This window comes from Streptomyces sp. NPDC004284 (assembly GCF_042874035.1).
Taxonomy (GTDB): Bacteria; Actinomycetota; Actinomycetes; order Streptomycetales; family Streptomycetaceae; genus Streptomyces.
The window spans coordinates 240,693-296,928 of sequence record NZ_JBIAMJ010000004.1 but is presented as its reverse complement, the minus strand read 5'-3'; the positions used below and the strand labels follow the sequence as shown (position 1 = coordinate 296,928).

Sequence of the window (56,236 nt, the reverse complement as noted above, 5' to 3'; positions counted from 1 at the left end):
GAGAGATCCGGGCGCCGCCGCTGGTCCCCGCTCCTCCGCTCGCGTGTCATGAAGGCGCACAACGGCTCGATCCCCCCTGAGGAGCACACATGACCAGCCCTTCCCACGAAGCGCCGGGCGTCGTCCGGGCCCCGCGCGGCACCGAACTGAACTGCCTCGGATGGCAGCAGGAAGGCGCCCTGCGGATGCTCATGAACAACCTCGACCCCGAGGTCGCCGAGCACCCCGAGGACCTCGTCGTCTACGGCGGCACCGGGAAGGCCGCCCGCAACCACGAGGCGTACGACGCGATCGTCCGCACCCTCAAGACCCTCAAGGACGACGAGACCCTCCTCGTGCAGTCCGGCAAGCCGGTCGGCGTGATGCGCACGAACGAGTGGGCGCCGCGCGTGCTGCTCGCCAACTCCAACCTGGTGGGCGACTGGGCCAACTGGGAGGAGTTCCGCAGGCTGGAGGCCGAGGGCCTCACCATGTACGGCCAGATGACGGCCGGTTCGTGGATCTACATCGGTTCGCAGGGCATCCTCCAGGGCACGTACGAGACCTTCGGCGCCGTCGCCCGCAAGAAGTTCGGCGGCACGCTGGCCGGCACGATCACGCTGACCGCCGGCATGGGCGGCATGGGCGGCGCCCAGCCGCTGGCCGTGACGATGAACGACGGCGTCGCGATCTGCGTCGACGTCGACGAGACGCGCATCGACCGCCGCATCGGCACCCGCTACCTGGACGTGAAGGCCGACAGCCTCGACCACGCCCTCGAACTGGCCGTCCAGGCCCGCGACGAGCGCCGCGGCCTGTCCATCGGCGTCGTCGGCAACGCCGCCGAGATCTTCCCGGAGCTCCTGGAGCGCGGCGCCCCGATCGACATCGTCACCGACCAGACCTCCGCCCACGACCCGCTGGCCTACCTGCCCGTCGGCGTCTCGGTCGAGGACTGGCACAAGGAGCGCGAGGCCGACCCGGCCGGCTTCACCGAGCGCTCGCGCAAGTCGATGGCCCTGCACGTCGAGGCCATGGTCGGCTTCCTGGACAAGGGCGCCGAGGTCTTCGACTACGGCAACTCGATCCGCGACGAGGCCCGCAAGGCCGGTTACGACCGGGCCTTCGACTTCCCCGGCTTCGTCCCGGCGCACATCCGCCCGCTGTTCGAGGAGGGCCTCGGCCCGTTCCGCTGGGCCGCGCTGTCCGGCGACCCGGCCGACATCGCCAAGACGGACGCCGCGATCAAGGAGCTGTTCCCCGAGAACGAGCACCTGCACCGCTGGCTGGACATGGCCGGCGAGCGCGTCTCGTTCGAGGGCCTGCCCGCGCGCATCTGCTGGCTCGGCTACGGCGAACGCCACCTGGCCGGCCTGAAGTTCAACGAGATGGTGGCGAACGGCGAGCTGTCCGCGCCCGTCGCCATCGGCCGCGACCACCTCGACTCCGGCTCCGTGGCGTCCCCGTACCGCGAGACCGAGGCCATGCTCGACGGCTCCGACGCCATCGCCGACTGGCCGCTGCTCAACGCCCTGGTGAACACCTCCTCGGGTGCCTCCTGGGTCTCCATCCACCACGGCGGCGGCGTCGGCATGGGCCGCTCCATCCACGCCGGCCAGGTCTGCATCGCCGACGGCACCGAGCTCGCGGCCCGCAAGCTGGAGCGCGTCCTGACGAACGACCCGGGCATGGGTGTCATCCGGCACGTCGACGCCGGATACGAGTACGCCGCCTCGGTCGCCGAGGAGCGCGGCGTGCGCGTCCCGATGACCGAGTCGGGGGACGGCGCGGCGTGAGCACGTTCCAGGAGGCCGCTCCCCCGGTCACCGATGTCCCGTCCCGCCCCTGGTCGGGCCGGGACGACGGGCCCGGCGCGGAGCACCTGCGGTGGCACCACGCCGTCGTGCTCGACCCCGGGGCGACGGAGCCCGGCGACGTCGCGTTCGTCGGCTTCGCGAGCGACGAGGGCGTGCGCCGCAACAAGGGGAGGCAGGGCGCCGCGCAGGGCCCCGACGCCCTGCGGCGGGCCCTCGCCTCGATGGCGCTGCCGAAGCCGCTGCGGGCCCTCGACGCCGGTGACGTCCAGGTCACGGGCGACGCGGACGACGCCCTGGAGGCCGGTCAGGAGCGGCTGGGCCGCGCGGTCGCGCACCTCGTCGACGCGGGCCACCGCGTGGTGGTGCTCGGCGGCGGCCACGAGGTCGCGTTCGGGACGTACGGCGGTCTGGAGCGGACGCGGGCGCTGAACGCCGGCGGGCGGCTCGGGGTGCTGAACCTCGACGCGCACTTCGACCTCCGCGACGAGGTGCGGCCCAGCTCGGGCACGCCGTTCCTGCAGATGGCGCGCAGCGAGGCGCGGCACGGCCGTGACTTCCACTACCGGGTGCTCGGCATCAGCCAGGCCGCCAACACCGAGACCCTGTTCCGCACCGCGGAGTCGCTCGGGGTGCGGTACCTGGCGGACACCGAGTGCGGGCTGCTCGACGTGGCGCGGGTGGACGCGTTCGTCGACGAGTTCCTCGCGAGCTGCGACCTCGTGCACCTGACGATCGACCTGGACGTGCTGCCGGCGGCCGTGGCCCCCGGGGTCAGCGCGCCCGCCGCGTACGGCGTGCCGATGGAGGTCGTCGAGCGGGTCTGCACCCGGGTCGCGCGCAGCGGCAGGCTCGTGGTCGTCGACGTCGCCGAGCTCAACCCGGAGTTCGACGTCGACCAGCGCACGGCGCGGGCCGCCGCCCGTCTGGTGCACCGGACGGTCACCACCTGGGCGTGACGCCCTCCCCCTGAACAGGCCGCCAGGCCGCCCGGCACCCGAGAGCCGCGGCCTGGCGGCCGCGACTGTGGCGTGCCGGGCGGCCTGCCCGGATCCGCTCAGCGGACGTCCGTGAGGGCGACGACCGCGAGGACCCCGTCGACGGTGATGTCGGCGGGGTCCTCGTCGTCCTGGAGCAGGACCGCGTCGAGCCGGCCGAGGCGGACGGATTCCCGGTCCAGGGTCGCGGTGCCGTCGAGGACGACCGCGAGGACGCGGGTGGCGGGGGCGGGGCGCAGCACGGTGGAGCGGCGCTCGATGGACACCTCGGCCTTCGTTTCGGTGCGCCGCGCCATGACGTTGAAGTCGACGATGGGGCCGTCGAGCAGCCGGCAGTCGGTGGCGGCCTCGCCGGAGAAGGCGAGGGGCGCGTAGCGGGTGTCCACGAGGTGCTCCGTGCCGTCGACGGTGAGGGCCATGCCCGGCCCCTCGACGACGGTGATGATCCGGTCGACTCCCTCGAACGTGGAGAAGGGGCCGCTGCTCGCGACGTCGGCGACGCTGATCCGCCACGTGAAGTCGTCGGTGCCGGCGCCCTGGGGGTGTGCCATGACCTCGGTGGTGATGCCGCCGCCGTTCTTCCACGGTGCGGGGGTCCGGTCGCTCGCGCGCAGGATCTGGGGTGCCATGAGGGGTGCTCCTTCGGAAAACGCGATCTCCTCCCCCGCCGCCGAGGGGCAGCGAGGGAGGAGATGCCGTGGGTCGGGCCGGGCTAGCGCTCGGCGGTGTGGCGGGTTTCGAGGGCGGCCTCGGTGAAGACCCGGTATCCGGTCGCCGGGTCGTATCCGTGGATCTCGCGGGTGTCGAGGGCGGCCATGTAGGTCAGGACGTCCTTGCTGACGACCTGTCCGGGGACGAGCACGGGGAAGCCGGGCGGGTACGGGGTGACGAACGTGGCCGAGACCACCGTACGGCCCCGCGCCATGGCGTCGGTGAGGTCGTCGGTGGAGAGGTGCTCGCACTCGGTGTCGTCGTAGGCGAGGAAGAACGCGGAGCGCATGTCGCCCTCGGGGGTGCGCGGGCTCGGCCGGAACGCCGGGTGGAACGCGCTGAAGTCGGGCAGGGCGGCGGAGCCCGCGTCGAGTCCGGTGACGGCGCTGTCGTGTGCGGCCCGGTCGTGCGGGCTCATCTCGCCGATGCGCTCCTCCAGGTCCTCGGCGATGCGGACGAGCACCTCGATCAGATAGGCGACGGAGCTGCGGGTGGTGCCGATGTTCGTCATGAACAGCAGCGTGTTGCGGGTCGTCTTGTTGACCTGGATGCCGTGCCGGTCCATCAGGAGGTCGTGCTTGAACGTGTCCCCGTCGATCCCGGTGAGCCCGATGTGCAGGGTGGCGCGGGTGGGGTCGAGGACGAACTCGTCCTCCTCCCAGGCCTGTTCCATCCGGGCGAGGCCGGTGGTCAGGGGCTGTTCGATGCCGGAGGAGCGGAAGCGGTGCGGGACGAGCTCCGGCGTGGTGAGGATGCGCAGGTAGCGGCTGAGCAGCGGGTGCTGGGCGACCGCGTCGCGGAGCACACCGGCCTGTTCGAGCTGCTTCTGCACGAGGGCGAAGCCCTCGAAGACGGCCTGCCGGCGGCCGAGGTCCATCGAGGCGAGGATCTGGTAGTTGGGCGACGTCGAGGTGTGCGTCATGTACGCCTCGTGGAACACCTCGGCGACCTTGTGGCGGAAGTCCTGGTCGAAGACGTGGACCATGGAGCCCTGGCGCATCGAGGTGAGCGTCTTGTGCGTGGACTGCGTGGCGTAGACGCGGACGCGGACCTGCTCCGGGTCGGGCATCAGGCGGGTGCCGACGAGGGTCTCGTCGTCCGGGTCGTCGCCGAGGCCCGCGCGGTGGGCCGCGTAGGCGTCGGCGTACGCGGGGTCGCGGTAGCGGTCGGTGAGGGTGCGGGCCGCGGCCATGGCGGTGCGCCGGCGGTAGACGGGGTGGAAGCGGGCGAAGGCGAACCAGGCCTCGTCCCACAGGAACGCCAGGTCCGGCTTGAGGGCCAGGCACTCCTCCATCACGCGCGAGGGGTTGTAGACGATCCCGTCGAAGGTGCAGTTGGTGAGCATGAGGAGCTTGACGCGGTGCAGGACGCCCTCGTGCTTGAGCATCAGCAGCTTCCGCTTGATCTCCTCGACCGGCACGGCCCCGTACATGCCGTACTCGTCGAGGGGATAGGCGTCGAGGTAGACGACGTGGGCGCCGGCGAGGACGAGTCCGTAGTGGTGGGACTTGTGGCAGTTGCGGTCCACGAGCACGATGTCGCCGGGGCGTACGAGCGCCTGCACGACGATCTTGTTGGCGGTGGACGTGCCGTTGGTGACGAAGTACGTCCGGCGGGCGCCGAAGGCCTCGGCGGCCAGGTCCTGGGCCTCGCGCAGCGGGCCGGTGGGGGCGAGCAGGGAGTCCAGGCCGCCGGAGGTGGCGGAGGTCTCGGCGAGGAAGATGTTCAGGCCGTAGAAGTCCGCGATCTCCGGGATCCAGGGCGAGTTGAGCACCGAGGCGCCGCGGGAGACGGGCAGGGCGTGGAAGACGCCGGTGGGCTTGCGGCTGTGGGCGCGCAGGGCGGTGAAGAACGGGGCGCGGTGGCGTTCGGCGATGCCGTTCAGGATCGAGAGGTGCAGTTCGAGGAGGCCTTCGCGGGCGTGGAAGACGCGCCGGAAGCGGCGGCCGATGCGGCCCGCGGTGGACTCGACGGCCCGTTCGGACACGAGGTAGAGGTCGAGTTCGGGGCGCAGGGCGAGGAGCCGGTCGCCCAGGGCGTGGATCCGTTCGCCGCCGTCCCCGGGCGTGGCGACGGCGGGGTCGGCGGTCTCGTCGAAGAAGCGCCGGACGACGCTGAGGTCGTGGTGGGAGCGGTCGGTGAACCGGTCGCGGATGACGACGGCCTGGAGGCCGGAGTTGACGAGGGACGTGATGACGGCGTCCTCGAAGCTCGGGGCGACGACGATCTCGTACGCGAACTCGTCGTCGGGGCGGCGCAGTCGGCGCAGTTCGCCGCGCAGCTCCTGTTCCTCGGCGGCGTCCAGGTCGCCGACGACGAGGACCTCGAAGTACGGGGCGGAGGGCGCGGGGAGGGGGTGCGCGGTGTCCGTCGTCTCCTCGGGCCCGGCGCTCGGGCCGGCGGCGCGGTGCCGGTGTCCCGCGAGGGCACGGTACGACTCCTCGGCGCGCTGGGCGAGTTGCCGGTGCTCCCCCCGGTCGTGCAGCCCGCGGAGCTCCTTGAGGGCGGCCGTGCCGGGGAAGGCCCAGCAGTGCTCGATGGGCGTCAGGAGGTCGATGAGTTCCCGGATGCGCGCGGCGGTGTCCGGGCGGCCGGCCGCGCCCTGCGCGGCGAGGCGGTGGGTGAGGTCCGTCAGCGAGCTCCAGGCGTCGGCGCGCAGTTGGCCGACGCTGTTGTGCACCGTGGCGGTCGGCAGGTCATTCACCGGGAAACGGCTCCTTCTGAGGGCTGGGCATGCGCGGCGGGGGCCTGCCGCGCCTTCCGGGTCCCGCCCGGGACCCGGAAGGCGCGAGGGACTGCGTCCCGGTCAGACCAGGGCGCCGGTCACGGACTCGGCGGCGGCCAGGGCGCGGCCGGAGGCCACGTACTGGACGGCCTCCTCGATCTCGGGGGCGAGCCAGCGGTCGGTGCCGGGGCCCTCGACGGTCTCGCGCAGGCCGTCGCGCACCGCGGCCGTGGCCGGGGCGGGGGCCAGCGGGGCGCGCAGGTCGAGGGCGCGGGCGGCGGTGTAGAGCTCGACGGCGAGGACGCGGCCGAGGCCGTCGATGGCGCGGCGCAGCTTGCGGGCGGCGGCCCAGCCCATGGACACGTGGTCCTCCTGCATGGCGCTGGAGGGGATCGAGTCGACGGAGGCCGGGGTGGCGAGCCGCTTGAGCTCGGAGACGATCGCGGCCTGCGTGTACTGGGCGATCATGTGGCCGGAGTCGACGCCCGGGTCGTCGGCGAGGAAGGCGTTCAGGCCGCGGTTGCGGGCCGGGTCGAGGAACCGGTCGGTGCGGCGCTCGGAGATCGAGGCGACGTCGGCGACGGTGATGGCGAGGAAGTCGAGGACGGCGGCGACGGGGGCGCCGTGGAAGTTGCCGTTGGACTCGACGCGGCCGTCGAGGGTGACGACCGGGTTGTCGACGGCGCTGGCGAGCTCGCGGGAGGCGACGAGCTCGGCGTGGCCGAGGGTGTCGCGGGCGGTGCCGTGGACCTGCGGGGTGCAGCGCAGCGAGTAGGCGTCCTGGACGTAGGTGCAGTCCGGGCCCGCGTGGCTGGCGATGATCGCCGAGTCGGCGAGCAGGGAGCGCAGGTTGCCCGCGCTGTCGCCCTGGCCGGGGTGCGGGCGCATGGCCTGGAGGTCGGCGGCGAACACGGCGTCGGTGCCGAGCTGGCCCTCGACGCTCATGGCGGCGGCGATGTCGGCGGTGCGCAGCAGGCGGCGCAGGTCGTGGGCGGCGAGGACGAGCATGCCGAGCATGCCGTCGGTGCCGTTGATGAGGGCGAGGCCCTCCTTCTCCTCCAGGACGACCGGGGTGATGCCGGCCTCGGCGAGGGCCTCGGCGGCGGGCCTGCGCTCGCCGTCGGCGGTGCGGACGACGCCCTCGCCCATGACGGCGAGCGCGCAGTGCGCGAGGGGGGCCAGGTCGCCGGAGCAGCCGAGCGAGCCGTACTCGTGGACGACCGGGGTGATGCCCGCGTTGAGGAGCGCGGCGTACGCCTCGGCGGTCTCGGTGCGGACGCCGGTGCGCCCGGTGGCGAGGGTGGACAGGCGCAGCAGCATCAGGGCGCGGACGACCTCGCGCTCGACCTCGGGGCCGGAGCCCGCGGCGTGCGAGCGCACGAGGCTGCGCTGGAGCTGGGTGCGCAGCTCGGTGGGGATGTGGCGGGTGGCCAGGGCGCCGAAGCCGGTGGAGACGCCGTAGTGGGGCTTGGCGTCGTCGGCGAGGGCCTTGACGACCTCGCGACTGCGGGCGATCTCCTGGAGCGCCTCGGGGGCGATGGTCACCTGGGCGCCGAGACGGGCAACGGACACGACTTCGTCGGCGGAGAGGGCACCGACACCAACAACAACGTTCATGTCCCTATGAAGCCGCAGGCGGGGAGGGGTCCGCGAGGGATGCGGCACAGCTCTTGTCTGGGATACCAGACATCGGGTCTGGGATCCCAGACAGATGGTTTGAGACCTCTCTGGTCTACTCTCGCCCCATGAGCATCGTCCCTGCCGCCGCGCAGGTACTGGCCGTCCTGCGCTATCTGTCCCGTCAGGCCGCGCCCGTCCCCGCGGCCGCCATCAGCCGTGACGTGGGGCTGCCGCGCTCGACGACCTACCACCTGCTCGACACCCTGGCGGCGGACGGCTTCGTGGTGCATCTGCCGGAGGAGAGGCGGTACGGGCTCGGGCTCAGCGCCTTCGAGCTGGCCTCCGGGTACGAGCGCCAGGCGCCGTTCCAGCGGCTCGCGCGGGCCCCGCTCGCCTCCCTCGTGGACCGCACCGGGCACAACGCGAACCTCGCCGTCCTGCACGGCCGTGAGGTCATCTACGTCATCGAGGAACGCGCCCCGGGCCGCCCGCCCCTGGTCAGCGAGGTCGGCGTCCGGCTGCCGGCCCATCTGACGGCCAGCGGCCGTGCGGTGCTGGCCCTGCTGCCGCCCGCACAGGTGCGGGCGATCTTCCCCGACCGGTCGGCGTTCGTGCAGCGGCACGGCGCCGGTCCCGCGACGCTGACGGCACTGCGCGCCCTGCTGGCCCAGGCGCGACGCCGGGGGTACGCGACGGAGGAGGGCGAGGTGACACCGGGCCTCTCCTCGATCGCCGCGCCCGTCCTGGACCACCACGCGCACCCGATCGCCGGGATCGCCGTCACCTTCCCCGACGAGGCCGTCGACGAGGCGGAACGGCAGCGGATCGCCGGACACGTGGCGCAGACCGCCCGGGAACTGACCCGCCGGGTCGGCGGCGCGACCCCCGCTCCGGGCGCCCCTTCCTCGTAGCGGCCCGGGGGCGCAGACGCGCCGCCGCCGGGCGATTGTGACGTGCACCTTTCAGTCACATGTCAGCCGCCTGCGAATGCTTCCAACGGCGTCGATCATGACCACAGAATGACTCGTCGCCAGGTCCCGTACCCCTCCGATTCGGAGGCGGCACGCCTGGGGATCGCATCGCGCGCACAGCGTCGTCCCGATACGACCGCGCGTTTCCACCCCCCAGAAAGCACGTCGAGCATGCCCATAACCGGCACACCCCCGCCGGCCCTCCGTACGGCCCACACCGCCGCATCCCGTACCGCGACATCCCGTACCGCGACCGTCGCGACGGCACGCGGGAAGGCGGGGTCGTGCTCCGTCACGTGATGCGCAAGACGGCCGGATGGCTGGCCATGATCGTGGTCGCCACCAACGTCACGTACGTCCTCGCCGCCTGGTTCCTCGATCCGAGGTCCACCTACAAGGACACCCGCCCGGTCCGCACCGAGGCGGAGATCGACCAGGCCCTGGCGCCCTACAACCTGGATCCGAGGGTCCCCCTGGCGGACCGGTGGTGGCACTGGTTCAGCGACGTGGTGCTCCGCTTCGACTGGGGGAAGTCCCCGGTCGGGGCCTCGGTCAACGGCGAGATCGGTTTCCGGGTGCTGGTCAGCGGCCAGCTGGTCACCGCCGCCACGCTCCTGTCCGTACTCCTCGGTGTCGCCCTGAGCGTGTCCACGGCGTCCCGGCAGTACGGCTGGTGGGACCGGATCACCCAGCTGGTGTCGGTGCTCCTGTTCAACGTCCCCACCGCCGTCGCCGCGCTGGCCGTGGTCCTCCTCGGGATCCGGCTCAACCAGGGCCTCGGGCTGCGCTTCCTGTACGTCGCCGGGGAGAAGTCCCCGACCGTCGAGGGACTGCTGCCGACGGTGGCCGACCGGGTGCAGCACCTCGTCCTGCCGACGCTGAGCCTGACCCTGCTGGGGTACGTGGGCTACCACCTGACCCAGCGCACCCTGCTCCTCGACGCCATCGGCTCGGACTACGTGCGCACCGCGCGCGCCACCGGTCTGACCCGCGCCCGGGCGATCCGCCGCCACGCCCTGCGCGCCTCGCTGATCCCGACCGCGACCTCCGTGGCGTTCGGCATCCCCGCCATCTTCACGGGCGCGGTCATCACCGAGACCGTCTTCGGCTGGAACGGCATGGGCCAGTACTTCATCCAGACCATCGGCAAGAACGACGTGCACGGCACCGTCGCGGTGGCGGCGTTCGGCGCGGCCATGACCGCGATCGGCGCGATCCTCGCCGACATCGCCGTCGTCCTCCTCGACCCACGGGTGCGGGTGAGCTGACATGACGCTGTACCTGCGGCGCTTCGGCCGCAATCGCGGGGCCCTGCTCGGCGTGGCGCTCTTCGCGCTCCTGGTGCTGTTCAGCGTCCTCGGCGACCTGTTCACGCACGTCGCGTACACCGACGCGGACTTCACCGCGCTCACCCGACCGCCGGGCCCGTCCCACTGGTTCGGCACCAACCAGGGCGGGAACGACGTGTACGCCCAGGCCGTGCACGGCCTGCGGCGGTCGCTGGTGATCGCGGTCTGCGTGTCGGTCCTGACGGTCGTGCTGGCCGCGGTGATCGGCGCGGGAGCCGCGTACCTCGGCGGCAGGGTGGAGAAGCTGACCCTGGCGGTCATCCACTTCCTGCTCGTGGTCCCGTCGTTCCTGATCCTCGCCCTGGTCTCGCACCGGCTCGCCGGCGACTGGCGGGTGCTGGTCCTCGTGCTCACCGTCTTCGGCTGGATGACCACCGCCCGCGTCGTCTGGTCCCTGTCCACGTCGCTGCGCGAACGCGACTACGTGCTGGCCGCCGAGTTCATGGGCGTGCGGCCGTGGCGGATCGTGGCGCGGCACATCATCCCCAACCTGGGTTCCCTGCTCGTGGTCAACCTGACCCTGGGGGTCGTCGCCACCGTCCTCAGCGAGACGGCCCTGTCGTTCCTCGGTTTCGGGGTCCAGCCCCCCGACGTGTCGCTGGGCACCATGCTCGCCGACGGCTCCGGCACGATCACCAGCGCCCCGTGGCTGTTCGCGTTCCCCGCCGGCCTCCTCGTCCTGCTCACGGTGTCGATGACGCTCGTCGGCGACGGGCTGCGCGACGCCCTCGACCCCACCTCGGTATCGGCGGCCTCGGGAGGCGCACGATGACGTCCATCCTCGTACCCGCGCCCCAGTCGCCCCCACGCGACACCGCGCGCACCCCCGTCCTGTCCGTGCGGGACCTGCGGATCTCCTTCCCGTCCGAGTCGGGTCCCGTCGAGGCGGTGCGCGGCGTCAGCTTCGACGTGCTGCCCGGCCGGACCCTCGGCATCGTCGGCGAGTCCGGCTCGGGCAAGTCCGCGACCGCGATGGGCGTCATGGGGCTGTTGCCGCCGACCGCCCGGGTGTCGGGCGAGGTGCTGCTCGGCGGCCGCGACCTGGTCGGCCTGGACGACACCCGGCTGTCCGCGATACGCGGCAAGGACATCGGCATGGTCTTCCAGGACCCGCTGTCCGCGCTGACCCCGATCCACTCGGTCGGGCGGCTCCTCTCCGACGCGCTGCGGGTGCACCAGGACCTCACGAAGCAGGCCGCGTGGAACCGCGCGGTCGAGCTCCTCGACCTGGTCGGCATCCCCGAACCGCGGCGCCGCGCACGGTCGTTCCCGCACGAGTTCTCCGGCGGGATGCGCCAGCGCGTCGTCATCGCCCTGGCCATGGCGAACGCCCCGTCGGTCATCGTCGCCGACGAACCCACCACCGCCCTCGACGTCACCGTGCAGGCCCAGATCCTCGACGTGCTGCGGACCGCGCAGGCCGAGACCGGCGCGGGGCTCGTGCTGATCACGCACGACCTCGGTGTCGTCGCCGGGTACGCCGACGACGTCGCCGTGATGTACGCGGGGCGGATCGTGGAACGGGCGGGCGCCGAGGAGCTGTTCCGGCGGCCCACCATGCCTTACACGATCGGCCTGCTCGGCGCGGTGCCCCGCCCCGACGCCCCGAAGGACCGCCCGCTGGTGCCGATCGGCGGCGAACCCCCGTCGTTGGTGGCACTCCCGGCCGGCTGCCCCTTCGCGGACCGGTGCCCCGCCGCACTGGACCGCTGCCGTACGGAGGAACCCGCGGCGACGCACGTCGCCGGGCACGGGGACGTCGCCTGCCTGCGCGCCGACGAGGTCGCCGACGGCCGGCTGACGGCGGATGCGCTCTTCCCCGCGCCGGAGGCCCCGGAGGTCCCGGAGGACACCGCCCCCGGCGAGGTGGTGCTGCGGGTGTCGGGCCTGGCCAAGACCTTCCCCGTCACCAAGGGCGCGTTCCTCAAGCGCCGCGTCGGCACCCTCCACGCGGTCAGCGACGTCGGATTCGACCTGCGGGCCGGCGAGACCCTGGGCCTGGTGGGCGAGTCCGGCAGCGGCAAGACCACCACGCTCCTGGAGATCCTGCGGCTCAGGCCGCCGGAGAGCGGCCGGATCGAAGTCGCCGGCACCGACGTCGCCGACCCCGGCTCGACGGCGCGGCTGCGGGAGCTCCGCGGCGCGGTGCAGATCGTCATGCAGGACCCGATGGGAGCCCTCGACCCCCGGCTCCCCGTCTTCCAGCTGCTCGCCGAACCGCTGCGGGCGGCCGGGGCCGACCGGGCGGCGACACGGCCCCGGGTGGCCGAACTCCTCGGCATGGTCGGCCTCGACGCCTCGGTGGCGGACCGCTTCCCCGCGGCCCTCTCCGGCGGACAGCGCCAGCGCGTCGGCATCGCCCGCGCCCTGGCGACCCGGCCCCGGATCGTGGTCCTGGACGAGCCGGTCTCGGCCCTGGACGTGTCCGTGCAGGCGGGCGTCGTCAACCTGCTCTCCCGGCTCAAGCGCGAACTCGGCCTGGCGTACCTGGTCGTCGCGCACGACCTGGCCGTGATGCGGCACTTCGCCGACCGCATCGCGGTCATGTACCTCGGGCACGTCGTCGAGACCGGCGGCACCGAGGAGCTCTTCGCGAACCCCCGGCACCCGTACACCGAGGCCCTGCTCTCGGCGATCCCGGTGCCCGACCCGCGCCGCGAGCGCTCCCGCGAGCGGATCGTGCTCGAAGGCGAGCAGCCGAGCGCGGCGAACCTCCCGCGGGGCTGCGTCTTCGTCGACCGCTGCCCGCTGTACCGGTCGCTCGACGACGACGCGCTGCGCGAGCGGTGCCGCACGCAGCGGCCCTCCCTGGGCCCGGCGACTCCCGGCTCCGGCCACCGCCACGCCTGCCACGCCCGCTGACCAGGCCTTTCACGACCACTCCGGCACCCCACCCCTGGTGCCGCCCCCCTGAAGGAATGAGGATCCACTCCGCCATGCGATCGAGAATCGCCGTCCCCGCAGCCGCCCTCACCGCGGCCCTCGCCCTCGCCGTCTCGGCCTGCGGCACCCCCGAGTCCGGCACACCGGGCGCCGGCAAGGGCCCCGCGAAGGGCGCGACCCCCGCCGCGGCCTCGGCAAAGGTCGACTACAACCCCCAGTCCTACGACGACGTCAAGGACGGCGGCACCTACACCACCGCGGGCACCGTCGACGACCAGGGCAACCCGTTCAACGCCAACGCCACGCTCACCGCCAAGCGCGTCTGGTTCTGGTACAACCCGGACGTCATCACGTACTCCCCCACCGGTGAGACCCAGTACAACCCGGACTACCTCAGCGACGTGAAGGTGAGCGTCGCCGGCGGGAACCAGAAGGTGGTCCTCACCCTCAACCCCAAGGCCGTCTACAACGACGGCACCCCGATCGACTGGACCGCCGTCAAGGCGACCTGGCAGGCCAACAACGGCGCGGACAAGAAGTACAACGCGACCGACACCGAGGGCTACGGCCACATCACCTCGGTCACCCGCGGCGCCGACGACAAGCAGGCGGTCATCGCCTTCAAGGGCGTCGCCCCCTGGTGGTCGAGCCTGTTCACCACGTTCCTGCACCCCAAGGCCGCGACCGTCGCCGCCTACAACGACGCCTACGTCAAGAAGGTCCACCCCGAGTGGGGCGCGGGCCCGTACACCGTCGGCACGTTCGACGCCAAGGGCGGCGACCTCACCTTCGTACGCAACCCCAAGTGGTGGGGCAGGAAGGGCAGGCTCGACAAGCGCGTCTACGTCAACCTGGAGTCGGACGCCGCGGCCAACGCCTTCAAGAACGGCCAGATCGACTACACCTCCGCGGGCGACGCCGAGGGCCTCAAGCGGCTCTCCGGCGTCCAGGGCACCGAGATCCGCCAGGGCGGCAGCCCCTTCGCGTACTCCTTCTACGTCAACGCCAAGTCGCCCCACCTCCAGGACCTCCAGGTGCGCAAGGCGCTCCTGGAGAGCATCGACCGGACCCAGATCGCCAGGATCCAGTTCCAGGGCCTCGGCGACTACAGCGAGCCCCTGCCCGGCTCGCTGCTGCTCTTCAGCTTCCAGAAGGGCTACTCCGACAACGTCGGCGCCGTGATCAAGCACGACCCGGAGAGCGCCAGGAAGACCCTGGACGCCGCGGGTTGGAAGCCCGGCGCCGACGGCATCCGCGAGAAGGACGGCAAGAAGCTCACCGTCACCTACACCCTGCGCGGCGACGACCCGCTGGAGAAGGCCACCGCCGGCGCACTCGTGCAGATGCTCAAGCCGGTCGGCATCCGGGTCGACCTCAAGAACTCCACCGAGGCCGACTTCGCCAAGATCCTCACCGACCGCAGCTTCGACATCTTCCTCGTCGGCAACCGGGCCGGGGACCCCTTCGGCACCCGCTACCTGTGCGAGTTCTACTGCACCGACAGCGCCTCCAACATCGTCGGCATCGGAAGCCCCGCACTCGACAAGGAGATCCACGCCGTCTCCGCGATCGCCGACCCCGCCCGGCAGACCGCCGAGGCCAACGCCGTCGAGCGCAAGGCCCTGGCCCAGTACGGCTATCTGCCCCTGTTCAGCGGCCCCTCCATCTACGGCGTCAAGAACGGCCTGTCCAACGTCGGCGCCACCATCTTCGGCACGCCCCTGCCGGAGACCGTCGGCTGGCAGAAGTGATCCCCCGGGCCCCCGGGTCAGTCCACCGCCCGCAGACCGAAGGCGTCGGCCAGGCCGTCGGCACCGGTCTCGGTGACATGGACGCCCCGGGGGCTCGCTCCGTGGCGCAGCCAGCGCAGCTCGAAGAGCCGCGCGGTGAGCGCCGCGCCCACCGCGCCCGCGAGGTGGTGCCGCTGTTCGCTCCAGTCCACGCAGTAGCGGATCGGGCGCCGGCGGGCAGGCAGCCGGTCCAGGTCGACGCCGAACCGGGTCAGCGCGTCCCGGCCGGTGTCGGTGAGCCGGTAGTCGACGTCGTGCCCGTAGCCGGACGCGCCGTCGCGCACCGCCTCCCCGGGGCGGTGCCTGCCGTCGTGTCCGGCGAGCAGGCCGCCGTCGAGCAGGGCTCCGAGGAGGCCCACGCCGAGCCGGCCGGCGAGATGGTCGTAACAGGTGCGGGAGCGGCGCAGGGCGCCGGCGGTGCTGCTCTCCCGCAGCGAGGTGACCGGGAGCGGCGGCGCGATGACCGCCAGCGCCTCCAGGGCGAGGCTGACATCGGGGCCGGACAGGCGGTAGTACCGGCACCGGCCCGCGCTCTCCGTCAGGACCAGTCCCGCCCCGACGAGCTTGGCCAGATGGACGCTCGCCGTCGCGGCGCTCACCCCCGCCTCGGCGGCGAGCAGACCGGCCGCCAGCGCGCGGCCGTCGCCGAGCGCCTTCAGCATCCGCGCGCGGGAGGGGTCGGCGATCAGCTGCGCGGCCCGGGCGATGTCGGGCTGATGGTGCACCTGGTCCCGGCGTCGGCCGGTCGTCGTCCTTGCCATGCGGCCAGCCTAGGCCGGGGACACTTAGACGGGCGACGAAGTATCGCGCCGTGAGACTGGGTCACATGCCCTCCACGGATCCCTCGTTCTCCCCCGCGCGCACCGCCGCCGTCTCCGCCGACCCGCCTTCGGGCCGTCCGTCCCCCTCTCTTTCGCTGCCGCCGCTCGTCGCGTTGAGCCTCGGGTACTTCCTGGTGATGCTCGACGTCACGGTCGTCAACGTGGCCGTGCCCGCCGTCCAGGTCTCGCTCGACGCCGGCTCCTCGGGCCTGCGGTGGATCGTCGACGGTTACGGCGTCTGCTTCGCCGGGCTGCTGCTGCTCGGCGGCGGGCTCGGCGACCGCTTCGGGCACCGGAGGCTGTTCCTCGCCGGGCTCGGGGGCTTCGCGGCCGCTTCGGCGGGATGCGCCCTCGCGCCCTCGGCGGGGGCCCTGATCGGGGCCCGGCTGGCTCAGGGCGCCGGGGCCGCGCTGCTGGTTCCCGCCTCGCTCGCCCTGCTGCGGGCGGCCTACCCCGACCGGACCCTGCGCGCTCGGGCGGTCGGCCTCTGGGGGCTCGTGTCCGCGGTCGCCTTCGGCGCCGGACCGGCGGTCGGCGGGCTGCTGGTCGCCGGGTTCGGCTGGCGTGCGGTGTTCTGGGTGAACCTGCCCGTGGCCGCGGCGGCGGTGCTGCTGACCGTGCGTCACGTACCGGCGCCGGGGCGGAGGGCCCGGCCGGGGCGGGCGGATCCGGCCGGTCTCCTGCTCGGCGTGCTCGGGCTGTTCGGCGTGGCCGGCGCGCTCAACGAGGCGGGGTCCGCCGGCTGGTCCTCGCCTGAGGTGCTGGTGCCGTTCGCGGGAGGCGTCCTGTGCCTGGCCGCCTTCACCGCCGTCGAACTGCGCCTGGAGAAGGCCGCGGCGGTACGGCCGGAGGGCAGGCGGCCGCTGCTGCCGCCCTCGCTGCTGCGTGAGGCCGGGCTCGCGGCGACGAACCTCGTCGGTCTGCTGCTGAGCTTCGGCTACTACGGGCTGCTCTTCGTCGTCACGCTGTACTTCCAGCAGGAGCGTCAGTTCGGCGCACTGATCACCGGGGTGGCCCTGCTGCCGTCGGTCTGCATGGGTTTCCTCGCGGCGCCGCTGTCGAGCCGGCTGACCGCCCGCAAGGGTCCGTACGTGCCCATGGCCGGGGCGCTGCTGCTGGGGAGCGCCGGTTTCCTGGGCTGGCTGGCGGCCGGCCCCGACACGCCGTATCCCGTCCTGCTCTTCGCGCTGATGGCGACGGGTCTCGCGACGCCGGTCACCGTGGTGGCCGCCACCGTGGCCGTCATGGAGGCCGCCCCGGCGGCCCGGGCGGGCACGGCGTCAGCGGTGTTCAACGTGTCCCGCCAGGTGGGCGGCGCGATGGGCGTGGCCCTCTTCGGGGCGCTCGTCGGCGCGACGGGCGGTGTGGTCGACGGACTGCGCGTGTCGGCGGTCGTCGCCTCGGTGGCGTTCCTGCTGGCGGCGGCGCTGGCCGCGGTCGCCGGGCGCCGGACCGGTGCCGCCCGGGCCGGGTGAGCGATACGGCGAGGGGCGGTGCCCGGCAGCCCGGACACCGCCCCCTTGCGCACCCGCGTTCACCGCCGTACGGCTCAGGCCTTGACGTTCACCCCCGCCCAGGCGGCGTCCACGGCCTTCACCTCGGCGCTGCCCGCGCCGTAGAGGTCGGCGGCCGCCTTCAGGGTGCCCTCACGGGCGCCGTGGTAGTCGGTGGTGGAGGTGAAGTACGTGGTCAGCGCCTTGTACCAGATCTGCACGGCCTTGTCGCGGCCGATGCCGGTGACGGTGGAGCCGTCCACGGTCGGGCTGTCGTAGTGCACGCCGTTGATGTCCTTCGCGCCGCTGCCCTCGGACAGCAGGTAGAAGAAGTGGTTGGCGACGCCGGAGGAGTAGTGCACGTTGAGGTTGCCGACCCCGGCGCTCCAGTAGTCGGCCGAACCGCGGCCGTCCTTGCTCGGCTGGTCCTGGTAGCGCAGCGGCTTGCCGTTGCCGAAGAGGTCGATCTTCTCGCCGAGCAGGTAGTCGCCCTTGTCCTGGGCGTTGTTCGCGTTCCACTCCACGGCGGTGCCGAAGATGTCCGAGGTGGCCTCGTTCAGGCCGCCGGACTCGCCGGAGTACTGCAGGCCCGCGGTGGCGGAGGTGACGCCGTGGCTGAACTCGTGGCCGGCGACGTCGAGCTGGGTCAGCGGGTGCTGGTCGTTCGCGCCGTCGCCGTAGCTGATGGTGAAGGAGCGGTCGTCCCAGGAGGCGTTCTGGTAGGCGCTGCCGTAGTGGACCCGGGAGACCGGGGCCCGGCCGTCGTTCTTGATGCCGTTGCGGTGCAGGACGTCCTTGTAGAAGTCCCAGGTCTTGGCGGCGCCGTAGGCGGCGTCGACGGCGGCGGTCTGGTTGTCGGCGGAGGTGCCGTTGCCCCATGCGTTGTCCGCGTCGGAGAACAGGACGCCCTTGCCGCTCGTACGGTGCTGGAAGTCGAGGACGCTGGAGCCGCCGCGCACGGTGTCGACGAGGTCGAAGCCCTTCGTCGACGTGGTGGTGTTGAGGCCGACGGTGCCGCTGTACTGGCCGGCGCCGGTGCCGACCGCGGCGACCTGGGGGTTGCCCGGCTTGGCGGCCGCGGAGCCGCCCTTGGCGGTGATGCCGCCGGCTATGTCGTCGATCAGCTGCTGCTCGTACAGCTTCTTGCCGGTATCGGCGTCGGTGACGACGCGCAGCACGCTCGGGGTGACGCCGTCGTCCTGGGTGCCGGTGACGACGGTCTCGTAGGCGAGGACCGGCTTGCCGTCGGCGGCCCAGATGACCTTGCGGGGGGCGTCGCCGGTGGCGGCACCCGTGGTCCGCGCGGCCTTGGCGGCCTTGACCGCGGCGGACTTGGCGGAGGTCGGGGTCTGCCTGGGGGTGAGCGAGGCGACCTTGATGGCGGCCTTGACGGCCTTGGTGACGTCCTTGACGGCGCCGCCGGCGGCGCGGTGGACGATGAGGTCGCCGCCGAGGACGGGAAGGCCGGCGTAGGTGCGCTCGTAGCGGGTGTGGACCGTGCCGTCGGCGTCCGTGACGACGTCCTTGACGACCAGTTCCTCCTTGGCGCCGAGACCGAGCGACTGGGCGGTGGCCGCGGTGGACGTGCCGCCGGAGGGCTTCGGAGCGGCACCCGCCGACGCGGTGGCGGCGCCGGCGGCGATCAGGGTGCCGGTGAGGACGACGGCGCCGGAGGTGAGGGCGAGACGCCGTGCGGTGCCGCCGGTGGGGGAGAGCGAGGACATGTGGTTTCTCCAGGGATTCATGGGGAGTTGGACGGGATCGCCGCCCACCCGTTCAAGGAGGACTGCCTTGATGGGCAGGGACATTCGCAGCCCGTCGCGCACATGTCACGCACCACAAAAGATGGTTCGCCCCCTGATGCCGGATTTGCCGCCCGCGACTTCATCAGAAGGACAAGATCCCGATACACACCGACACGACGGCCACAGGAATCCGCAACACACCGGCACGCAGTTACTTTCGGTAATAGCTCGATAATCCTGAGTTTCAGACACTCAAGATCGAAAGTCCGCCACCTGGGTCGGCGTCGACGGATGTCCCTCCGGCGAAGGAAAAAGCCCCCGGCGTTAACGCAGCCTTTAACAATGTTTCGGCAGGTCAGGGCGTGAAAAACAGCGTAAAACGGATGACCCTAAGATGGGGACTCCCCAACCGGCACATCGTGGGCTTAACTTATGTGCCATGACCTCCCCCCGCTCCACCTATGGAGGCGGTTTCCACACCGCGCCGTCCTTCCCGGACACCCCGATCTACGACTCCCTGGTCGCGGAGCGGGGCACGCCTCAGATCGCCCCGATCCGAGTGCCCGCCGCCTACGACACCGGCAGCGGCTTCCCCGTGAGCAACTCCTACCTGCCGGCGCTCCCCGCGGCACTGCCCGCCCTCCCGGCGGCGCCCACCCCGCAGCCCGCGCCCGCCCACAACGGCGGCTACGGCTACCCCCAGCCCGCGCCGCAGATGGCTCCCGTCCCGCTGCAGCACGCCCCGGCCCCGTACATCCCGCAGCAGCAGGTGGCCCCGCGCGGCTACCCGGGCGGCCAGTACCCGCAGCAGCCCCGCCCGGCCGCCGCCGGCTACGAGGCGATGCGTCCGGCGGCCCCGCGGCCCGCGCCGGTCCCGTCCCCCGCACCGTACGACGACCCGTACAACCGCCCCTACCAGGGCGGGGGTTACTGACCGGCTTCACTCACCGGCCGATGTCGGCCGGAGCGGCTGGCAGGATGAGGGCATGACTCCTGTGCTCCGCTCCGTCCACATACACCCGGTGAAAGCCATGCGCGCGCTGGCCCGCACGGAAGCCGAGGTGGAGCCCTGGGGGCTGGCCGGGGACCGTCGCTGGACCGTCGTCGACGCCGCGAACGAGGTCGTGACCCAACGCCGTCACCCCCGGATGGCGTTGGCCACGGCCGAGCCGCTGCCGGGCGGCGGGGTCTCCCTGTCCGCTCCCGGGCACCCCACCCTGGTGGTCGAGGTACCGCACCCCTCCCCCACCCTCACGGTGGAGATCTTCGGCAAGCACGTGGAGGCGGTCCCGGCCGGTCCCGCCGCGGCCGCCTGGCTCTCCGCGTACCTGGAGAGCGACGTACGGCTCGTGCACATGGACGCGCCCGAGCACCGGCGGCCGGTCGACCCCGACTACGCGCTGCCCGGCGAGACCGTGAGCTTCGCCGACGGCTACCCGCTGCTCGTCGCCACCACCGCCTCGCTCGACGCCCTCAACTCCCTGATCGCCCAGGGCGACCACGCCGACGAGGGCCCCCTGCCGATGAACCGGTTCCGGCCGAACCTGGTGATCGAGGGCACCGCCCCCTGGGCGGAGGACGGCTGGAAGCGGCTCGCCGTCGGAGAGGTCACCTTCCGGGTCGCCCGGCCCTGCGGGCGCTGCGTGGTCACCACGACGGACCAGCTCACCGCCGAGCGGGGCAAGGAGCCCCTGCGGACCCTCGCCCGGCACCGCAAGGACGACGGCCGCGTCATCTTCGGCCAGAACCTCGTCCCCGAGCACACCGGCACGGTCCGGGTCGGCGACACCGTGAAGATCCTGGACTGATCCTCCAGGGTCGCGCGTCACACTTCACCGGCCCGACGGGCGGGGAACCCACGCCCGGGGCACACTCGTTGGAGCAGTGATGAACGAGGAGTGGTGAACAACTAGGGGGTCCCCACGTGCGCGCAGCCATCGGACTCTGGCGCTGGCGGCACAATCCCCTGCGCCGGACCACTGATCTCGTCGAGGCGTGGGCCGCCTTCGCGGCCGCCGTCCTGCTCTGCCTCGCGGTGCCCCTGGCGGGCTGGGCGGTCGGCACCTCGGCGTACGGCGCGCTGTCGCGCGCGGTCCGCACGCAGCAGGAGCAGCGGCTGCCGACGACGGCCCGGGTGGTGCGGCTCGCCGACGGCCCCGTGAGCGGCCCCAAGTCCGTCGAGACCGCCGGCGAGGAGCGGCTGCGGCGCTCCGTGGTGGCCCGCTGGACCGCTCCGGACGGCACGGCCCGGACGGGGACGGTGGCGACGGCCCGGCAGCACTCCGCGCCCGGGGCCGCCTTCCGGCTCTGGACGGACCGGACCGGGCGTCCGGTGGGGCCGCCGATGCAGAAGGAGACGGCTCGCGCGCACGCGGTCATCGCCGGTCTGACGGCCGCGCTGCTCGCCGGTCTCCTGGTGGAGCTCGTCCGCCGTCTCGTCGTCCGCAGACTGGTGCTCGGCCGGTACGCGCGCCTCGACCGGGCGTGGGCGGCGGCGGGTCCCGACTGGGGCCGTACGGGCACGGGGAGCTGACCGCGGCCCCCTGCGCCCCGCGTCCGACTTCGACCGCCCCCCGACCGAGTCCGACCGCTCCCGACCACCCCGGACCGGCGGTGACGCGTGTCGGGCGGTGGCCGGCCTCCCGTGCGGGCGCGGGTCGGCGACCCGTCAACCCCGTGGCCCCGCGCGCGCTACGGTGGGGCATCGGATCAGCGGCGAGGCATGAGGCGGGGGCAGGACACACCCATGGCACAGGGCACGGTCCAGGTGACGCACACCGGCACATCGCGGTGGAGGCGCCGCACGGGTGAGTACCCCTCTCTCGCCGCCGCCCTGGAGGCCGCGGGCGACGGGGACGTGCTCACCGTCGCGCCCGGCACCTACCGGGAGAACCTCGTGATCCGGCGGGCCGTCACCCTGCGCGGCCCCGAGGGCGGGGTCGGCTCGGTGCGGATCGCGCCCCCGGACGGGGTGCCGCTGACCCTCCGGGCCTCCGTCACCGTGCAGGACCTGCACATCGAGGGGCAGGACGTGGCCGCGCCCGCGCTGCTCGTCGAGGACGGCACGCCCGAACTGCTCGACCTGCGGATCACGACCCGCTCGGCCGCCGGGATCGAGGTGCGGGGCGCCGCCCGGCCGACGGTCCGCCGCTGCACGGTCGACAATCCGGCCGGGGTCGGCATCGCCGTGCTCGACGGCGCGGGCGGCGTCTTCGAGGAGTGCGAGGTGGTCTCCGCCGGACAGGCCGGCGTCTCGGTGCGCGGCGGGGCGCATCCACGCCTGGAGCGCTGCCGGGTGCACCACGCCTCCGGCGCCGGGATCGCCGTGACCGGCGAGGGCAGCGGCCTGGAGGGCGTCGGCTGCGAGGTGTACGAGATCAAGGGCGCCGGTCTGCAGATCGCGGCCCGCGCCGCCGCCCACCTCACCGACTCCTCGGTGCACCGGACGTCGGCGGACGGCATCACGCTCGACACGGACGCGGTGCTGACCCTCTCGGACTGCGACATCCACGACGTCCCGGAGAACGCGGTGGACCTGCGCTCGCGTTCGGTCCTGACGCTGACCCGGTCGACGGTCCGCCGCTTCGGGCGCAACGGCCTGTCGGTGTGGGACCCGGGGACGCGGGTGGACGCCAACCAGTGCGAGATCCACGACAGCACGGGCGACTACCCGGCGGTGTGGGTGAGCGACGGGGCGACCGCCGTCCTCGACGCCTGCCGGGTGCACGACGTGCCGGACGCCCTGTTCGTCCTCGACCGGGGCTCGCGCGTGGACGTCGTCGACAGCGATCTGACGCAGGTGCGGAACACGGCGGTGTCGGTGAGCGACGGGGCCACGGCCCAGCTCGACGACTGCCGGATCCGGGAGGCCTCCACGGGCGCCTGGTTCCGGGACCACGGCAGCGGCGGCACCCTCGGCGGCTGCACGATCGACTCGGTGCAGACCGGGGTCATCGTCACCAAGGGCGCCGACCCCACGATCGACCGGTGCGTGGTCACCTCGCCCGCCGAGGCCGGTTTCTACGTGTCGGCGGAGGGCCGCGGCTCCTTCCACGGCTGCCGGGTGACGGGCAGCGGCGGGTACGGCTTCCACGTCACGGACGGCTGCCGGACGATCCTGCGCAAGTGCCGTACGGAGCGGTGCGCGCGCGGCGGTTACGAGTTCCCCGAGGAGGGCGCGAGCGCGCAGGACTGCACCAGCGACGAGAGCGCCGTCCGCTCCTCCGTGCCCGACGGCGGCACGGTCCTGACGGCCACCCAGTCGGCGGGGCTGCTCGGCACGGTGCCCGCGCCGCGCCCCCAGGCCCCGGCCGCGCCGGCCGCGCCGGAGCCCGCGCCACAGGCCCGCTCCTCGCAGGACGTGCTCGGCGAGCTGGACGCCCTGGTGGGTCTGGAGAGCGTCAAGCTGGAGGTGCGGACCCTCACCAACATGATCGAGGTGGGGCGCCGGCGCCAGGAGGCCGGGCTGAAGGCGGCCTCGGTCCGCCGCCACCTCGTCTTCACGGGCAACCCGGGCACGGGCAAGACGACGGTGGCCCGGCTGTACGGCGAGATCCTCGCCTCGCTCGGGGTCCTGGAGCGCGGGCACCTGGTGGAGGTCTCCCGGGTGGACCTGGTCGGCGAGCACATCGGCTCGACGGCGATCCGTACGCAGGAGGCCTTCGACCGGGCGCGCGGCGGCGTCCTGTTCGTCGACGAGGCGTACGCGCTGTCGCCGGAGGACTCGGGGCGGGACTTCGGCCGCGAGGCGATCGACACGCTGGTGAAGCTGATGGAGGACCACCGGGACGCGGTGGTCGTCATCGTCGCCGGGTACACGGCGGAGATGGAGCGCTTCCTCACCGTCAACCCCGGTGTGGCCTCGCGCTTCTCGCGGACCATCACCTTCGGCGACTACGCGCCGGAGGAACTCCTCCGGATCGTCGGCCAGCAGGCGGACGAGCACGAGTACCGGCTCTCCCCCGGCACGGACGAGGCGCTGCTCGCGTACTTCGAGAAGCTCCCCAAGGGCCCGGCGTTCGGCAACGGCCGCACGGCGCGGCAGACCTTCGAGTCGATGGTGGAGCGGCACGCGGGCCGGGTCGCCGCGCTCGCCGAGGCGAGCACGGACGACCTGACGCTGCTCTATCCGGAGGACCTGCCCGAACTTCCGTGATCCGCTTCCTCGTCGGGCACGCGCTGACGGGGCAGGGCGGGCGGGAGCCGGTCGAGGAGTGCGGAGCGGTGGCGGGCGAACGCCGGGTCGGCCTGGTAGTCGGAGTGGCCCAGGATCGGTTCGGGCAGCGGGTGCGCGCGGGTGCGGCCGTAGGCGACCGGGTCGAGCAGCACCGCTCCGTCGACGGCCGGGCGGCCGTCCTCGGCGGGGACCCTGACCGGACCGCCGATGGGGTCGGTGGCCCGGTAGAGGTTGCTCCAGCAGTGCACCGTGCGGTTCAGGGCGCGCAGCGCCTCGGGGCCGAAGTAGGCGGGGAACCAACGGCCGTAGAGCCGTTCCAGGGGTGAGCCGTAGGTGAGCAGGGCGACCCGGCTCCGGGTGGCGGGCTGGAGCTGCCAGACGGCGGCCGCGGCGAGGACGCTGCCCTGGGAGTGCCCGGAGATGACGAGCCGGCCGCCGGTGCCGCGGGTCCAGGAGCTCATCCGCCAGGTCAGGTCGGGGACCGCCCGCTCGGCGTAGCAGGGCGGGGCGAAGGGGTGGGCGGCGCGGGGCCAGAAGGTGCCGACGTCCCAGAGGATGCCGATGGTGCGGCGGGCGGCGGGGTCCTTGTAGGCGCGGCGGCCCCAGGTGACGAAGAGCAGGAAGCCGAGGCCGATCATCCAGGAGCCGAGGGCCTGGGTGGCGGAGGCGAGGGAGGCGATCGCGGGGTGGGCCCCGTCGAAGGCCCGCCCCGGGACGTTGCCGCTGGCCCAGGCGCCCGCCACGGACGCGGCCCCGAGGAGCAGGGTCGCGCCGGAGACGACGCCGACGAGGACGGGCGCGGAGTCGGTGAGCGCGGCGCGGGCGCGGTCGGCCGCGATCTGCCCCGTACGGACCGGGTCGGGTTCGCCGGCGGCGTCGTAGTCGGCCTCGACGGAGGGGCGCAGCCGCCGGGCGTCGAGCACGGTCCGGGCGCCCAGAAGGGCGGCCGGGACGACGAGCAGCAGGAGCAGGACGGGGATGGCCGAGGCCTGCCAGCTGAGGAGGACGGGCGGGCCGATGCGGGCACCGCCCCGGGCTGCCGGGCCGTCGAGCCAGTCGGCGACCCGCTGCGCCACTCCCCCGGACATGACCCCGCCGAGGGCGCAGGCGAGCATGGCGACGGCGGGTCCGCCGAGTCCGCGCAGCGCGGTGCGGGGTTCCCCGCCGGGCCGCTGGAGGAGCAGGGCGACGACGCCGAGGGCGACGACGAGGCCGCCCTGGGCGAGGGTGAGGGCGCCGAAGACGGCGTCGCCGGGGAGGGTTCCGGAGGAGGGCCGGACGGGGCGGGACCAGCCGGCGTGCAGGGCGGTGAGGGCGAGCAGGGTGAGGGAGGCGGCGGGGAGCCAGGTGACGAGGGCGCGTTCGACGCGCAGGTCGAGGCGGCTCTCGCTGCGGCCGCGCCGGCAGACGACCCAGACCACGACGACGGCGAGGACGGCGACGGCGGCCCGGAGGGCCCAGCCGAGGGCGGTGCCCGGGCCCGGGGCGCCGGTGTCGTGGTGGGCGGTGGCCGTGCCGAGGGCGGCGGCGACGGTGAGGAAGCCGGCGGCGGTGTGGGCGGCCCTGAGGCGGGCGACGAGCCGGCGGCCGTACCAGAAGCCGGGGCGGCCGAGGGCGGGGCGGAGTTCGACGGGTCCCGCGGGGTCGGCGGCGTCCGCGGCCTCCGTGTCGGCCGTGGTCTCGGGGACGGAGGCGTCGTATCCGGTGGGCGGGCGCTGCGCCTCGTACGCGCTCCAGGTCCGGTTGGAGAGGTACCAGAGCAGGCCGACGAGCGCGGTCGGCACGAGGGCGGCGAGGGCGAGGCGGCGGCCGGGCGGGGCCCACCAGCCGCCGCGGGCCTCGGCGAGGAAGCCGAGCCAGGAGTGCGCGTCGGTGCAGGCGGTGGTGGCGGCGCACTGCCAGGCCGTCAGGTCGAGCGCGACCTCGCAGGCGGCGGCGGTGAGGAGCACGGTGAGGGTGAGGGCGACGAGCCGGACGAGGACCCCGTAGAGCCGTACGAGCCCCGGTCGGCCCTGGGCGGGCGGCCGCATCCAGTGCGCCAGGTTGGCCACCATGAAGGGCAGGAGCAGCAGCCACAGGGCGCGGGCGCCGTCGCCGGAGGTCAGGTTGGACCAGCAGTACGCCTCCGGGACGGGCCGGGCCGCGTACCGCTCGGGATGGTCCTCGGCGTCGAGGTCCTCGCCGCGCCGGTACACGGCGGCGGTCCGGTCGCCGGTGACCCGGACGGTCCTGGGGTCGTCGAGCATCGACTCGGGGGTGGCTCCGCCGACTCCGTGGACGAGGAGTTCGAGCGCCGCGCCCCCGCTCTCCGGAGCGGGTGTGGCAGGGGACACTGAGGGGACCTCCTCTCAGGGTGGGAAGATGCGACGTCGGCAACAGGATCGCGGAAGGCCGTGCGACCGCGCACGGTCTCTCACCGAATCCGACACTCATCCCCTTGTCTCCTGCGGAAGGACCGGCCCCGGCGGTGACTGACAACCAGAACCTCCTCGCGGAGCAGCGGCGTGCCCTGATCCTGGACGAAGTACGGCGGCGCGGCGGTGTACGGGTCAACGAGCTGACCCGGCGTCTGAACGTCTCGGACATGACGATCCGTCGCGACCTGGACGCGCTGGCCCGGCAGGGCATGGTCGCGAAGGTGCACGGCGGGGCCGTTCCGGTGGTCGAGGCGAGCACGCACGAGCCGGGCTTCGAGGCCAAGTCGGTGCTCGAACCGAGCGCCAAGGACGAGATCGCCCGGACGGCGGCCGCCCTCGTCGCCCCGGGCACGGCCATCGCCCTTTCGGGCGGGACGACGACCTACGCGCTCGCCCGGCACCTCCTGGACGTGCCGGACCTGACGGTGGTCACCAACTCGGTGCGGGTCGCCGACGTGTTCCACGAGGCGCAGCAGCCGGGCGCCGGGGGCGAGGCGCGGCGCGGGGCGGCGACGGTCGTCCTGACGGGCGGGGTGCGGACGCCGTCCGACGCGCTGGTGGGGCCGGTGGCGGACCGGGCGATCCGCTCGCTCCACTTCGACCTGCTCTTCCTCGGCGTGCACGGCGTGTCGGTGGAGGCCGGGCTCTCCACGCCGAACCTGGCGGAGGCCGAGACCAACCGGTGCCTGATGCGCTCGGCGCGGCGGGTCGTGGTGGTCGCGGACCACACCAAGTGGGGCACGGTGGGCCTGAGTTCCTTCGCCGCGCTGGACGAGGTCGACACGTGGGTGACGGACCGGGGGCTGCCGGAGGGGGTGCGCGCCGAGGTCGTGGAACACCTGCCGGGCCTCGCGGTCGCGGGCGAGGACCAGGCGTGAGCCTGTTCCGGGTCGAGCGGACGATGCCGCAGGCACCGCAGGAGGTGTGGCGCCGGCTCACGGACTGGCCGGCGCACGGCCGCCAGGTGCCACTGACCCGGACGAGGGTGCTGACGCCGGGACCGAACGGGGCGGGGACGCGGTTCACCGCCAGGACCGGCATCGGCCGTCTTTCCTTCGACGACCCGATGGAGGTCGTGCGCTGGGAACCCCCGGCGTCCGGCCGCCCCGGCGTCTGCCGCCTGGACAAGTACGGCCGGGCCGTACGGGGCTGGGCACGCATCGAGGTGACGGAGACGCCGGACGGCGGCAGCCGCGTGGTGTGGACGGAGGAGCTTTCGGTACGGGGGCTGCCCCGGGCCTTCGATCCGGTGCTGGCCCACGCGGGACGGTTCGTGTTCGGACGGGCGGTGGACGGGCTGCTGCGCAGGGGCGGTAGCCCGAACGAGTAGGCCCTGCCGGACAGGATGTTGACGTGGAGTCCCACGATCGGGTGGGAAAGATCCCTTTTTGCCGGAAATCGCCCGGCCAGCTGCTTTCCTCTTGATCAACCCTGCCGTCAACAGAGGAATGAGAACCATCGATGAATCGACTCGCCGTCGCCGTCGCGTCGACCGTCTCGGCCGCCGCTCTCGCCGCCGGGCCGACCGCGACGGCGGAGCCGTCCCCCGGGAAGCACGGAGCACCGGCCCGGCACCACGCACCCGCGAAGGTGGCGAACGAGTCGGCCCGTCTGGCCCGTTCCGTCCTGAACGCGAAGGGCATCACCTATGCCACGGCGCACCAGGACGACACCGACAAGGCCTCCCTCCCGAAGCAGAACCTGATCGACGTCTCCAACGGACGCCTGGCCAGGACCAGCCCCTGGGGCCACAAGAAGGGCGCGCGGGTGGCGCTCGACACGAAGATGCTCAACGGCGCCCTGAAGCTCAGCACCCAGTACCACTACAAGTTCCAGATCTCCGAGATCGTCGGCGGAAAGCACGGCAGCCACACGTCCAAGCACTACACGGGCCGCGCGATCGACGTGACCTGGATCAACGGTCGCCACGTGGGCGAGAAGGCCGATCACCAGGGATTCATGAAGGCCTGCCGCAAGCTCGGGGCCTCGAAGGTCTTCGGCCCGGGCGACAAGGGCCACAAGAGGCACGTCCACTGCCAGTGGTGACCGCCGCCGGGTGACCCGGTACGCACTCGCCACAGAGGGGCCCGGTCGGCTGGGCCCCTCTGTGCTGCTGACGGCGCGTCAGCTAGGGTGCTCACTCCACTCGCGTCCCCCAGGAGGGTCCATGGCACGCCGACTCGAGCCGGTGGAGCTCGACTTCACCACCTCCGCGCCCGTCCGCCTGGTCTTCACCGCGACCCTCGCCGCACCCCCGCCCGCCGTCTACCGGTCGGTGGCCGTGGAGATAGGGAGCCTGCCGTCCTGGTTCACCGCCGTGACCTCCGCCGTCCCGACGGGCGACGGCGCGGGCCGGACCGTCCGGCTCCGCGGCGGGGTCGCCTTCGACGAGACGATCCTGGCCTCCGAGCCCGATCTCCGCTACGCGTACCGGGTGGACGCGACGAACGCCCCCGGCGTGACGGCCATGGCGGAGGAGTGGGTCCTCTCCCCCGCCGGGACGGGCACCCGGCTGCGCTGGACCATGGCCGCCGACGGCGCCGCCCCGTTCCGGTTCGCGCTGCGCCTCGCGGCGCCCGGCGTGGGGTACTCGTTCCGGGACGCGGCGCGACGGCTCGACCGGCGGCTCACTCCGGCCAGGCCCCCGTCGTCAGGAAGCGCTCGATAGCGGCCGTGTACGGGGCGATGTCCAGGCCCTGGGCGGCCAGCCAGTCGTCGGAGTAGTACTTGTCGAGGTACCGCTCGCCCGGGTCGCAGATGAGGGTGACGACGCTGCCGGTGCGCTCGTGGGCGACCATCTCGGCCACGATCTTGAAGGCGCTCCACAGGCCGGTGCCGGTGGAGCCGCCCGCCTTGCGGCCGATCGCGGTCTCCAGGGCGCGGACGGCGGCGACGCTCGCCGCGTCGGGGACCTTCATCATGCGGTCGACGGCCCCCGGCACGAAGCTGGGCTCCATGCGGGGACGGCCGATGCCCTCGATCCGCGAGCCGCAGTCGGCGGTGGCGCCCGGGTCGTGGTGCGTCCAGCCGTCGAAGAAGCAGGAGTTCTCGGGGTCGGCGACGCAGATCCGGGTGTCGTGCTGCATGTAGTGGACGTAGCGGGCGATGGTCGCCGAGGTGCCGCCGGTGCCGGCGGTGGCCACGATCCAGGCGGGCTCCGGGTACCGCTCCAGCCTCAGCTGCTGGTACATCGACTCGGCGATGTTGTTGTTGCCGCGCCAGTCGGTGGCCCGCTCCGCGTAGGTGAACTGGTCCATGTAGTGGCCGCCGGTGCGCTCGGCGAGGGCGGCGGCCTCCTCGTACATGGTCCGCGAGTCGTCGACGAAGTGGCACTGCCCGCCGTGGAACTCGATGAGCCGGCACTTCTCGGGGCTGGTGGTGCGCGGCATGACGGCGATGAAGGGGACGCCGATGAGCTTCGCGAAGTACGCCTCGGAGACGGCGGTCGAGCCGCTGGAGGCCTCGATGACGGGCTTCCCGGGGCGGATCCAGCCGTTGCAGAGCCCGTACAGGAAGAGGGAGCGGGCGAGGCGGTGCTTGAGGCTTCCGGTGGGGTGGGTCGACTCGTCCTTGAGGTAGAGGTCGATGCCCCACTTCTCGGGGAGGGGGAAGCGCAGCAGATGGGTGTCGGCGGAGCGGTTGGCGTCGGCCTGGACCTTGCGCACGGCCTCCTTCAGCCAGGCCCGGTACGCCGGGTCGCTGCGGTCGACATCGATCGTGGCCGTGGCCGCACTCTCGTGGGTGGTGCTCATCCGTACCTCTGTCCGTGTGTCGCCTCAGGGGGTCTCCCACTGCCGACAATACCGCTCTCACCTGGGCAAACGTTCTCTTTGACGATCCATAGGCCTGCCTTGTGGGCGGGTCGGCGGAGGGCCACTGGTGCGGGTGGCGGCGGCCCGGCACACTGGGTACGACAAGCGGGTGAAAGGGGCGGATCGGCATGGCGGAGCCGGAGTTCAGCGCCAGGGGCGTACGGATCGCGCGCTGGCCGCGTTCACTGACGCGCGCGGGCGAGGTGCGGATCGAGGACGGCCGTCTCGCGCTCCTGACGAGTTACGGCAGCGAGATCGACAGCGCGCCGGTGTCGGCGGTACGGGCGGGGCGGCCGTGGTTCGCGAAGGCGGACGAGACGGTGGCGACCGTGAACGGGACGCGGTACCGGCTGACGCTGCACTCCGACGGCGGTCACGGCGGCGAGGCGGAGGCCTCGGGCCGTTTCCTCGCCGCGCTGAGGAAGGCCGCGCGACGGTCCTGAGCTGCGGCGGCTCGCGGCGAGTTGCGGGGCGGTCACGGCTGGTCCAGGCTGGAACCCACCTCACTGAGGGTTCAGCGGTGGTGACGCTGCGATCAGGTCTCCACTCCTTCTGTACCGCATTGACAGATCCGAATCTTCGTCTTCTTCCGGACCACTTCGGGGAGTCGCAGCCGTGATCAGCGAGCCGAGCAGGTACTACGCGGTGGAGCTTCAGGCCCTGCCGTCGCGGATCGGACAGGTCCGCCGCATCATCTCCGCGCACCTTCGACATTGGCAGCTGGACGCCCTGGTGGACCAGGCCGTCCTCGGTGTGACCGAGCTGCTGACGAACGTGCACCGTCACGCCCAGCCGGACAAGGGGTGCAGGGTCGAGATCGAGCTGCTGCTCGACCGGCTCACCGTCTCCGTCCGCGACCACGATCCCCGCCTCCCCGAGGTCGGGAGCGCCCTCGATCCGTTCGGCGCGTTCGACGTGGCCGACGACATCGACGCGCTCGCCACCTCCGGCCGGGGGCTCGGCATCGTCGATGCGGTCAGCGAGAGCTGGGGCATCCGGCCGTGCGGCGCCGACGGGAAGGTCGTGTGGTTCACCCTCACGGCTCCGCCCTGCGCCGACCCCGTCGAGGAGCGCGCGCACGCCGGGTACGGCGTCGCGGTCGAGAACCCGTTCGCGGGCGTCGGCTACAGCCGGCTCCCCGGTGTGCCGCTCAGCGCCCCGGCCGAGCCGCTCCCCGCTCCGTCGGTGGCCCGCCCGGTCCTGGCGGGCCGGGCGGGCTGAAGGGCCCCGACGGACGCTCCCGGCGCTCACTCCGTGGCGATCGCCCGGAGGATCTCCAGGCGGGCCGCCCGGCGGGCCGGGCGCCAGGCCGCCACGGCTCCCGCCACCAGACCGACCAGGGCCACGGCCGCGAGCCGCGGCGCCGGTACGGCGAAGGCGAGGGCACTGTCGCCCGAGCCGCCCGAGGCGCGGACGAGGACCCAGCCGAGGAAGCCGCCGAGGACCAGTCCGCCGACCGTCCCGAAGGCGGCGACGAGGACGGACTCCCAGCGGACCATGGCCCGCAGTTGGGCCCGGGTCTGCCCGACGGCCCGCAACAGGCCCAGTTCGCGGGTCCGTTCGTGGACCGAGAGGGTCAGCGTGTTCGCGATGCCGAGCAGCGCGATGAGGACGGCGAGCGCGAGGAGCGCGTAGACGAGGGTGAGCATCATGTCGATGCCGCCCGCCGACGCCGCCGCGTACTCCGCCCGGGTCTGCACCGCCGGATGGCCGTACCGGTCGGCGACCGCCGTCACGGCGGCCTTGCCCTTCTCGGCGGAGACGCCGTCGGCGAAGGAGACGGCGACCAGCCGGTCGGAGTCCTGGGTACGGTGCGGGGCCCAGGCCGCCCGGGTGACGAGGTAGTCGCCGGCGAGGTCGGAGCGCTCGTAGACCGCGCGGACCGTGAAGGTGTGCCGGCTGCCGTCGGTGAACGTCAGCAGGGCGGTCCCGCCCGGTGCCAGACCGGAGGCGGCGGCCTCGTCGGCGGCGACGGCGAGGCCGTCCGTACCGAGTCCGGCGAGGGAGCCCCGCACCGCCCCCAGGTCGAGCACCCGGGCGAGCGCGGCCGGGTCGGTGACGGTGAGCGCGCGGCCCCGGCCGTCCACCTCGGCGACGCCCCGCCCCAGGCCCACGGCCGTGTCGACCTCCGGGAGCGCGGCGACCGCCGGGGCCAGGCGGGGGCTGAGCCCGCTGCCGCCCGCGCCGAACGAGGGCGTGCCGATGGCCACGTCGCCGGCGAAGGAGCGGTCCACGGTCCGGTCCATGGTCGTCTTGAGGGAGGCGCCGAAGACCGTGAAGAGGGTGACGACGGCGACCCCGATCATCAGGGCCGTGGCGGTCGCCGCCGTGCGGCCCGGGCTGCGCAGCGCGTTGCGGCGGGCGAGCCCGCGGTTGACCCCGCGCAGGGGGCGGCCGAGGACCCGTACGGCGAGCGAGGCGGCGACCGGTCCGAGCACGACGAACGCGGCGACGGCGAGCACCGCCCCGGCGGCGGCGAGCCACAGAGACGGGGTGCCGAGGACCCCGGCGAGGACCGTGCCGACGGCCGTGGCCAGCAGGACGCCGCCGGTCAGGGCGCGGCGCCGTGAGGTGCCCGAGTCGTCCACGTCCGTCTCGCGGAGCGCGGCGAGCGGGGCCGTGCGCCCGGCCCGTACGGCCGGCAGGAGCGCCGAACCGGCGCAGACCGCGAGCCCGACGCCGAGCGGCAGGACGAGCGAGGTGGCGGACACGACGAGGTCGCCCTCGGGGAAGGGGAAGCCGATCGCGGGGAACAGCGCCTGGAGCCCGGCGGCCACGCCGATCCCGGTGAGGAGCCCGGCGAGGGAGGCGAGCAGTCCGACGGCGAGCGCCTCGGCGAGGGTGCCGGTGACGATCTGGCGGCGGGCGGCGCCGATCGCGCGGAGCAGGGCGTTCTCGCGGGTCCGCTGGGCGACGAGGACGGCGAAGGTGTTGTGGATGGTGAAGACGGAGACGAGGACGGCGACCCCGCTGAACACCAGCAGGAAAGTGGTGAAGAGGTCGAGGAAGCGGCCGGAGACCATCTCGGTGTTCTCCTCGGCGGCCTGCTGTCCGGTGACCGCCTCGACGCCGTCGGGAAGCGCGGGCCCCAGCGCGGCGACCAGCTCCTCCTGGGAGACGCCGGGCCCGGCCCGTACGGCGATGCTCGTCGCCTCGCCGGGGCGCGCGGTCAGGTACTTCTCGGCGTCGGCGCGGGTGAGCCCGGTCCAGGTGACCTGCCCCATGCCGTCCGCGCCGCCGAAGGTGACCAGGCCGACGACGGTGACCTTCACCGGGTCGGGGGCGCGCAGGACCGTGGTGTCGCCGACGGCGAGACCGGCCGTCTTCGCGGCGCCCCGGTTGACGACGACCTCGCCGGGGGCGTGCGGCGCGCGGCCTTCCGCGAGGCGGTACGGGTTGAGGGCCGGGTCCTCGATCCAGTTGCCCGCGAGGGTGGGCGGGCCCTTGCCGCCGACCGGGGTGCCGTCGGCGGCGAGCAGCTGGCCCGCGCCCTCGATCCGGGGCGCGGCGGCGGCGACCCCGGGGACCTTGGAGAGGCGCTCGGCGAGGGCCGCGTCGACGGGGCCGCGGCTGCCCTGGGCCTCGCCGGCGGCGGTCACGGTGACGGAGCTGCGGACGATGGCGTCCGTGCCCCGGGTGGCGCTGGTGAACATCGAGTCGAAGCTCGCGCGGAGGGTGTCGCCCATGACGAGGGTGCCGGTGAGGAAGGCGACGCCGAGGAGGACGGCGGCGAAGGTGCCGAGGAAGCGCCGCCGGTGGGCCCGGAGCGAGGACCGGGCGAGACGGAGGACGGCGGGGGTGCTCATGGCGCGCCTCCGGAGGACAGGACGGGGGCGCCGTCCGCCGCCGCTCCGGCGTCGAAGGCCTTCATGCGGTCGAGGACGCGGTCGGCCGTGGGGCCGGTCATGCGGTCGACGAGCCGGCCGTCCGCGAGGAAGATCACCTCGTCGGCGTGGGCGGCGGCGACCGGGTCGTGGGTGACCATGACGACCGTACGGCCGGTCTCGCGGACCGTACGGCCGAGGAGGCGCAGGACCTCCTCGCCGGAGCGGGAGTCGAGGTTGCCGGTGGGTTCGTCGGCGAAGACGACGTCGGGGTCGCCGGCGAAGGCCCGGGCGACGGCGACGCGCTGCTGCTGTCCGCCGGAGAGTTCGCCCGGCCGGTGGTGGAGGCGGTCGCGCAGGCCGACGGTGTCGACGAGCCGGTCGAACCGCTCCCGGTCGACGGGGTGGCCGGCGAGGTCGAGCGGGAGGGTGATGTTCTCGGCGACGGTGAGCGTCGGGAGCAGGTTGAAGGCCTGGAAGACGAAGCCGATCCGGTCGCGGCGCAGCAGGGTCAGGCGCCGGTCGTCGAGGGTGGACAGGTCGGTGTCGCCGACGAGGGCGGCGCCGGAGGTGAGGGTGTCGAGGCCGGCGGCGCAGTGCATCAGGGTGGACTTGCCGGAGCCGGAGGGGCCCATGACGGCGGTGAAGCGGCCGGCCGGGAAGTCGACGCTCACCCCGTCCAGGGCCCTGACCTCGGTGTCGCCGCGCCCGTAGACCTTGACGGCGTCGACGACGCGGGCGGCGGGGTGCCGGGCGGTGGTGGTGGTGGTCATGTCCGGCGCCCCTTGGGGTCCGCGGCGCGGCCGAACTGCTCCTCCAGGACGCTCAGGCGCCGCCAGTACTCCTCCTCGTCGATCTCCCCGGCCGCGAAGCGGTGGCCGAGCAGGGCGATGGGCGAGCGCTCGTCCGGCCCGCTGTCGCGCCACGGCCGGCCCCGGCGCCGGCCGACGCGGCGGGCGACGGTGACGATGCCGATGACGACGGCGGCCCAGACGAGGGGGAAGAAGAGGACCCACGGGCCGGGGCCCGCGTGGGCGAGTGTGTTCATGAGGGTTCAGAGCTCCTCGGTGTGTTGTCGTGCTTCGAGGCTCCCTCCGGAAGGGGGTCCGGGTCGTCGTACGGGCAGCGGCTTCCGGTGTACGACGCGGGGAGTACGCGGCCGCCCCGGGCACTCCTTCCGTTCTGTACCTACTGGTATGTACAGTGCCGTCATGAGCAGGAACACGTCCGAGCGGCTGATCGAGGCGACCCGCGAGCTGCTGTGGGAGCGGGGCTACGTCGGCACCAGCCCCAAGGCCGTCCAGCAGGCGGCGGGCGCGGGCCAGGGCAGCATGTACCACCACTTCGCCGGCAAGCAGGACCTGGCGCTCGCGGCGATCCGGCGCTCGGCGGAGGAGCTCGGGGCGGCGGCCGAGGCGGTCCTGGGCGGCACGGGTCCGGCGTACGCCCGCATCGAGGCGTATCTGCTGCGCGAGCGCGACGTCCTGCGCGGCTGCCCGGTGGGGCGGCTGACCATGGACCCGGAGGTGATCGCGGACCCGGAGCTGCGCGCGCCCGTCGAGGAGGTGCTCGGCCGGGTGCGCGCCCGGCTCGCCGAGGTCGTCCAGGAGGGCCTGGACAGCGGTGAGTTGAGCGCTTCCCTCGATCCGGAGGAGATCGCGGCGGCGGTGCTCGCGACCGTGCAGGGCGGGTACGTGCTGGCCCGCGCGACGGGTTCGCGCGCGCCGTTCGACAGCGCCGTACGTGGGCTGCTCGCCCTGCTCTCCCCTTCCACCTGAGCCCTGAGCCCTGGAGCCCAGAGAGACGGAGCCTTCCCGTGCACGCGATGCAGTACGACATCACCCTGCCCGCCGATTACGACATGGAGATCATCCGCAAGCGGGTGGCGACCCGGGGGCATCTGCTCGACGCCTTCCCCGGGCTCGGTCTGAAGGCGTATCTGGTCCGGGAGCGGGAGGCCGGATCGCCCGTGAACCAGTACGCGCCGTTCTATCTGTGGGCGACCCCCGAGGGCATGAACTCCTTCCTCTGGGGCCCCGGTTTCCAGGGCATCGTGAACGACTTCGGCCGGCCGGTGGTGCAGCACTGGACGGGCCTGTCGTACGAGGAGGGGCCGGCGGCCGCGTCGGCGCCGGGCGCCGCGACGCGCCGCGGGACCCCGCTCGGGGAGGGGGTCCCGCCGGGCGAGGCCGTGGCGGACGCGGTGGCCCGGCACGCGCGCGAGGCGCGGCGGGACGGGGTGGTGGCCTCCGCCCTCGCTGTGGACCCGCGCCACTGGGAGCTGCTCGCCTTCACCCTGTGGGCGGGCCGGGAGGCGCCCGCCGACGAGGGCGAGCGCTTCCAGGTGCTGCACCTGTCGGAACCGGGCCGGGCGGCGCTGGCGAGGCGGTCGCCCTACACCGCGGCGACGAGCGTGAGGTAGGTGATGCCGAGGACTCCCCGGTAGCCGTTCAGCCAGCCGGAGCGCTGCCGGTCGACGCGCTCGCGCGTCTCGGCGGCCAGCGGGTGGTCCGGGTGGGCGGCGAGCCAGACCTCGGTGTCGTAGCGGTAGCCGGACTCGAACTCCTCCCACTCCTCCGAGCTCGCCGTCTCGATCCACGCCGGCCGGAACCCCGCCTCGACGGCGAGGTCGACGAGGTCGCCGAGGGAGAAGTGGTCGGCGGTGCTCGCGCCGGGCCACATCCCGGCGAGCTCCGTCTCGGTGGGGGTGCGCTCCCAGAATCCCTCGCCGAGCACCACCCGCCCGCCGGGCCGGACGAGCCGGCGCAGTTCGCGCAGGACGGCGGCGGGGTCGTACGGCAGCTCGGGGTCGCAGAGTGCCTGGCTGGAGCCGAGGCAGAGGACCGCGTCGACGGGGCCCCGGTCGGTGCCGAGCGCCGACTCCTCGACGAAGGCCACCCGGTCGGCGAGCCCGCGCTCCTCGGCGAGGGCCCGGCCGCGGGCCAGGTCCTCGGCGTTGATGTCGATGCCGACGCCCTTCGCCGCGGGGGCCGCCTCCAGGACGCGGAGGAGCAACTCGCCCCAGCCGCAGCCGATGTCGAGCACGTCGGCGGGCGCGGTGGCGGCGAGCCGCTCGATCATGCGGGTCGCGCGGGCCTCGGAGAGGGGGCCGTGGAAGGTGAGGCTGCCGAGGCGCGGAGGGAGATCGGCGGCGGAGTCAGAAGTGATCATGGAGGGGAACGGTACGGCGTCCGTCCTCCCCGCGCACCGCCTTTCCTCAGGCCCTAGCCTGGGAAGCGTGTACACCACGCGCGTGTCCCGTCACATCGACGCCCCCGCCTCGGTCGTCTACCGGTCGCTGCTCGATCCGGACGCCGTGGCCCGCTGGCGGGCCCCGTACGGGACGACCTGCCGGGTGCACGCCTTCGAAGCGCGCGAAGGGGGCGCGTTCCGGGTGTCGCTGCGGCACGGGCCGCCCGGCGGCGCGGGGAGGACGGGGGCGCGCACGGACACGTACCACGGCACCTTCCTGGAGCTCGTGCCCTACGAACGGGTCGTCGAGAGCGTCGAGTTCGAGACGCCGGACCCCCTGCTGCACGGCACCATGATCCTCACGACGACGCTGACGGAGATCGGCGGCGGGACCGAGGTGCGGGTCGTCCACGAGGGGGTGCCGGACGCCGTCCCGCCCGCCGACGACGAGACCGGTACGCGCATGGCCCTGGACCGGCTGGCCGCCCTGGCGGAGGGGCGGCCCGATCCGCGGGACGGGGCTTAGCGGCCCAGGGCGGCGAGCGGGTCGTCGAGGACCGGCTGCCAGGCCAGTTCGGCGGCGCCGACGAGGCTGTTGTGGTCGAGGGTGCAGGGCAGGATCGGCACGCCGCCGCTGCGGCCCCAGAGGCTGCGGTCGGCGACGACCGCGCGGAGCCGCTCGGGGTCGGCGTCGAGGAGCTCGCGGTGGAGCCCGCCGAGGATGATCCGGTCCGGGTTGAGGATGTTCACCAGGCCGGCGAGGCCCAGGCCCAGGCGGTCGATCAGCTCCCCCACCGCGACCCGGACGCCCGGGTCGTCGGGGCTGGTGCGCAGCAGGTCCCGGGACTGCTGGAGCAGGGAGACCTCGGGTCCGGGGGTCCGGCCCGCGGCCGTGAGGAAGGCGAGCGGGTCGGTCTCGACGTCGAGGCAGCCGCGGCCGCCGCAGTGGCAGGGGCGGCCCTCGGGGTTGACGGTGAGGTGGCCGACCTCCAGGGCCAGGCCCGAACTGCCGGTGTGCAGGCGGCCGTCGAGGACGAGCGCCCCGCCGACGCCGCGGTGGCCGGTGGCCACGCAGAGCAGGTCCCGCGCCCCGCGCCCCGCGCCGTGGCGGTGCTCGGCGAGCGCGGCGAGGTTGACGTCGTTGCCGGTGAAGGCGGGGCCTTCGATGCCGGCGGCCCGTACCCGCTCGGCGAAGATCTCGCGGACCGGCGCCCCGGCGGGCCAGGCGAGGTGGAGCGGGTTGAGGGCCGTGCCCTCGGGTTCGGCGACGGCGGAGGGCGCGGCGAGTCCGGCGCCGACGCAGCGGCGGCCGCTCTCCGCGAGGAGCGCGGCGCCCGCGTCGACGACGGCGCCGAGGACCTGCGCGGGGTCGGCGGAGACGGTGACGCAGCCGGGGGCGGTGGCCACGATGGTGCCGCCGAGGCCGACGAGGGCGGCGCGGAACCCGTCCGCGTGGACCTGGGCGGCGAGGGCGACCGGGCCCTTCTCGTCGACGGCGAGGCGGTGCGAGGGCCGTCCCTGGGAGCCTGCGGCGGCGCCGGGGTTGGAGTCGACGCGGATGAGGCCGAGGGCCTCCAGTTCGGCGGCGACGGCGCCCGCGGTGGCCCGGGTGACGCCGAGTTCGGCGGTGAGGACGGCCCGGGTCGGCGCCCTGCCGGTGTGCACCAGTTCCAGCGCGGGGCCGAGCGCGTTACGCCCCCTGTCCAGCCGTGTCCGGGTCGTCGTCGCCTTGCCGTTCATGGGGGTGAGTCTCCCATGATCGGACCGGGATGCCGTCCCCGCCCGGTTGATTCCCCTGCCCCGTGACCCCTATCCTGAGTTTGTGCCGCTACTAAACAAAGTACGGACGGCCATATCGGGGGGCTCCGGCGGAGACACCGCCACCCGCTCCCTGTCCCGCCTCCGCTCCGCCCTGACCCTCTTCTTCGCCCTCGACGGCTTCCTGTTCGCCGGCTGGGTGGTCCGGATCCCCGCCGTCAAGCAGCAGACCGGCGCCTCGGCCGGCGACCTCGGCCTCGCCCTCCTCGGGGTGTCCGCGGGCGCCGTGATCACGATGACGCTGACCGGCCGGCTCTGCCGCCGCCACGGCTCCCACGCGGTCACCGTCGTCACCGCCGTCCTCCTCTCCCTGTCCATCGCCCTCCCCGCCCTCACCCGGTCCCCGCTCGCGCTCGGCCTCGTCCTGCTCGTCTTCGGCGCCGCGTACGGCGGGATCAACGTCGCCATGAACAGCGCCGCCGTGGACCTCGTGGCCGCTCTGCGGCGGCCCGTCATGCCCGGCTTCCACGCCGCGTTCAGCCTCGGCGGCATGCTCGGCGCGGGCCTCGGCGGGCTGCTCGCCGGGAGCCTGTCCCCCACCGTCCACCTCCTCGGCCTCACCGTCGTCGGCCTCGCCCTGACCGCCGCCGCCGGGCCCGTGCTCCTGCGCCACCCCTCCCCCGCTCCCCCCGAGGCCCTGCCGGCGCCGTCCCGTCCCGGGGAATCCGGCCCGCGGGCGGCCGGGGCGCGGCGCACGGTCCTCGTCTTCGGGGTGATCGCGCTCTGCACGGCGTACGGCGAAGGGGCGCTGGCCGACTGGGGCGCCCTCCACCTCGCGCAGGACCTGCACGCGCACCCCGGGGTGGCCGCCGCCGGGTACTCCGTCTTCGCGCTGACCATGACCGCGGGCCGGCTCTCCGGCACCGCGCTGCTCGAACGCCTCGGCCAGACGCGGACCCTGGTCGCGGGCGGCGCCACCGCCGCCGCGGGCATGCTCCTCGGCGCGCTCGCGCCGAGCGTCTGGGCCACGCTCCTCGGCTTCGCGGTCACCGGGCTCGGCCTCGCGAACATCTTCCCCGTCGCCGTGGCCCGCGCGGGCGCGGTCGCCGGCCCCGGCGGCGTGGCGACGGCCTCCACCCTCGGTTACGGGGGGATGCTCCTCGGCCCGCCCTCGATCGGTTTCCTCGCCGACTGGTTCTCCCTCCCCGCGGCCCTCACGACGGTCGCCGTGCTCGCGGCGGGCGCGGCCGTCATGGGCTACTGGGCGCGCAACGCGGGCACTTCCCCGAGGAGTTGACCGGCCCGCCGTCCGCACACCTGGCAGAATCCGGCCCATGGACGCTGATTCCCCGAAGATCACCGAGTACGTCGAGGTGCTGGAGGCGGCCGGCCGCGGCCTCGCGGACGCGGCCGCCGAGGCCGGGCTCGACGCGGACGTGCCGACCTGCCCGGGGTGGCAGGTCCGGGACCTCGTGCGGCACATCGCCATGGTGCACCGCTGGGCCGCGACGCACGTGGCCGAGGCGCACACCGAGTACGTCCCGCCCGGCGGCCAGACGACGCTCGACGGCGAGGAGCTGCTCGCCCACTACCGCGAGGGGCACGTGCTTCTCGTCACCGCCCTGCGCGAGGCGCCCGAGTCCCTGGAGTGCTGGTCCTTCTTCCCGGCGCCCTCTCCGCTGGCCTTCTGGGCGCGGCGGCAGGCGCACGAGACCGCCGTCCACCGCGTGGACGCCGAGTCGGCGCTCGCGGGCGGTCCGGGGCCGCTGGATCCGGCGTTCGCCGCCGACGGCATCGACGAGCTGCTCGTCTGCTTCCACGCCCGCGACCGCAGCCGGGTGCGCACGGACGAGCCCCGGACCCTGCGCGTACGGACGACGGACACCGGTGACGTCTGGACCGTGCGCCTGACGGCGACCGAGCCGCCCCGGACGGAGCGGGGCGGACCCGGCGCGGACGGCCCGGCCGACACCGAACTGAGCGGTCCCGCCGAGAAGTTGTACCTGACCCTGTGGAACCGGCTGCCGCTCGACGCCGTGACGGTGACGGGCGACGAAGAACTGGCCCGGCTGTGGCGGGAGACCTCGGCGGTCTGATCCCGGGCGACGGGCCCGCCCGGTCAGTCCGCGTCCCGCACCGGGTCCGTCCGGAGGGCGAGCGGCGCGAGGTCGGGCTCCACCCACGCGGCGCGGGCCTCGTCGGAGGCCAGGGTGGCGGGGCGGTAGAACCGGGCGAGCAGGCCCTTGTCGAGCAGCTCGGGGTGGTGCGCGGCGAACGCCGCGAAGTCCTGCTGCCCGGACTCCCGCACGCACCCGGCCACCAGCTCGACCCACGCCCGGGTCATCGTGGCGTGGAACTTCTGCGGTGCTCCGGCGGCGGTGGCGGTGCGTCGGATGCCCTCGCCGACCAGGGCGAGGGCATCGGGCGTCCCGACGCGCCGTACCGCCAGCCAGGTCAGGTGGACGTGCTCGCGGTGGCCGAAGCCGCCGGTGGCCGCCATGGCCTCGGCCATCAGTTCCCGGAAGATCGCGAAGTCCGCGTCGCCCGTCGCCCGTGCGGTCATGCGGACACCTCCGCGAGGGCGCGCAGGACGGTGTGGAAGCCCGCGACGGCCTCGGCGGGGAGCCCGTCGAGCGCGCGGGTCTCCACGTCGGCGAGGGTCCGGCGGATGGTGTCGGCGGTCAGACGGCCGGATTCCGACAGTTCGACGACCACGACCCGGCGGTCGCCCGGGCGGGTGCCGCGGGTGATGTGGCCACGGCGCTCCAGCCGGTCGAGCACGCTGGTCAGCGTGGTGGGGCGGGTGCCGGCGGCGGCGCCGAGCTCGGAGACCGTGCGGCCGCGGCCGTCGGCCAGGATGGCGAGCGCGTTGGTCTCGGACGGGGTCAGGTCGAGGTCGACGAGCTCGGTGGCGAGGACCTGGAGGGTGGCGTGGGTGGCGCGCTGCAGTGCGAGCAGCGCCGAGCCCTCGGAGGGTGCGGAAAGGGAAGTCACGAGATCGGAATATACGATTTCGTAGTAACGGCTCGCAAAACACCGCTCCGGCGGGCCGGCCGCGCGCTCAGCCCAGCCAGCCGGGCCGGACCAGGCCCGACTCATAGGCGAGGACGACGAGTTGGGCGCGGTCCCGGGCACCCAGCTTCACCATGGCGCGGCTCACGTGCGTCTTGGCGGTGAGCGGGCTCACAACCAGCCGGCGAGCGATCTCCTCGTTCGACAGACCGATCCCCACCAGGGCCATCACCTCCCGCTCCCGTTCGGTCAGGGCGCCGAGCGCGGCCGTCGCCGCCGGGGCCTTGGAGCGGGCCGCGAACTCCTCGATGAGCCGGCGGGTGACCCCCGGGGAGAGCAGCGCGTCCCCGTGGACGACGGCGCGCACGGCCCGCAGCAGCTCCTCCGGCTCGGTGTCCTTGACCAGGAAGCCGGAGGCGCCGGCGCGGATCGCCTCGAAGACGTACTCGTCGAGTTCGAAGGTGGTCAGCATGACGACCCGGACCTCGGCGAGGCCCGGGTCGTCGGTGATGCGCCGGGTCGCCTCCAGGCCGTCGAGCCGGGGCATCCGGATGTCCATGAGGACGACGTCGGGACGCAGGGCGCGGACCCGTTCCACCGCCTCGTCCCCGTCGGCGGCCTCGCCGGCCACCTCGATGTCGGGCTGGGCGTCGAGCAGCGCGCGGAACCCCGCCCGCACCAGGGACTGGTCGTCGGCGAGCAGGACACGGATCACGGGGCGCTTCCCTCCGGGCGGAGCGGGAGTACGGCGTGGACGCGGAAGCCGCCGTCCGGGCGGGCGCCCGCCTCGATGGTGCCACCGAGGGCGGCCGCCCGCTCCCGCATTCCGGCGAGCCCGTTGCCGCTGCCTCCGGCCTCCGTGCCGGTGGCGGGGCCGTCGTCGTCGACGGTCAGCTCCAGGCGCCCGGAGCCGTGCCCGATCCGCACCCGGGCGGTACGCGAACCGGAGTGGCGCACCACGTTGGTGAGCGCCTCCTGCACGATCCGGAAGGCGGCGAGGTCGGCGCCGGGCGGCAGGGGGCGCGGGGTGCCGCTCGTCGAGACCGTGACGGTGAGGCCCGCGGCGGCGGCCTGCTCGACGAGTTCGGAGAGCCGGCCGAGGCCGGGGGCCGGGGCGCGGGGGGCGTCGCCGGGGGTACGGAGGGTGTCGAGGACCTGCCTCACCTCGCCGAGCGCCTCCTTGCTGGCCGCCTTGATGGTGGTCAGCGCGGTCCGGGCCTGCTCCGGGTCGGAGTCGAGGAGGGCGAGGCCGACGCCCGCCTGGACGTTGATCACGGAGATCGAGTGGGCGAGCACGTCGTGGAGTTCGCGGGCGATGCGGAGCCGTTCCTCGTCGGCGCGGCGCCGCGCGGCGGCGGCCCGTTCGGCCCGCTCCTTGGCACCCTGCTCGCGCCGTACGCGGACGACCTCGGAGGCGGCGAGCACGGCGACGGCGAACGCCGCGGCCGGAAGCTCCTGCCCCCAGGACGCGGGCCCGTCACCGGCCGGCGGCAGCCATCGGTAGAGCCAGTGGGTGAGCAGCAGATGGCCGGCTCCCAGCAGGCCGATGGCCCACCAGGCGGCGGTCCGGTGCCCCTGCACGACGGCCGCGAAGCAGGCGACGGCGACCATGACGAACACCGGGCCGTACGGATAGCCGGCCGCGAGGTAGCCGAGGGTGGCGGCGACGGTGGCGAACAGCACGGGCACGGGCCTGCGGTGACGGAACAGCAGCGGGACCGCCCCGAGCAGGAGCAGCGCCCGTCCGAGGGCGTCGAGCGCCTCCCGGTCGGGCTGGTTCCGCGCGGAGAAGCCGGTCCCCACCATGACGAGGACGGCGATCAGCGCCGTCGACCGCCAGGGCAGGCCACCGCCGTGCTCCCCCCGCTCCCAGGGCGGGCCGCCGCCGCGCTCCCGGCGTTCCCAGGGCCCGCGCGGCCGCTCCTTGTGCATCCCGGCGTCCATGGGGTCACGCTAGCCGCGCCCGCCCCGCCCGCACGTCAGCCCGGCGGGGTGGTCACCCGTACTCCCGCGGGAGTACGGGACGCGGCCGCCGGGTCAGCCGCGCGGGAGCAGGCCCACGTCCTGGCCCAGGCGGCCGGCCGCCGTCGCGAAGAAGGTGTCGCGGTCCTCGACGACGTTGTTGAACTGGCCGAAGACCTCGAAGGAGACGAGGCCGAAGAGCTGCGCCCAGGCGGCGACGAGCGCGACGGCGAGGGCCGGTGGGAGGTCCGGGGCGAAGTCGGCGCTCATGCGGACGGCCTCGGGGCGCAGGGCGTCCGCGAGCGGCGGGAGGGCGACGCCCTCGCCCGTGTGGGCCCGGCGGGCGATGTCGATGAGGACGAGCCCGACGCGGGAGGCGGGGACGATCGTGTCCTGGGGGGCGGTGTAGCCGGGGACCGGGGAGCCGTAGATCAGGGCGTACTCGTGGGGGTGGGCGACGGCCCAGGCGCGGACCGCCCGGCAGACGGCGGTCCAGCGGTGGAGGGGGCGCTCCGCCTCGGTCTCGGCGGCGGCCTGTTCGGCGGCGGCGCCGACGGCGTCGTAGGCGTCGACGATGAGGGCGGTGAGCAGGTCGTCGCGACTGGGGAAGTAGCGGTAGAGCGCGGAGGACACCATGCCGAGTTCGCGGGCGACGGCCCGCAGGGACAGCTTGGCGGCGCCTTCGGCGGCGAGCTGGGTGCGGGCCTCGTCCTTGATGGCGGCGGTGATCTCGATGCGGGCGCGGGCGCGGGCTCCTCGAACGGTCGTCATGGAGAGCAGTGTGCCACTTTCAGAGCACCGCAACGAAACGAGAGCACTGCTCTTGCTTGTGAGCGCCGAACCGTGCACACTGATCTCAAGCGAGAGCAGTGCTCACACTTTGTAGCCCAGGAGGCCCCCATGTCCGCTCGGTCCGCCCAGCCCGCCGGCTCCACCCCCGCCACCCACGTCATGAAGCCCGGCTGGTTCACCGTGAACGTCTTCAACCGCGCCGTCGCCTGGATGACCCGCCGCGGCATCAGCGTCTGGGGCTCCCGCGTCCTCGCCGTCCGCGGCCGCAAGAGCGGCGAATGGCGCCGCACCCCCGTCAACCTCCTGACGGTGGACGGCGCCCGGTACCTCGTGGCCCCCCGCGGCCACGTCCAGTGGACCCACAACATGCGGGCCGCCGGCGGCGGGCAGCTGCACCTCGGCAAGCACGTGCAGGAGTTCACCGCCGTCGAGGTGGCCGACGACGACAAGCCGGTCCTGCTCCGCGCCTACCTCAAGCGCTGGAAGGCCGAGGTCGGCGTCTTCTTCGGCGGCGTCGGCCCCGACTCCACCGACGAGGAGCTGCGGGCCATCGCGCCGAAGCACCCCGTCTTCCGCATCACGCCGACGGGCCCCGTCACCCCGGCGGCATGAAGCGGCCGGGACGGCGGAGCCCGTGTCGAAACGATCGAACCGTCGGAATCCGACCGATCGGTCTGCTGGGACCGATCGGACCGTCAGACCTCTTCCGAAGCCTCCACGTCCTTCGCGGTCTCCACGCCCTTCGCGTCCTTCGTGCCCTCCGGCCCGGACGCCGCACGCTCGCGCGGGCTGACGCCCCGCCCCGCCGGACCGACACCGGCCGAGGTGTCCATGCGCTTGTCGAGGAGCTCCAGGGCCCTCCGCGCCATGCCGTTCGAGCGGACCATGCCACCGAGCGTGGCGGTGCCGCGGGTGATGTCGGCGAAGGCGTTCCAGGCCGGCCGCAGACCCGTGAGCGCCGCGTGCAGCAGCCCCGGACGGCGCTCGAAGACGGCGAGCATCCGCCGCCCGACCGCCATCTCGACACCGAGCCCCGCCTTGATGGCGAAGGCGTAGTTCAGCGCCTGGCGCCGCGCGTCGACCGCGTCGTTCGACTCGGCGACCCGCACCGCCCACTCGCCGGCGAGACGGCCCGAGCGGAGCGCGTACGAGATGCCCTCGCGCGTCCACGGCTCCAGGAGACCGGCCGCGTCGCCGCAGACCAGGACCCGGCCGCGGGAGAGCGGCGAGTCGTCGGTGCGGCAGCGCGTCAGATGGCCGGAGGAGATCGCGGGCTCGAAACCGGCGAGGCCGAGCCGGGCGACGAAGTCCTCCATGTACCGCTTGGTGGCGGCGCCCTCGCCGCGCGCCGAGATGACGCCGACGGTCAGCGTGTCGCCCTTGGGGAACACCCAGCCGTAACTGCCGGGCATCGGCCCCCAGTCGATGAGGACCCGCCCCTTCCAGTCCTCCGCCACGGACGGCGGTACGGGAATCTCCGCCTCCAGCCCCAGGTCCACCTGGCCGAGCTTCACGCCCACATGAGCGCCTATCCGGCTGGCACTGCCGTCGGCACCGACGACCGCGCGCGCCAGGATCGTCTCGCCGTCGGCGAGGACGACGGCGACCGTCCGCCGGTCCGGCACGGCCGGGCCGTGCTGCTCCACCCGGGTCACCGTGGCGCCGGTCCGCAGTTCGGCCCCGGCCTTCTGCGCGTGCTCGACGAGCTGCGCGTCGAACTCCGGACGGTTGATGAGCCCGAAGAGCATCCGGCGCGAGCGGCGGGTGCGGGCGAAACGTCCGCCGAGGGAGAAGGTGACGGCGTGGACACGGTCCTGGAGGGGCAGTTCGAAGCCCGGCGGGAGCGAGTCCCGCGAGGGGCCGATGATGCCGCCGCCGCAGGTCTTGTACCGGGGCAGCTCGGACTTCTCCAGGAGCAGGACCCGACGGCCGGCGACCGCCGCCGCGTAGGCCGCGGACGCGCCGGCCGGTCCCGCGCCGACGACCACGACGTCCCACACCTCCGCCGGCTCGCCGTCCGCCCGGGCCGGCGCCCCGTCGTCCGACGCCTCGTCATCCCGGTGGTGCGCCGGCTCGGTGTCCGTGCTCTCGACGGCGCTCCCGGCCGCCTCGGGAGCCGCGGCCTCGGGCTCGGTGTGCTCCGTACCGGCGTTCTCTGCGTGCTCGCTGCTCACGTGTGCTTCTGCTCCTGATCCGACCGGTGGTCTGCTCCTGACGCATCCTACGGCGCGGTAGCCAGGGCCCCGGCCGTAGGATCGGCGGTGCGTTCGGCGTACCACGACATACGACGAACGTCCTCCCCACGTCGTAACGTCGCACCCATCAGGAGCGTGCCCATGACCTCGAATCCGATCGCCGAGACCGTCCGGTCACTGATGCCCCGGGCCAAGGCCGAGCTCACGGAGCTGGTGGCCTTCGAGTCGGTGGCGGACGAGGCCGTGGCGCCCCGCAGCGAGTGCGAGGCCGCCGCCAACTGGGTCGCCGACGCCCTGCGCGCCGAGGACTTCCAGGACGTGGCGCTGCTCGACACCCCCGACGGCTCGCAGGCCGTGTACGGCGTCCTGCCCGGCCCGGCCGGCGCGCCGACCGTCCTCCTGTACGCGCACTACGACGTGCAGCCGAAGCTGGACGAGTCCGTCTGGCTCTCCCCTCCGTTCGAGCTGACCGAGCGGGACGGCCGCTGGTACGGGCGCGGCACCGCCGACTGCAAGGGCGGCTTCATCATGCACCTGCTCGCGCTGCGCGCCCTCAAGGCGAACGGCGGCGTGCCGGTGACGGTCAAGGTCATCGTCGAGGGCTCGGAGGAGCAGGGCACCGGCGGTCTGGAGCGGTACGCGGAGCAGCACCCTGAGCTGCTCGCGTCCGACGCCATCGTGATCGGCGACGCGGGCAACTTCCGCGTGGGCCTGCCGACGGTGACCGCGACCCTGCGCGGCATGACGATGATCCGGGTCACGATCGACACCCTGGAGGGCAATCTGCACTCCGGTCAGTTCGGCGGCGCCGCGCCCGACGCGCTGGCCGCGCTGATCCGCGTCCTGGACTCGCTGCGGGGCCCGGACGGCTCCACCGTCATCGACGGCCTCGCGAGCGACCAGGTGTGGGAGGGCCTCCAGTACCCGGAGGAGGACTTCCGCCAGGACGCCAAGGTCCTCTCCGGCGTGTCCCTGCCGGGCGCCGGCACGGTCGCCGACCGGATCTGGGCGCGCCCGGCGGTCACGGTCATCGGCATCGACGCCCACCCGGTGGCCGGCGCGACCCCGTCGGTCCCGAGGTCGGCGCGCGCGCAGATCAGCCTGCGGGTGCCGCCGGGCGAGGACTCGGCCGAGGTGACGAAGCTGCTCTTCGCGCACATCGAGAAGCACACCCCGTGGGACGCCCGGGTGTCGATCGAGCAGGTCGGCCAGGGCCAGCCGTTCCAGGCGGACACCTCCAGCCCGGCGTACGCGTCGATGGCCGAGGCGATGCGGATCGCGTACCCCGGCGAGGAGATGCAGACGGCGGGCATGGGCGGCTCGATCCCGCTGTGCAACACGCTGGCCTCGCTCTACCCGGAGTCGGAGATCCTGCTCATCGGTCTGAGCGAGCCGGAGGCGCAGATCCACGCGCCGAACGAGTCCGTCTCGCCGGAGGAGCTGGAGCGGCTCTCGGTGGCCGAGGCGCACTTCCTCGTCAACTACGCCCGTTCGAAGCAGGGCTGACGGCCGATCGGCCCAGCGCTCGGTTTCAGCGCTCGGCGAAGCTCGCCGAGAGCGTAGAGGCATGCGGCGGACCTGCGCGGATGCGTAGGTTCGCCGCATGGCACCCATCGAGCTCACCCGGATCACCCCGCGACTGCACCTCCTCGACTTCTCCGTCGGCCAGGCGTACCTGTGGCAGGACGAGGAGGAACTGACCCTGATCGACGCCGGCTGGGCCGGCACGGCGGACGACACGGCCGCGGCGATGCGGTCGGCCGGGCTGGACCCGGACCGGCTGCGCCGGATCGTGCTGACCCACTGCCACCGCGACCACGTGGGCGCGGCCCAGGAGCTGGCGGACCGGCACGGGGCCGAGATCCTCGCGCACCGGCTCGACGCGCCGGTGATCCGGGGCGAGGCCCCGGTGCCGGAGCCGGATCTGCTCGACTGGGAGCTCCCGCTGTACGAGCACGGCCTGACCGTGCCGCAGGCGCCGCCGACCCGGGTCGACCGGGAGGTCGAGGACGGCGAGGAGCTCGGTTTCGGCGACGGCGCCGTGGCGGTCCACACCCCGGGCCACACCCCCGGCTCGATGGCCGTCCATCTCCCCCGCCACGGCGTGCTGTTCGCCGGGGACACGGTGGCGTCGGTGCAGGGCGTGATGTTCGGCGTGTTCCACGTCGACCGCGCGCTCGCCCTGGACTCGATGCGGGCGCTCGCGAAGCTCGCCCCTTCGGTGCTGTGCTGCGGGCACGGGGCACCGGTGACCTCGGACACGGCGGACCGGCTCGCGGAGGCGGCCCGGCAGTAGGGGGTTCAGCCCACCGGGACGCCCGCCTCCAGGTTGAGGACCGTGCCGCGTTCCCGGGCGCGCAGCGCCCAGCGGAGCCGGCGGTAGCGGACGGGGGGCAGCAGCTCCGCGGCCTCCTCCTCGGTGACGAAGCGCCAGCCGCGGAGTTCGGCGCCGGGGAGGTGGAGCCGCTCGGTGTCGGCGGTACGGAGCGTTCCGCCGTCGAAGAGGAGGCGCAGCCCGCCGTAGCCGGGGGGCTGCGGGCGTTCCCAGTCGACGAGCAGCAGGCGGGGTACGGCGTCGAGTTCGAGGCCGATCTCCTCGGCCACCTCGCGCATGCCGGCCCGGGCCGGGGCTTCGCCGGGCTCGACGACTCCGCCGGGGAACTCCCAGCCGGGCTTGTAGGTGGGGTCGACGAGCAGGAAGCGGTCCTGCTCGTCGAAGAGCAGGACGCCGGCGGCGAGGGTCTCGCCGGTCGGCTCGGGCGTCTGGACGATGCCGCAGGGCGCCGCGCGCCCGGCCCGGACCGCGTCGGCGACGGCCCGGGCGGCCTCGGCCGCGGTGAGTGCCGAGGTGTCGAGCGTGTAGGCGTCGGCGGCGAGCCAGTCGAGGGCGGCGCGGTACGGCGGCAGGTGCCGGTGGCACCACTCCCGGACGCGGGCGTCGACCTCGGGGTCGCCGTACTCCGCCCGGCCGTCGATCCGCTCCCGCAGGATCGTTTCCTCCGGGGCGAGCAGCACATGGCGCACCTCGATGCGGCGGGCGGCGAGCCCGCCGAAGATCTCGTCCCGGTACTCCTGCCGCAGCAGGGTCATCGGGACGACGAGGACGCCGCCGACCTCGGCGAGCAGGGCGGCGGCGGTGTCGACGACCATGCGGCGCCAGATCGGCAGGTCCTGGTAGTCCTCGACCTCGGCGAGCCGCTTGGCCGGGAGCAGCCGGCGCAGCCCCCCGCCGGTGAGCTCGGGGTCGTACAGGGTGCTGTTCGGGATCAGATCGACCAGCTCGCGCGCGGTGCTGGACTTTCCCGCGCCGAACGTACCGTTGATCCAGACGATCACGTCTTCCCCCTCTTCGATAGCCCCCAGTGGCTTGCCCGCAACACCCTGCCACGGAAACCACGAACACACGTCCCGGCATGTGCCCGACGCTTCCGGGGACGTCCGGGTCAGGGCGCCGGGCGCATCGCCGCCGCCGCGGCGCCGAGGAGGCCCGCGTCCGTCCCGGTGGCGGCGGGGACGACCGTCAGGTTCCGGACGAAGGAGAGGGTGGCGTAGTCGGCGAGGCTGCGCCGGAGCGGGGCGAAGAGGACCTCGCCGGCGCCCGCGACCCCGCCGCCGACGACCGCGATGTCGATCTCGACGAGCGCGGCGGTGGCGGCGATGCCCGCCGCGAGCGCCTGCGCCGCCCGCTCGTACGAGGCGAGGGCGATCGGGTCCCCGGCGTGCGCGGCGGCGGCCACGGCGACGGCGGAGACATCGCCGTCCGGCCCCGGCCGCCAGCCGTTCTCCAGGGCGCGGCGGGCGAGGTTCGGGCCGCTGGCGACGCGCTCGACGCAGCCGCGGCCGCCGCACGCGCAGGGCTCGCCGTCCAGGTCCACCGGGATGTGGCCGATGTGACCGGCGTTGCCGGTGGGTCCGGGGTGGACCCGGCCGCCGAGGACGAGGCCGCCGCCGACGCCCGTGGAGACGACGAGGCAGAGGGCGTCGGTGTGGCCCCGGGCGGCTCCGAGCCAGTGCTCGGCGGCCGTCATGGCGACGCCGTCGCCGACGAGGGTGACCGGGCGGCCGTCCGTGACCTTGCGGACCCGTTCGACGAGCGGGTACGCACGCCAGCCGGGCACGTTCACCGGGCTCACGGTCCCCCGGGAGGCGTCGACCGGGCCCGCGCTGCCGATGCCGACGGCCCCTGCGGACGCCCAGAGCGGGGAGGCCGCGAGGTCGGCGAGCACCGCCTCGACCGCCGCCGTCACCGTCTCGCCGTCCTCACGCGCGGGCGTGGGCCGCTGGGACCGGACGCGGATGCGGCCCTCTCCGTCGACCAGGGCGCCGGCGATCTTGGTGCCCCCGATGTCGAGGGCGGCGACGAGGCCCGGGGCGGGGTCGGTGTGCATGGGCGCGGAGCCTCCGGTCGACGGCGGGGACGGAAAGTCGTTCCCGCCAGTCTCCCAGCGATGACAACGTTGTCCAAGTCCTATGCTCGAACCGAGATCGACCCGACACCCTCCGGAGGAACCGCACACCGTGGCCCCCATCGCCCGCCGCACCGAGCCCCGCTACGACGCCCGGCCCACGATGAAGGACGTCGCCGCCCGGGCGGGCGTCGGCCTCAAGACGGTGTCCCGGGTCGTCAACGGCGAGCCGGGCGTCACCCCCGACACCGAGCGGCGGGTCCGGGAGGCCATCGAGGCCCTCGGCTTCCGCCGCAACGACAGCGCGCGGGTCCTGCGCAAGGGCAGGACGGCGACCGTCGGGCTGGTCCTGGAGGATCTCGCCGACCCCTTCTACGGGCCGCTCAGCCGGGCGGTCGAGGAGGTCGCGCGGGCGCACGGGGCCCTGCTGTTCAACGGCTCCAGCGCCGAGGACCCGGAGCGGGAGCAGGAGTTGGCGCTCGCGCTCTGCGCGCGCCGGGTCGACGGCCTCATCGTGATCCCCGCCGGTGACGACCACCGTTATCTGGAGCCCGAGATGAGGGCGGGTGTCGCCACGGTCTTCGTCGACCGGCCCGCCGGACGGATCGACGCCGACGCCGTCCTCTCCGACTGCTTCGGCGGGGCACGCGCGGGCGTGGCCCATCTGATCGCGCACGGCCACCGCCGGATCGGCTTCATCGGCGACCGGCCCCGCATCCACACCGCGGCCGAGCGGCTGTGCGGCTACCGCGCGGCGATGGAGGACGCGGGCCTCCCGGTCCGGGACGCCTGGGTCTCCCTCGGCTCCACCGATCCGGAGCGGGTGAGCGCGGCGGTACGCCAGATGCTGGCGGCGGCGGAGCCGGTGACGGCCCTGTTCTCGGGGAACAACCGGGTCACGGTGACCGTGGTCCGGGCCCTCGCCCGGCACGCCCGGCCGGTCGCCCTGGTGGGCTTCGACGACATCGAACTGGCCGATCTGCTCGGTGTCACGGTCGTCGCCCAGGACGCCGCCGCGCTCGGCCGGACGGCGGCGGAGCGTCTCTTCCGCCGCCTCGACGGGGCCGACGGGGCGCCGGAGCGGCTGGTGCTCGGCACGACGCTGCTCGCCCGTGGATCGGGCGAGATCGCGCCGTCGGCCGTCTGAGCCCCGTCGTTCAGCAGACCCGCAGGCCCGCCACGGGGCCGCCTCCGCCGCCGCCCGACAGGTGGAGCACGCTGAGGTAGACGTTGGTGTTGCCGCTGTCGTCGTCGGTGCGGGCGAACCAGCGGCTGGTGACTCCGCCGTACGTCTCGCCGTGGTCCAGGTCGACCTGGCAGTAGAAGGAGTGCGGGCCCGCGCCGACCGTGCCCATCTCGCCGCCGTCGTAGCGGGTGGTGGTGGCGCTCCGTACGACCTGGCAGGTCGCGGTGGAGCCGGAGGCGGTGCAGCCGGAGGCGGGCGGCGGCGCCTGGGTGGTGGGCGCGGCCGTGGCGCCTCCCCCGGAGGGCGGCCGGGTCGTGCTGGTGCCGCCGCCGGTGGTGGTGCCTCCGGCGGTCGCGTCCGGGGCCTTCGTGCCGCCTCCGCCGCCCGCGCCCGACGCGGTGTCCGAACCGGTGCCGCCCGCCGCCGGTCCGCCCGCCGCGGAGCCCGGGTCGGATCCGTCGGAGCCGGGGCCGGCGGTGGCGGGTGCCCCACCGGCCGCCGCTCCGGCCGCCGCGCCGGTCTCCCGGCCGGAGGGGGTGGCGCCGGCGGACGGGGTGGCCGTTCCGCTCGGCTTTCCCGAGGGCGCGTCGCTGCTCCCCGGGTCCAGGACGCGGCCGGGATCGCCTCCGGCGGAGCCCTGGTCGCCGCCGTCCTGCGGGGTCTCGCCGGTGGCCTGGGTACCGGTGCCGTGGTCCATGAGGGCGTACGTGATGCCGCCGCCGGCCAGCAGGACGGCGGCCACGGCGGCGGCGACCAGCACGTTCCCCCGGCGCGGCGCGGCCCCGGCGCGGCGGGCGGCGCGCGTCCCGGCGCGGCTGCCCGTGTCCGCGGCGGAGTGCGCGGGCGGCACGGGGACGGCGGGGCCGAAGCCACCGGCGGCCGGCGCGGCCACGGGTGCCGGGCCCGCGGCGGCTCCGGCGTACGGGTTCGGCCCGGCGGAACCGGCATAGGGGTTCGGCTCCGCGGAACCGCCGTACGGGTGCGGCTCCACGGAACCCGCGTACGGATACGGCGCGGACACCCCGGGAGCAGGCGCCCCCGGAGCGGGCACCTCAGGAGCGGGTGCCGCAGGAACAGGTGCCGCAGAAGCGGGCGTCTCCACGGCGGGGCCCCCCGGAGCGGGGGCCTCCGCGCCGGCACCCGTGGGTCCCGGCGCCGCCGCCCCCACCGCGCCGAGGAGCCGCGCCGCCTCGCGGGCGGTCGGGCGGGCGGCGGGGTCCTTGTCGAGGAGGCGGAGCAGGACCGGGGTGAGGGGTCCGGAGCGGACGGGCTCCGGGAGGGGTTCGGTGACGATGGCGGCGAGGGTCGACCAGGTCGACGTACGGCGGAAGGGCGAGGAGCCCTCGACCGCCGCGTACAGGGTCGCGCCGACCGCCCACACGTCCGAGGCGGGCCCCGGGTCCTGCCCCTGGGCGCGCTCGGGGGCGAGGAAGTCGAGGGACCCGACGATCTCGCCGCTGCGCGTGAGGTGGGTCGCGGAGCCGTCGCCGGGGTCCTCCATCGTGGCGATGCCGAAGTCGGTGAGGACGATCCGGCCCGAGCGGTCGAGCAGGATGTTGCCGGGCTTCACGTCCCGGTGGAGGACGCCCACGTCGTGCGCGGCGGCCAGCGCCTCCAGGACGTGGGCGCCGATGCGGGCGGCCTCGGCGGGGTCGATGGTGCCGCGCTCGCCGAGGACGTCGTCGAGGGAGGGCCCGTCGACGAGCTCCATGACGATGACGGGCCGGCCCTCGTGTTCGGTGACGTCGTGGACGGCCACGACTCCGGGGTGGCGGACGCGGGCGGCGGCGCGTGCCTCGCGGGTCATCCGCAGGCGCAGGTCTGCCAGTTCGGGCGCGGCCGCGTCCGAGTACGTACGGAGTTCCTTGACGGCCACCTCGCGGCCGAGGACCTCGTCGACGGCCCGCCAGACGACGCCCATGCCTCCGCGTCCGAGCTGACGCACGATTCTGTAGCGGCCCGCGAGCCGCCCGTTCTCCCCCGATGACACGCTGCCCCGTCCCCTTGTCGATCATGTGAACTCGACAAGAGTACGGGGCAGTTGGCGGGAAAGTGACCGTTTAGCGATCAGTGGTGGCGGTGAGGTCGCCTCGGCGCGGGGCGGCGAAGCGGTCGAGGTCGGCGCGGGTCATGCCGGTGAGGGCGTCGACCTCGGCGGCGTCGAGGGCGCCGCACTGGAGGCCGCGCAGCAGGTAGGAGCTGAGGGCCTTGGCGGTGGCGGGCTCGTCCATGACGTCGCCGCCGGCGTGGTTGGCGTAGGCGGAGAGCCGCTTGGCGGCGGTCTCGAAGCCCTCGCGGTAGAAGGCGAAGACGGCGGCGTAGCGGGTGGGGATGTGGCCGGGGTGCATGTCCCAGCCCTGGTAGTAGGCGCGGGCGAGGGCGCGGCGGGTGAGGCCGTAGTGCAGGCGCCAGGCCTCGTGGACGTGCTCGGTGGTGCCGACGGGCAGGACGTTGGTGGAGCCGTCGGAGACGCGGACGCCGGTGCCGGCGGCGGCGACCTGCATGATCGCCTTGGCGTGGTCGGCGGCCGGGTGGTCGCTGGCCTGGTGGGCGGCGGAGACGCCGAGGCAGGCGCTGTAGTCGAAGGTGCCGTAGTGCAGTCCGGTGGCACGGCCCTCGGCGGCGCCGATCATGCGGGCGACGGTGGCGGTGCCGTCGGAGGCGAGGATGGCCTGGCTGGTCTCGATCTGGATCTCGAAGCCGAGGCGGCCGGCGTCGAGGCCGTGGGTCTTCTCGAAGGCCTCCAGGAGGCGGACGAAGGCGGAGACCTGCTCGGGGTAGGTGACCTTCGGGAGGGTGAGGACGAGGCCGTCGGGGAGGCCGCCGTTCTCCAGGAGGCCGGTGAGGAAGACGTCGGCGGTGCGGATGCCGCGGTCGCGTACGGCGGCCTCCATGCACTTCATCCGGATGCCCATGTACGGGGCGGCGGTGCCTCCCCCGGCCTCCGGCCGGGAGGTGCCCCCTGCGTACGCCTCGGAGATCAGGCGGGCGGCGCGGGCCGCGTCCCGGTCCTCGTCCGCACCGGCGTAGCCGTCCTCGAAGTCGACGCGGAGGTCCTCGACGGGCTCGCGCTCCAGCTTGGCGCGTACGCGGCCGTAGACGTCCTCGGCGAGGTCGTCGGAGAGGCCGAGGACGGCGGCGAAGGAGGCGGCGTCGGGGGCGTGCTCGTCGAGGGCGGCGAGGGCCTGGTCGCCCCAGGAGCGGATGGTGCCGGCGTCGAAGACGTTGCCGGGGACGTAGACGGTGTGGACGGGCTGGCGGGTGCCGGGGTCCCCGGGGTAGCGCCGGTCGAGCTCGGCGTCCACCGCTGCGAGGGAGGCGCTGATGCCCTCGCTGACCGCGCCGGCGAGGCTCGTCGACACCTTCTCCTGCTGACCCATCCTGCATCCTCCTGTTTTCCGCTGCACGGAATCAACAATCCGTATAGCGAAGTTAGTAGGCGGTCGGGACCTGCGTCAATGGTTGTCCGAAACGGCCGGGGGGGGGGGCGCGGGGGGGGGGGGCCCCCGGGCCCCCGCCCCCCCCCCCCCCCCCGCCCCCCCCCCCCCCCGCCCCGCGGCGGGAGAAGGGGGGGGTGGGGGGGGGGCGGGCCCCCACGAGCGGCC

At 74.1% G+C, this 56,236-nt stretch carries 49 protein-coding genes; 27 read left to right on the top strand and 22 right to left on the bottom strand.

Features of this window, described 5'->3' with window-relative positions; all coding sequences use genetic code 11:
• Positions 1-89 precede the first annotated feature (89 nt).
• Entirely contained in the window at positions 90-1,775 is a 1,686-nt protein-coding gene (hutU, locus tag ACFYUS_RS13695) for a urocanate hydratase (protein WP_388849982.1), read from the top strand.
• A complete protein-coding gene (gene hutG / locus ACFYUS_RS13690; RefSeq protein ID WP_388849979.1) occupies positions 1,772-2,752 on the top strand; it encodes a formimidoylglutamase in 981 nt (326 codons plus the stop codon). The genes hutU and hutG overlap by 4 nt, the downstream gene beginning before the upstream one ends.
• A gap of 98 nt (positions 2,753-2,850) precedes the next feature.
• Here the strand turns inward: hutG and ACFYUS_RS13685 are convergent, their stop codons facing one another.
• The 3 genes from ACFYUS_RS13685 to hutH all read right to left on the bottom strand — a co-directional run bounded on the left by ACFYUS_RS13685 (position 2,851) and on the right by hutH (position 7,844).
• Positions 2,851-3,420 carry a HutD family protein gene (locus tag ACFYUS_RS13685; protein ID WP_388849976.1) on the bottom strand — a complete coding sequence of 190 codons (570 nt, stop codon included), beginning with the start codon at positions 3,418-3,420 and terminating at the stop codon, positions 2,851-2,853.
• Positions 3,421-3,503: 83 nt separating this feature from the next.
• The gene (locus tag ACFYUS_RS13680; RefSeq protein WP_388849973.1) at positions 3,504-6,206 is read right to left on the bottom strand and encodes an aminotransferase class I/II-fold pyridoxal phosphate-dependent enzyme; all 2,703 of its coding nucleotides are present in this window, start codon (positions 6,204-6,206) and stop codon (positions 3,504-3,506) included.
• A 102-nt stretch (positions 6,207-6,308) separates the two neighbouring features.
• On the bottom strand, positions 6,309-7,844 hold the full coding sequence (hutH, locus tag ACFYUS_RS13675) for a histidine ammonia-lyase (RefSeq protein WP_388849970.1): 1,536 nt from the start codon (positions 7,842-7,844) through the stop codon (positions 6,309-6,311).
• Between the two features lie 128 nt (positions 7,845-7,972).
• On the opposite strand from hutH, the gene ACFYUS_RS13670 reads away from it, so the two are divergent.
• The 5 genes from ACFYUS_RS13670 (at position 7,973) to ACFYUS_RS13650 (ending at position 14,801) form a co-directional block, all read left to right on the top strand.
• Positions 7,973-8,758 (top strand): IclR family transcriptional regulator, encoded by a 786-nt coding sequence (locus ACFYUS_RS13670; RefSeq protein ID WP_388849967.1) that lies wholly within the window; start codon positions 7,973-7,975, stop codon positions 8,756-8,758.
• A 344-nt stretch (positions 8,759-9,102) separates the two neighbouring features.
• Positions 9,103-10,086: an ABC transporter permease gene (locus ACFYUS_RS13665; protein ID WP_388849964.1), complete on the top strand. Its 984-nt coding sequence runs from the start codon at positions 9,103-9,105 to the stop codon at positions 10,084-10,086.
• A 1-nt stretch (position 10,087) separates the two neighbouring features.
• The gene (locus tag ACFYUS_RS13660) at positions 10,088-10,939 is read left to right on the top strand and encodes an ABC transporter permease (RefSeq protein ID WP_388849961.1); all 852 of its coding nucleotides are present in this window, start codon (positions 10,088-10,090) and stop codon (positions 10,937-10,939) included.
• Positions 10,936-13,029 (top strand): dipeptide ABC transporter ATP-binding protein, encoded by a 2,094-nt coding sequence (locus ACFYUS_RS13655; protein WP_388849958.1) that lies wholly within the window; start codon positions 10,936-10,938, stop codon positions 13,027-13,029. The genes ACFYUS_RS13660 and ACFYUS_RS13655 overlap by 4 nt, the downstream gene beginning before the upstream one ends.
• A 74-nt stretch (positions 13,030-13,103) precedes the next feature.
• Complete coding sequence (locus ACFYUS_RS13650) at positions 13,104-14,801, top strand: ABC transporter family substrate-binding protein (protein ID WP_388849956.1); 1,698 nt, start codon at positions 13,104-13,106, stop codon at positions 14,799-14,801.
• Between the two features lie 17 nt (positions 14,802-14,818).
• On the opposite strand, the gene ACFYUS_RS13645 is transcribed toward ACFYUS_RS13650, so the two are convergent.
• Positions 14,819-15,601: an ArsR/SmtB family transcription factor gene (locus tag ACFYUS_RS13645; RefSeq protein WP_388849953.1), complete on the bottom strand. Its 783-nt coding sequence runs from the start codon at positions 15,599-15,601 to the stop codon at positions 14,819-14,821.
• A gap of 65 nt (positions 15,602-15,666) precedes the next feature.
• Here ACFYUS_RS13645 and ACFYUS_RS13640 point away from each other — a divergent pair, with 65 nt between their 5' ends.
• Complete coding sequence (locus ACFYUS_RS13640) at positions 15,667-17,136, top strand: MFS transporter (RefSeq protein ID WP_388849950.1); 1,470 nt, start codon at positions 15,667-15,669, stop codon at positions 17,134-17,136.
• A gap of 74 nt (positions 17,137-17,210) precedes the next feature.
• Here the strand turns inward: ACFYUS_RS13640 and ACFYUS_RS13635 are convergent, their stop codons facing one another.
• Positions 17,211-18,878 (bottom strand): M4 family metallopeptidase, encoded by a 1,668-nt coding sequence (locus ACFYUS_RS13635; RefSeq protein WP_388849948.1) that lies wholly within the window; start codon positions 18,876-18,878, stop codon positions 17,211-17,213.
• A 460-nt stretch (positions 18,879-19,338) separates the two neighbouring features.
• Here ACFYUS_RS13635 and ACFYUS_RS13630 point away from each other — a divergent pair, with 460 nt between their 5' ends.
• The 4 genes from ACFYUS_RS13630 to ACFYUS_RS13615 all read left to right on the top strand — a co-directional run bounded on the left by ACFYUS_RS13630 (position 19,339) and on the right by ACFYUS_RS13615 (position 24,054).
• Complete coding sequence (locus ACFYUS_RS13630; RefSeq protein ID WP_388849945.1) at positions 19,339-19,833, top strand: DUF6643 family protein; 495 nt, start codon at positions 19,339-19,341, stop codon at positions 19,831-19,833.
• Positions 19,834-19,885: 52 nt separating this feature from the next.
• Positions 19,886-20,707: an MOSC domain-containing protein gene (locus ACFYUS_RS13625; RefSeq protein ID WP_388849942.1), complete on the top strand. Its 822-nt coding sequence runs from the start codon at positions 19,886-19,888 to the stop codon at positions 20,705-20,707.
• 116 nt (positions 20,708-20,823) lie between these two features.
• Positions 20,824-21,432, top strand: coding sequence for a hypothetical protein (locus ACFYUS_RS13620; RefSeq protein WP_388849939.1), 609 nt, complete (start codon positions 20,824-20,826; stop codon positions 21,430-21,432).
• Positions 21,433-21,645: 213 nt separating this feature from the next.
• A complete protein-coding gene (locus ACFYUS_RS13615; protein WP_388849936.1) occupies positions 21,646-24,054 on the top strand; it encodes a right-handed parallel beta-helix repeat-containing protein in 2,409 nt (802 codons plus the stop codon).
• Here the strand turns inward: ACFYUS_RS13615 and ACFYUS_RS13610 are convergent.
• Positions 24,024-26,408 carry a hypothetical protein gene (locus ACFYUS_RS13610; protein ID WP_388849933.1) on the bottom strand — a complete coding sequence of 795 codons (2,385 nt, stop codon included), beginning with the start codon at positions 26,406-26,408 and terminating at the stop codon, positions 24,024-24,026. The genes ACFYUS_RS13615 and ACFYUS_RS13610 overlap by 31 nt on opposite strands.
• 134 nt (positions 26,409-26,542) lie before the next feature.
• Here ACFYUS_RS13610 and ACFYUS_RS13605 point away from each other — a divergent pair, with 134 nt between their 5' ends.
• The 4 genes from ACFYUS_RS13605 to ACFYUS_RS13590 all read left to right on the top strand — a co-directional run bounded on the left by ACFYUS_RS13605 (position 26,543) and on the right by ACFYUS_RS13590 (position 29,160).
• The gene (locus tag ACFYUS_RS13605) at positions 26,543-27,370 is read left to right on the top strand and encodes a DeoR/GlpR family DNA-binding transcription regulator (protein ID WP_388849930.1); all 828 of its coding nucleotides are present in this window, start codon (positions 26,543-26,545) and stop codon (positions 27,368-27,370) included.
• Positions 27,367-27,822, top strand: coding sequence for an SRPBCC family protein (locus ACFYUS_RS13600; protein WP_388849927.1), 456 nt, complete (start codon positions 27,367-27,369; stop codon positions 27,820-27,822). The genes ACFYUS_RS13605 and ACFYUS_RS13600 overlap by 4 nt, the downstream gene beginning before the upstream one ends.
• Positions 27,823-27,953: 131 nt before the next feature.
• Complete coding sequence (locus ACFYUS_RS13595; protein ID WP_388849924.1) at positions 27,954-28,538, top strand: hypothetical protein; 585 nt, start codon at positions 27,954-27,956, stop codon at positions 28,536-28,538.
• A 121-nt stretch (positions 28,539-28,659) separates the two neighbouring features.
• A complete protein-coding gene (locus ACFYUS_RS13590) occupies positions 28,660-29,160 on the top strand; it encodes an SRPBCC family protein (protein ID WP_388849921.1) in 501 nt (166 codons plus the stop codon).
• On the opposite strand, the gene ACFYUS_RS13585 is transcribed toward ACFYUS_RS13590, so the two are convergent.
• Complete coding sequence (locus ACFYUS_RS13585) at positions 29,120-30,244, bottom strand: PLP-dependent cysteine synthase family protein (protein WP_388849918.1); 1,125 nt, start codon at positions 30,242-30,244, stop codon at positions 29,120-29,122. The two genes, ACFYUS_RS13590 and ACFYUS_RS13585, sit on opposite strands and share 41 nt — an antisense overlap.
• A 188-nt stretch (positions 30,245-30,432) precedes the next feature.
• Here ACFYUS_RS13585 and ACFYUS_RS13580 point away from each other — a divergent pair, with 188 nt between their 5' ends.
• Complete coding sequence (locus ACFYUS_RS13580) at positions 30,433-30,747, top strand: hypothetical protein (RefSeq protein ID WP_388849915.1); 315 nt, start codon at positions 30,433-30,435, stop codon at positions 30,745-30,747.
• 172 nt (positions 30,748-30,919) lie between these two features.
• Positions 30,920-31,525, top strand: coding sequence for an ATP-binding protein (locus tag ACFYUS_RS13575; protein ID WP_388849912.1), 606 nt, complete (start codon positions 30,920-30,922; stop codon positions 31,523-31,525).
• Between the two features lie 26 nt (positions 31,526-31,551).
• Here ACFYUS_RS13575 and ACFYUS_RS13570 read toward each other — a convergent pair whose 3' ends face one another.
• Genes ACFYUS_RS13570 through ACFYUS_RS13560 form a run of 3 tightly spaced genes read right to left on the bottom strand, consistent with a single transcriptional unit; the run spans position 31,552 to position 35,176 of the window.
• On the bottom strand, positions 31,552-34,110 hold the full coding sequence (locus tag ACFYUS_RS13570; RefSeq protein ID WP_388849909.1) for an FtsX-like permease family protein: 2,559 nt from the start codon (positions 34,108-34,110) through the stop codon (positions 31,552-31,554).
• Positions 34,107-34,901, bottom strand: a complete 795-nt coding sequence (locus tag ACFYUS_RS13565) for an ABC transporter ATP-binding protein (RefSeq protein WP_388849905.1) — start codon at positions 34,899-34,901, stop codon at positions 34,107-34,109. Before ACFYUS_RS13565 ends, ACFYUS_RS13570 begins: the two co-directional genes overlap by 4 nt.
• Complete coding sequence (locus ACFYUS_RS13560; RefSeq protein WP_388849902.1) at positions 34,898-35,176, bottom strand: SHOCT domain-containing protein; 279 nt, start codon at positions 35,174-35,176, stop codon at positions 34,898-34,900. Before ACFYUS_RS13560 ends, ACFYUS_RS13565 begins: the two co-directional genes overlap by 4 nt.
• Before the next feature lie 148 nt (positions 35,177-35,324).
• Between ACFYUS_RS13560 and ACFYUS_RS13555 the strand changes: the two genes are divergently transcribed.
• Both ACFYUS_RS13555 and ACFYUS_RS13550 read left to right on the top strand, forming a co-directional pair.
• On the top strand, positions 35,325-35,906 hold the full coding sequence (locus ACFYUS_RS13555; protein WP_388849899.1) for a TetR/AcrR family transcriptional regulator: 582 nt from the start codon (positions 35,325-35,327) through the stop codon (positions 35,904-35,906).
• Between the two features lie 38 nt (positions 35,907-35,944).
• Positions 35,945-36,550 (top strand): DUF4865 family protein, encoded by a 606-nt coding sequence (locus tag ACFYUS_RS13550; protein ID WP_388849896.1) that lies wholly within the window; start codon positions 35,945-35,947, stop codon positions 36,548-36,550.
• On the opposite strand, the gene ACFYUS_RS13545 is transcribed toward ACFYUS_RS13550, so the two are convergent.
• Positions 36,523-37,299: an SAM-dependent methyltransferase gene (locus tag ACFYUS_RS13545; RefSeq protein ID WP_388849894.1), complete on the bottom strand. Its 777-nt coding sequence runs from the start codon at positions 37,297-37,299 to the stop codon at positions 36,523-36,525. The genes ACFYUS_RS13550 and ACFYUS_RS13545 overlap by 28 nt on opposite strands.
• A gap of 67 nt (positions 37,300-37,366) precedes the next feature.
• Here ACFYUS_RS13545 and ACFYUS_RS13540 point away from each other — a divergent pair, with 67 nt between their 5' ends.
• Complete coding sequence (locus ACFYUS_RS13540) at positions 37,367-37,846, top strand: SRPBCC domain-containing protein (protein WP_388849891.1); 480 nt, start codon at positions 37,367-37,369, stop codon at positions 37,844-37,846.
• Here ACFYUS_RS13540 and ACFYUS_RS13535 read toward each other — a convergent pair.
• On the bottom strand, positions 37,843-39,060 hold the full coding sequence (locus ACFYUS_RS13535; protein WP_388849888.1) for an ROK family protein: 1,218 nt from the start codon (positions 39,058-39,060) through the stop codon (positions 37,843-37,845). The genes ACFYUS_RS13540 and ACFYUS_RS13535 overlap by 4 nt on opposite strands.
• Positions 39,061-39,142: 82 nt before the next feature.
• Between ACFYUS_RS13535 and ACFYUS_RS13530 the strand changes: the two genes are divergently transcribed.
• Complete coding sequence (locus ACFYUS_RS13530) at positions 39,143-40,375, top strand: MFS transporter (RefSeq protein WP_388849885.1); 1,233 nt, start codon at positions 39,143-39,145, stop codon at positions 40,373-40,375.
• Positions 40,376-40,412: 37 nt separating this feature from the next.
• The gene (locus ACFYUS_RS13525) at positions 40,413-41,174 is read left to right on the top strand and encodes a maleylpyruvate isomerase family mycothiol-dependent enzyme (protein ID WP_388849882.1); all 762 of its coding nucleotides are present in this window, start codon (positions 40,413-40,415) and stop codon (positions 41,172-41,174) included.
• A 23-nt stretch (positions 41,175-41,197) separates the two neighbouring features.
• Here ACFYUS_RS13525 and ACFYUS_RS13520 read toward each other — a convergent pair whose 3' ends face one another.
• The 5 genes from ACFYUS_RS13520 to ACFYUS_RS13500 all read right to left on the bottom strand — a co-directional run bounded on the left by ACFYUS_RS13520 (position 41,198) and on the right by ACFYUS_RS13500 (position 44,823).
• Positions 41,198-41,641, bottom strand: coding sequence for a hypothetical protein (locus tag ACFYUS_RS13520; RefSeq protein WP_388849879.1), 444 nt, complete (start codon positions 41,639-41,641; stop codon positions 41,198-41,200).
• Positions 41,638-42,072 (bottom strand): MarR family winged helix-turn-helix transcriptional regulator, encoded by a 435-nt coding sequence (locus tag ACFYUS_RS13515; RefSeq protein ID WP_388849876.1) that lies wholly within the window; start codon positions 42,070-42,072, stop codon positions 41,638-41,640. The genes ACFYUS_RS13520 and ACFYUS_RS13515 overlap by 4 nt, the downstream gene beginning before the upstream one ends.
• A gap of 67 nt (positions 42,073-42,139) precedes the next feature.
• Positions 42,140-42,805 (bottom strand): response regulator, encoded by a 666-nt coding sequence (locus ACFYUS_RS13510; RefSeq protein WP_388849873.1) that lies wholly within the window; start codon positions 42,803-42,805, stop codon positions 42,140-42,142.
• On the bottom strand, positions 42,802-44,034 hold the full coding sequence (locus ACFYUS_RS13505) for a sensor histidine kinase (RefSeq protein WP_388849870.1): 1,233 nt from the start codon (positions 44,032-44,034) through the stop codon (positions 42,802-42,804). The genes ACFYUS_RS13510 and ACFYUS_RS13505 overlap by 4 nt, the downstream gene beginning before the upstream one ends.
• Before the next feature lie 93 nt (positions 44,035-44,127).
• Positions 44,128-44,823 (bottom strand): TetR/AcrR family transcriptional regulator, encoded by a 696-nt coding sequence (locus ACFYUS_RS13500; RefSeq protein WP_388849867.1) that lies wholly within the window; start codon positions 44,821-44,823, stop codon positions 44,128-44,130.
• A 129-nt stretch (positions 44,824-44,952) separates the two neighbouring features.
• On the opposite strand from ACFYUS_RS13500, the gene ACFYUS_RS13495 reads away from it, so the two are divergent.
• Complete coding sequence (locus ACFYUS_RS13495) at positions 44,953-45,456, top strand: nitroreductase family deazaflavin-dependent oxidoreductase (RefSeq protein ID WP_388849864.1); 504 nt, start codon at positions 44,953-44,955, stop codon at positions 45,454-45,456.
• A gap of 83 nt (positions 45,457-45,539) precedes the next feature.
• On the opposite strand, the gene ACFYUS_RS13490 is transcribed toward ACFYUS_RS13495, so the two are convergent.
• Entirely contained in the window at positions 45,540-46,844 is a 1,305-nt protein-coding gene (locus tag ACFYUS_RS13490; protein ID WP_388850594.1) for a geranylgeranyl reductase family protein, read from the bottom strand.
• A gap of 336 nt (positions 46,845-47,180) precedes the next feature.
• Between ACFYUS_RS13490 and ACFYUS_RS13485 the strand changes: the two genes are divergently transcribed.
• Together ACFYUS_RS13485 and ACFYUS_RS13480 are read left to right on the top strand one after the other, a co-directional pair.
• The gene (locus tag ACFYUS_RS13485; RefSeq protein WP_388849861.1) at positions 47,181-48,545 is read left to right on the top strand and encodes a dipeptidase; all 1,365 of its coding nucleotides are present in this window, start codon (positions 47,181-47,183) and stop codon (positions 48,543-48,545) included.
• 97 nt (positions 48,546-48,642) lie between these two features.
• Positions 48,643-49,335: an MBL fold metallo-hydrolase gene (locus ACFYUS_RS13480; protein WP_388849858.1), complete on the top strand. Its 693-nt coding sequence runs from the start codon at positions 48,643-48,645 to the stop codon at positions 49,333-49,335.
• A 5-nt stretch (positions 49,336-49,340) separates the two neighbouring features.
• Here ACFYUS_RS13480 and ACFYUS_RS13475 read toward each other — a convergent pair whose 3' ends face one another.
• Complete coding sequence (locus ACFYUS_RS13475; protein ID WP_388849855.1) at positions 49,341-50,375, bottom strand: NUDIX domain-containing protein; 1,035 nt, start codon at positions 50,373-50,375, stop codon at positions 49,341-49,343.
• Between the two features lie 107 nt (positions 50,376-50,482).
• Positions 50,483-51,427 (bottom strand): ROK family protein, encoded by a 945-nt coding sequence (locus tag ACFYUS_RS13470; protein WP_388849852.1) that lies wholly within the window; start codon positions 51,425-51,427, stop codon positions 50,483-50,485.
• A gap of 130 nt (positions 51,428-51,557) precedes the next feature.
• On the opposite strand from ACFYUS_RS13470, the gene ACFYUS_RS13465 reads away from it, so the two are divergent.
• On the top strand, positions 51,558-52,592 hold the full coding sequence (locus ACFYUS_RS13465) for a LacI family DNA-binding transcriptional regulator (protein ID WP_388849849.1): 1,035 nt from the start codon (positions 51,558-51,560) through the stop codon (positions 52,590-52,592).
• 10 nt (positions 52,593-52,602) lie between these two features.
• Here the strand turns inward: ACFYUS_RS13465 and ACFYUS_RS13460 are convergent, their stop codons facing one another.
• Entirely contained in the window at positions 52,603-54,621 is a 2,019-nt protein-coding gene (locus ACFYUS_RS13460; RefSeq protein ID WP_388849846.1) for a serine/threonine-protein kinase, read from the bottom strand.
• Between the two features lie 70 nt (positions 54,622-54,691).
• Positions 54,692-56,011 (bottom strand): DUF6986 family protein, encoded by a 1,320-nt coding sequence (locus ACFYUS_RS13455; RefSeq protein ID WP_388849843.1) that lies wholly within the window; start codon positions 56,009-56,011, stop codon positions 54,692-54,694.
• Positions 56,012-56,236: the final 225 nt, after the last annotated feature.

What these genes read in the sequence shown, in the direction of transcription:
- hutU (WP_388849982.1), top strand. Translation starts at nt 90, where the DNA reads ATGACCAGCCCTTCCCACGAAGCGCCGGGCGTCGTCCGGGCCCCGCGC.
- ACFYUS_RS13685 (WP_388849976.1), bottom strand. Translation starts at nt 3,420, where the DNA reads ATGGCACCCCAGATCCTGCGCGCGAGCGACCGGACCCCCGCACCGTGG.
- hutH (WP_388849970.1), bottom strand. Translation starts at nt 7,844, where the DNA reads ATGAACGTTGTTGTTGGTGTCGGTGCCCTCTCCGCCGACGAAGTCGTG.
- ACFYUS_RS13670 (WP_388849967.1), top strand. Translation starts at nt 7,973, where the DNA reads ATGAGCATCGTCCCTGCCGCCGCGCAGGTACTGGCCGTCCTGCGCTAT.
- ACFYUS_RS13660 (WP_388849961.1), top strand. Translation starts at nt 10,088, where the DNA reads ATGACGCTGTACCTGCGGCGCTTCGGCCGCAATCGCGGGGCCCTGCTC.
- ACFYUS_RS13655 (WP_388849958.1), top strand. Translation starts at nt 10,936, where the DNA reads ATGACGTCCATCCTCGTACCCGCGCCCCAGTCGCCCCCACGCGACACC.
- ACFYUS_RS13650 (WP_388849956.1), top strand. Translation starts at nt 13,104, where the DNA reads ATGCGATCGAGAATCGCCGTCCCCGCAGCCGCCCTCACCGCGGCCCTC.
- ACFYUS_RS13645 (WP_388849953.1), bottom strand. Translation starts at nt 15,601, where the DNA reads ATGGCAAGGACGACGACCGGCCGACGCCGGGACCAGGTGCACCATCAG.
- ACFYUS_RS13640 (WP_388849950.1), top strand. Translation starts at nt 15,667, where the DNA reads ATGCCCTCCACGGATCCCTCGTTCTCCCCCGCGCGCACCGCCGCCGTC.
- ACFYUS_RS13635 (WP_388849948.1), bottom strand. Translation starts at nt 18,878, where the DNA reads ATGTCCTCGCTCTCCCCCACCGGCGGCACCGCACGGCGTCTCGCCCTC.
- ACFYUS_RS13630 (WP_388849945.1), top strand. Translation starts at nt 19,339, where the DNA reads ATGACCTCCCCCCGCTCCACCTATGGAGGCGGTTTCCACACCGCGCCG.
- ACFYUS_RS13625 (WP_388849942.1), top strand. Translation starts at nt 19,886, where the DNA reads ATGACTCCTGTGCTCCGCTCCGTCCACATACACCCGGTGAAAGCCATG.
- ACFYUS_RS13615 (WP_388849936.1), top strand. Translation starts at nt 21,646, where the DNA reads ATGGCACAGGGCACGGTCCAGGTGACGCACACCGGCACATCGCGGTGG.
- ACFYUS_RS13595 (WP_388849924.1), top strand. Translation starts at nt 27,954, where the DNA reads ATGAATCGACTCGCCGTCGCCGTCGCGTCGACCGTCTCGGCCGCCGCT.
- ACFYUS_RS13590 (WP_388849921.1), top strand. Translation starts at nt 28,660, where the DNA reads ATGGCACGCCGACTCGAGCCGGTGGAGCTCGACTTCACCACCTCCGCG.
- ACFYUS_RS13585 (WP_388849918.1), bottom strand. Translation starts at nt 30,244, where the DNA reads ATGAGCACCACCCACGAGAGTGCGGCCACGGCCACGATCGATGTCGAC.
- ACFYUS_RS13580 (WP_388849915.1), top strand. Translation starts at nt 30,433, where the DNA reads ATGGCGGAGCCGGAGTTCAGCGCCAGGGGCGTACGGATCGCGCGCTGG.
- ACFYUS_RS13570 (WP_388849909.1), bottom strand. Translation starts at nt 34,110, where the DNA reads ATGAGCACCCCCGCCGTCCTCCGTCTCGCCCGGTCCTCGCTCCGGGCC.
- ACFYUS_RS13565 (WP_388849905.1), bottom strand. Translation starts at nt 34,901, where the DNA reads ATGACCACCACCACCACCGCCCGGCACCCCGCCGCCCGCGTCGTCGAC.
- ACFYUS_RS13560 (WP_388849902.1), bottom strand. Translation starts at nt 35,176, where the DNA reads ATGAACACACTCGCCCACGCGGGCCCCGGCCCGTGGGTCCTCTTCTTC.
- ACFYUS_RS13555 (WP_388849899.1), top strand. Translation starts at nt 35,325, where the DNA reads ATGTACAGTGCCGTCATGAGCAGGAACACGTCCGAGCGGCTGATCGAG.
- ACFYUS_RS13545 (WP_388849894.1), bottom strand. Translation starts at nt 37,299, where the DNA reads ATGATCACTTCTGACTCCGCCGCCGATCTCCCTCCGCGCCTCGGCAGC.
- ACFYUS_RS13535 (WP_388849888.1), bottom strand. Translation starts at nt 39,060, where the DNA reads ATGAACGGCAAGGCGACGACGACCCGGACACGGCTGGACAGGGGGCGT.
- ACFYUS_RS13525 (WP_388849882.1), top strand. Translation starts at nt 40,413, where the DNA reads ATGGACGCTGATTCCCCGAAGATCACCGAGTACGTCGAGGTGCTGGAG.
- ACFYUS_RS13520 (WP_388849879.1), bottom strand. Translation starts at nt 41,641, where the DNA reads ATGACCGCACGGGCGACGGGCGACGCGGACTTCGCGATCTTCCGGGAA.
- ACFYUS_RS13505 (WP_388849870.1), bottom strand. Translation starts at nt 44,034, where the DNA reads ATGGACGCCGGGATGCACAAGGAGCGGCCGCGCGGGCCCTGGGAACGC.
- ACFYUS_RS13500 (WP_388849867.1), bottom strand. Translation starts at nt 44,823, where the DNA reads ATGACGACCGTTCGAGGAGCCCGCGCCCGCGCCCGCATCGAGATCACC.
- ACFYUS_RS13495 (WP_388849864.1), top strand. Translation starts at nt 44,953, where the DNA reads ATGTCCGCTCGGTCCGCCCAGCCCGCCGGCTCCACCCCCGCCACCCAC.
- ACFYUS_RS13485 (WP_388849861.1), top strand. Translation starts at nt 47,181, where the DNA reads ATGACCTCGAATCCGATCGCCGAGACCGTCCGGTCACTGATGCCCCGG.
- ACFYUS_RS13480 (WP_388849858.1), top strand. Translation starts at nt 48,643, where the DNA reads ATGGCACCCATCGAGCTCACCCGGATCACCCCGCGACTGCACCTCCTC.
- ACFYUS_RS13470 (WP_388849852.1), bottom strand. Translation starts at nt 51,427, where the DNA reads ATGCACACCGACCCCGCCCCGGGCCTCGTCGCCGCCCTCGACATCGGG.
- ACFYUS_RS13455 (WP_388849843.1), bottom strand. Translation starts at nt 56,011, where the DNA reads ATGGGTCAGCAGGAGAAGGTGTCGACGAGCCTCGCCGGCGCGGTCAGC.